This window comes from Paludisphaera soli (assembly GCF_011064595.1).
GTDB classification, from domain to species: Bacteria; Planctomycetota; Planctomycetia; order Isosphaerales; family Isosphaeraceae; genus Paludisphaera; species Paludisphaera soli.
The window spans coordinates 1-57671 of record NZ_JAALJI010000033.1; the positions used below are offsets into that span (position 1 = coordinate 1).

The 57671-nt window shown below is 68.8% G+C and carries 47 protein-coding genes and 3 pseudogenes (1 of these 50 running past the window's edge); 16 read left to right on the forward strand and 34 right to left on the reverse strand.

Annotated features, from left to right (window positions below; translation table 11 throughout):
* Positions 1-246: 246 nt before the first annotated feature.
* From G6O68_RS27430 to G6O68_RS33665, 4 genes and pseudogenes are all read left to right on the forward strand, one after another.
* Positions 247-612, forward strand: coding sequence for a thioesterase (locus G6O68_RS27430; protein ID WP_165252191.1), 366 nt, complete (start codon positions 247-249; stop codon positions 610-612).
* A gap of 112 nt (positions 613-724) precedes the next feature.
* Entirely contained in the window at positions 725-1417 is a 693-nt protein-coding gene (locus G6O68_RS27435; RefSeq protein WP_165252192.1) for a DUF6985 domain-containing protein, read from the forward strand.
* A 69-nt stretch (positions 1418-1486) separates the two neighbouring features.
* Entirely contained in the window at positions 1487-2074 is a 588-nt protein-coding gene (locus G6O68_RS27440) for a hypothetical protein (protein WP_165252193.1), read from the forward strand.
* A gap of 159 nt (positions 2075-2233) precedes the next feature.
* Positions 2234-2506 (forward strand): annotated as a pseudogene (locus tag G6O68_RS33665) (HEAT repeat domain-containing protein); the annotation flags it as partial.
* A gap of 235 nt (positions 2507-2741) precedes the next feature.
* Here G6O68_RS33665 and G6O68_RS27450 read toward each other — a convergent pair.
* The 11 genes from G6O68_RS27450 to G6O68_RS27500 all read right to left on the reverse strand — a co-directional run bounded on the left by G6O68_RS27450 (position 2742) and on the right by G6O68_RS27500 (position 16294).
* Positions 2742-2939: a hypothetical protein gene (locus tag G6O68_RS27450; protein ID WP_165252190.1), complete on the reverse strand. Its 198-nt coding sequence runs from the start codon at positions 2937-2939 to the stop codon at positions 2742-2744.
* Positions 2940-3017: 78 nt separating this feature from the next.
* Positions 3018-3320: a helix-turn-helix domain-containing protein gene (locus G6O68_RS33670; protein WP_390625399.1), complete on the reverse strand. Its 303-nt coding sequence runs from the start codon at positions 3318-3320 to the stop codon at positions 3018-3020.
* Positions 3265-3591 carry a hypothetical protein gene (locus G6O68_RS27460; RefSeq protein ID WP_165252196.1) on the reverse strand — a complete coding sequence of 109 codons (327 nt, stop codon included), beginning with the start codon at positions 3589-3591 and terminating at the stop codon, positions 3265-3267. The genes G6O68_RS33670 and G6O68_RS27460 overlap by 56 nt, the downstream gene beginning before the upstream one ends.
* A 326-nt stretch (positions 3592-3917) precedes the next feature.
* On the reverse strand, positions 3918-4304 hold the full coding sequence (locus G6O68_RS27465; RefSeq protein WP_165252197.1) for a glyoxalase/bleomycin resistance/extradiol dioxygenase family protein: 387 nt from the start codon (positions 4302-4304) through the stop codon (positions 3918-3920).
* 11 nt (positions 4305-4315) lie between these two features.
* Positions 4316-5026: a GNAT family N-acetyltransferase gene (locus tag G6O68_RS27470; protein ID WP_165252198.1), complete on the reverse strand. Its 711-nt coding sequence runs from the start codon at positions 5024-5026 to the stop codon at positions 4316-4318.
* A gap of 289 nt (positions 5027-5315) precedes the next feature.
* Positions 5316-5756 (reverse strand): acyl-CoA thioesterase, encoded by a 441-nt coding sequence (locus G6O68_RS27475; protein WP_165252199.1) that lies wholly within the window; start codon positions 5754-5756, stop codon positions 5316-5318.
* Positions 5743-11589: a type I polyketide synthase gene (locus tag G6O68_RS27480; RefSeq protein WP_206108226.1), complete on the reverse strand. Its 5847-nt coding sequence runs from the start codon at positions 11587-11589 to the stop codon at positions 5743-5745. Before G6O68_RS27480 ends, G6O68_RS27475 begins: the two co-directional genes overlap by 14 nt.
* A complete protein-coding gene (locus G6O68_RS27485; protein WP_390625400.1) occupies positions 11586-12542 on the reverse strand; it encodes an enediyne biosynthesis protein UnbU in 957 nt (318 codons plus the stop codon). The genes G6O68_RS27480 and G6O68_RS27485 overlap by 4 nt, the downstream gene beginning before the upstream one ends.
* Before the next feature lie 3 nt (positions 12543-12545).
* On the reverse strand, positions 12546-14516 hold the full coding sequence (locus G6O68_RS27490) for a CRTAC1 family protein (protein WP_165252201.1): 1971 nt from the start codon (positions 14514-14516) through the stop codon (positions 12546-12548).
* Positions 14513-15457, reverse strand: coding sequence for a DUF1702 family protein (locus G6O68_RS27495; protein WP_165252203.1), 945 nt, complete (start codon positions 15455-15457; stop codon positions 14513-14515). The genes G6O68_RS27490 and G6O68_RS27495 overlap by 4 nt, the downstream gene beginning before the upstream one ends.
* A 99-nt stretch (positions 15458-15556) precedes the next feature.
* Positions 15557-16294, reverse strand: a complete 738-nt coding sequence (locus G6O68_RS27500; RefSeq protein WP_165252205.1) for a hypothetical protein — start codon at positions 16292-16294, stop codon at positions 15557-15559.
* A gap of 663 nt (positions 16295-16957) precedes the next feature.
* Between G6O68_RS27500 and G6O68_RS27505 the strand changes: the two genes are divergently transcribed.
* From G6O68_RS27505 to G6O68_RS27515, 3 genes are read left to right on the forward strand one after another with little or no spacing between them, the layout of a single operon-like run.
* Positions 16958-18058, forward strand: coding sequence for an ABC transporter permease (locus G6O68_RS27505; protein WP_165252207.1), 1101 nt, complete (start codon positions 16958-16960; stop codon positions 18056-18058).
* A 14-nt stretch (positions 18059-18072) separates the two neighbouring features.
* On the forward strand, positions 18073-18735 hold the full coding sequence (locus tag G6O68_RS27510) for an ABC transporter ATP-binding protein (RefSeq protein ID WP_165252209.1): 663 nt from the start codon (positions 18073-18075) through the stop codon (positions 18733-18735).
* An 11-nt stretch (positions 18736-18746) separates the two neighbouring features.
* Positions 18747-19664 (forward strand): efflux RND transporter periplasmic adaptor subunit, encoded by a 918-nt coding sequence (locus G6O68_RS27515; protein ID WP_165252211.1) that lies wholly within the window; start codon positions 18747-18749, stop codon positions 19662-19664.
* Between the two features lie 509 nt (positions 19665-20173).
* Here G6O68_RS27515 and G6O68_RS27520 read toward each other — a convergent pair.
* A protein-coding gene (locus G6O68_RS27520) for an IS3 family transposase (protein ID WP_165252213.1) occupies positions 20174-21297 on the reverse strand; the annotation gives its coding sequence in 2 pieces (ribosomal slippage) (positions 20174-21036 and positions 21036-21297; 1125 coding nt in all).
* 52 nt (positions 21298-21349) lie between these two features.
* Between G6O68_RS27520 and G6O68_RS27525 the strand changes: the two genes are divergently transcribed.
* From G6O68_RS27525 to G6O68_RS27545, 5 genes are all read left to right on the forward strand, one after another.
* Positions 21350-22630, forward strand: a complete 1281-nt coding sequence (locus tag G6O68_RS27525; RefSeq protein ID WP_165252215.1) for a UDP-N-acetylglucosamine 4,6-dehydratase family protein — start codon at positions 21350-21352, stop codon at positions 22628-22630.
* Positions 22631-22913: 283 nt separating this feature from the next.
* Entirely contained in the window at positions 22914-23078 is a 165-nt protein-coding gene (locus tag G6O68_RS27530; RefSeq protein ID WP_165252217.1) for a transposase, read from the forward strand.
* Positions 23079-23287: 209 nt separating this feature from the next.
* Complete coding sequence (locus G6O68_RS33045) at positions 23288-23869, forward strand: hypothetical protein (RefSeq protein WP_240911530.1); 582 nt, start codon at positions 23288-23290, stop codon at positions 23867-23869.
* A gap of 843 nt (positions 23870-24712) precedes the next feature.
* Positions 24713-26710: a hybrid sensor histidine kinase/response regulator gene (locus G6O68_RS27540; protein ID WP_165252221.1), complete on the forward strand. Its 1998-nt coding sequence runs from the start codon at positions 24713-24715 to the stop codon at positions 26708-26710.
* Between the two features lie 915 nt (positions 26711-27625).
* Positions 27626-30805, forward strand: coding sequence for a PAS domain S-box protein (locus tag G6O68_RS27545; RefSeq protein WP_165252223.1), 3180 nt, complete (start codon positions 27626-27628; stop codon positions 30803-30805).
* Between the two features lie 102 nt (positions 30806-30907).
* Here G6O68_RS27545 and G6O68_RS27550 read toward each other — a convergent pair whose 3' ends face one another.
* The 5 genes and pseudogenes from G6O68_RS27550 to G6O68_RS27570 form a co-directional block, all read right to left on the reverse strand.
* Positions 30908-32014: a cupin-like domain-containing protein gene (locus tag G6O68_RS27550; protein ID WP_165252225.1), complete on the reverse strand. Its 1107-nt coding sequence runs from the start codon at positions 32012-32014 to the stop codon at positions 30908-30910.
* A gap of 83 nt (positions 32015-32097) precedes the next feature.
* Positions 32098-32904 (reverse strand): annotated as a pseudogene (locus tag G6O68_RS27555) (DUF6065 family protein).
* A gap of 149 nt (positions 32905-33053) precedes the next feature.
* A protein-coding gene (locus G6O68_RS27560) for an IS3 family transposase (protein ID WP_449308606.1) occupies positions 33054-34201 on the reverse strand; the annotation gives its coding sequence in 2 pieces (ribosomal slippage) (positions 33054-33910 and positions 33910-34201; 1149 coding nt in all).
* 158 nt (positions 34202-34359) lie between these two features.
* The gene (locus G6O68_RS27565; RefSeq protein ID WP_165252229.1) at positions 34360-34593 is read right to left on the reverse strand and encodes a hypothetical protein; all 234 of its coding nucleotides are present in this window, start codon (positions 34591-34593) and stop codon (positions 34360-34362) included.
* Positions 34594-34608: 15 nt separating this feature from the next.
* Positions 34609-34911, reverse strand: a complete 303-nt coding sequence (locus tag G6O68_RS27570) for a ParB/RepB/Spo0J family partition protein (protein WP_165252231.1) — start codon at positions 34909-34911, stop codon at positions 34609-34611.
* A gap of 560 nt (positions 34912-35471) precedes the next feature.
* On the opposite strand from G6O68_RS27570, the gene G6O68_RS27575 reads away from it, so the two are divergent.
* The 3 genes from G6O68_RS27575 to G6O68_RS27585 all read left to right on the forward strand — a co-directional run bounded on the left by G6O68_RS27575 (position 35472) and on the right by G6O68_RS27585 (position 42031).
* Positions 35472-39641 carry a response regulator gene (locus G6O68_RS27575; RefSeq protein WP_165252233.1) on the forward strand — a complete coding sequence of 1390 codons (4170 nt, stop codon included), beginning with the start codon at positions 35472-35474 and terminating at the stop codon, positions 39639-39641.
* A gap of 56 nt (positions 39642-39697) precedes the next feature.
* Positions 39698-40726: a magnesium transporter CorA family protein gene (locus G6O68_RS27580; RefSeq protein WP_165252235.1), complete on the forward strand. Its 1029-nt coding sequence runs from the start codon at positions 39698-39700 to the stop codon at positions 40724-40726.
* Between the two features lie 75 nt (positions 40727-40801).
* A complete protein-coding gene (locus tag G6O68_RS27585; RefSeq protein WP_165252237.1) occupies positions 40802-42031 on the forward strand; it encodes a sensor histidine kinase in 1230 nt (409 codons plus the stop codon).
* A 41-nt stretch (positions 42032-42072) separates the two neighbouring features.
* Here G6O68_RS27585 and G6O68_RS27590 read toward each other — a convergent pair whose 3' ends face one another.
* Positions 42073-42750, reverse strand: coding sequence for a 3-keto-disaccharide hydrolase (locus tag G6O68_RS27590; protein WP_165252239.1), 678 nt, complete (start codon positions 42748-42750; stop codon positions 42073-42075).
* A gap of 132 nt (positions 42751-42882) precedes the next feature.
* Positions 42883-43692 (reverse strand): SDR family NAD(P)-dependent oxidoreductase, encoded by an 810-nt coding sequence (locus G6O68_RS27595; RefSeq protein WP_165252241.1) that lies wholly within the window; start codon positions 43690-43692, stop codon positions 42883-42885.
* Positions 43693-43828: 136 nt separating this feature from the next.
* Between G6O68_RS27595 and G6O68_RS27600 the strand changes: the two genes are divergently transcribed.
* Positions 43829-43975, forward strand: coding sequence for a hypothetical protein (locus tag G6O68_RS27600; protein ID WP_165252243.1), 147 nt, complete (start codon positions 43829-43831; stop codon positions 43973-43975).
* A gap of 159 nt (positions 43976-44134) precedes the next feature.
* On the opposite strand, the gene G6O68_RS27605 is transcribed toward G6O68_RS27600, so the two are convergent.
* From G6O68_RS27605 to G6O68_RS27670, 15 genes and pseudogenes are all read right to left on the reverse strand, one after another.
* Positions 44135-45094, reverse strand: coding sequence for a hypothetical protein (locus G6O68_RS27605; RefSeq protein ID WP_165252245.1), 960 nt, complete (start codon positions 45092-45094; stop codon positions 44135-44137).
* A 63-nt stretch (positions 45095-45157) separates the two neighbouring features.
* Positions 45158-45571 carry an ArsR/SmtB family transcription factor gene (locus G6O68_RS27610; protein WP_165252247.1) on the reverse strand — a complete coding sequence of 138 codons (414 nt, stop codon included), beginning with the start codon at positions 45569-45571 and terminating at the stop codon, positions 45158-45160.
* 75 nt (positions 45572-45646) lie between these two features.
* Positions 45647-45940: a hypothetical protein gene (locus tag G6O68_RS27615; RefSeq protein ID WP_165252249.1), complete on the reverse strand. Its 294-nt coding sequence runs from the start codon at positions 45938-45940 to the stop codon at positions 45647-45649.
* 144 nt (positions 45941-46084) lie between these two features.
* A complete protein-coding gene (locus G6O68_RS27620) occupies positions 46085-46348 on the reverse strand; it encodes a hypothetical protein (protein ID WP_165252251.1) in 264 nt (87 codons plus the stop codon).
* A 204-nt stretch (positions 46349-46552) separates the two neighbouring features.
* A pseudogene (locus G6O68_RS33675) lies at positions 46553-46804 on the reverse strand (nitrophenyl compound nitroreductase subunit ArsF family protein); the annotation flags it as partial.
* A gap of 226 nt (positions 46805-47030) precedes the next feature.
* Positions 47031-47939: an arsenite methyltransferase gene (gene arsM, locus G6O68_RS27625; RefSeq protein ID WP_165252253.1), complete on the reverse strand. Its 909-nt coding sequence runs from the start codon at positions 47937-47939 to the stop codon at positions 47031-47033.
* Between the two features lie 56 nt (positions 47940-47995).
* On the reverse strand, positions 47996-48211 hold the full coding sequence (locus G6O68_RS27630; RefSeq protein ID WP_165252255.1) for a thioredoxin family protein: 216 nt from the start codon (positions 48209-48211) through the stop codon (positions 47996-47998).
* On the reverse strand, positions 48208-49983 hold the full coding sequence (gene arsA, locus G6O68_RS27635) for an arsenical pump-driving ATPase (protein ID WP_165252257.1): 1776 nt from the start codon (positions 49981-49983) through the stop codon (positions 48208-48210). The genes G6O68_RS27630 and arsA overlap by 4 nt, the downstream gene beginning before the upstream one ends.
* Positions 49984-50000: 17 nt before the next feature.
* Positions 50001-50411: an arsenite efflux transporter metallochaperone ArsD gene (arsD, locus tag G6O68_RS27640; protein ID WP_165252259.1), complete on the reverse strand. Its 411-nt coding sequence runs from the start codon at positions 50409-50411 to the stop codon at positions 50001-50003.
* 65 nt (positions 50412-50476) lie between these two features.
* Entirely contained in the window at positions 50477-50812 is a 336-nt protein-coding gene (locus tag G6O68_RS27645) for an ArsR/SmtB family transcription factor (RefSeq protein ID WP_165252261.1), read from the reverse strand.
* A gap of 97 nt (positions 50813-50909) precedes the next feature.
* The gene (gene dgoD / locus G6O68_RS27650) at positions 50910-52088 is read right to left on the reverse strand and encodes a galactonate dehydratase (RefSeq protein WP_165252263.1); all 1179 of its coding nucleotides are present in this window, start codon (positions 52086-52088) and stop codon (positions 50910-50912) included.
* Positions 52089-52104: 16 nt separating this feature from the next.
* On the reverse strand, positions 52105-53427 hold the full coding sequence (locus G6O68_RS27655) for an aspartate aminotransferase family protein (protein ID WP_165252265.1): 1323 nt from the start codon (positions 53425-53427) through the stop codon (positions 52105-52107).
* Between the two features lie 74 nt (positions 53428-53501).
* Positions 53502-54947, reverse strand: coding sequence for a hypothetical protein (locus tag G6O68_RS27660; RefSeq protein WP_165252267.1), 1446 nt, complete (start codon positions 54945-54947; stop codon positions 53502-53504).
* Between the two features lie 15 nt (positions 54948-54962).
* Positions 54963-56306 (reverse strand): MFS transporter, encoded by a 1344-nt coding sequence (locus G6O68_RS27665; protein WP_165252269.1) that lies wholly within the window; start codon positions 56304-56306, stop codon positions 54963-54965.
* Positions 56307-56331: 25 nt separating this feature from the next.
* Positions 56332-57671, reverse strand: partial view of a DUF1501 domain-containing protein gene (locus G6O68_RS27670; RefSeq protein ID WP_165252271.1) — the 3' portion only. The gene runs 136 nt beyond the window's last position; 1340 of the gene's 1476 nt are visible here — the last part of the coding sequence; its start codon lies off the right edge, out of view; its stop codon occupies positions 56332-56334.

A 57671-nucleotide genomic window follows, 5' to 3' on the forward strand; every position in this document is an offset into this window, starting at 1 on the left:
CTGATGCTCATGCAATCCCGGAAAGTGCAGACGCAAGCGCAAGCATAATTTTAAGTATCACACAACCCCTGTGATTTCCGGCTATTGCGGCCCCGCGGCAGCTTGTTAAACTGGGCAATCTCGCGATCGGTCCCCGCTACCTTGACGAGGCACCCATGGCCCGAATGAAGACGGCAGCCCCCAAGCACGTCGAGCCCGAGGAGGAGAGCCAAGACCTCGAGGAGCAGGACGACGAGCCGGAGGCCGGTGGGCAAGGCCATCTCCAAGGCCGCCGCCGTTAGAGATGCCCTGGAGCAGGGCGAAGAATCGCCCGACGACGGCGTCGCCTACATCAAGAAGATCCACGGGATCGAGATCAGCAAGCAGATGTTCTCGTCGTACAAGACCAAAGAAAAGACGAGACAGTCGGAGAATCAGCAGCCCGCCGCACCCAAGGGCAAGCCTGGCCGAAAGCCGAACGGCGAAACCGCGCCGGAACCCCGGCCCGCTCCTGCCGCACGACCGGCCGCCAATGGCGAGCCCGACCTGATCGAGGCGATGGAGGCCATGCAGCCGCTGGTCGCCAGCCTCGGGGCCGACAAGGTGAAGCGGATTGTCGACCTTCTGGGCTAACCTGACGCTGCAGCGGACCCGGCCGCCGTCCCGCTTTTCGGTAAACTCAAAGGCCGCTCGGGCGGGGTTGCCCGCTGAGCTTTTTCGTACGGCGGCGGAGGATGGCGCGGTCATGAGCGCGTTCCAGAACAACTTCCAACCCGACCCGGAATCGGACGGCTCGCGGCGACTGTGGCGGACCGCCAAGCCGCTGCTCCGGGACGCGGTGGTCGCCTTCGCCCCGCCGTACCCCGAGTACCCGGAGCTGGAGGACGACAGGGCCTTCGGTTCGACGAACGACCCGAGCTCCCCGTCCGCCCGCGAGGCGAGCTCTGAGGTTGAGGTCGCGATGTACGCCGACAGCGGAAACGGGTTCGGCAGCTTCCAGGAGCGGGCGTGGGAGTTCATCCTCGCGAACGCCGTCGCGATCGAGGTCGCCCTGCGCCGCAAGCTGTTCGCCTGGCACACGAAGTCGTTGGCGCAGTTCCGCGACGAGGACCTGCCGAACGACGAGTCGTTGCAGGAGTACTGGAAGGGGATCGAGCGGCAGGTGCCGGTGGAGGAGCCATCGGCGATCGACCACTTGTTCAAGCTGGTCGGCATCGGTCTGGCCGACAGCGGGCTGGACGAGACCGGATTCAGCTCGTTCGAATTCCAGACCGGCTGGGACCGGGACCACGGCCTCGGCGTGCTGATGCATAGGGATCGTGTGCTGGCGGCCGGGGGGATGACCGAAATGATCTGCGGTCCCGAGGTCGTGGAGGGTGCCCGGGTCGTGCAGGCCTACGATTTGGACGACGGCGACTTCTCGCTCCTGAGCCCGTAGCGGGGTGGCTCGACCCTGGCCTCGGCACCCGACGCCGATCAGACCAATTAATTCCGGTTGAGACGCTCGATGGAAGCAGCCGACCTCTTGGCCAAGCTCGACGCGATACGCTTCTTCGAAGGTTACACGCCCGAGGCCGAGCGGGAGGCCCGCGACAAGGCCCTCAAGCAGTTTGAGGAGGGGATGGCGGGCGAGTCCCGGAAGTTTTTCGAGCGGTTCCCCGGATTCGCGATGAGGTTCCTCCGGGTCGACATGGAGCTGGACGGGGCCGAGGACTTGGAGCTCGTCCTCGACCAATTCGCGGCCGAGACGTTCGGGATGTTCCACCCCACCGACGTCGCCGCGGTCTGCGACCCGGACGAGGGCGTGATCCGGCTGGAGTTCCGCGTCGACGGGGTGCCGTACAAGGCGGAGGCGGAGCACGACACCTGGGTGCCCAACGAGGTCACGGAGGTCATCGAGAAGGCATTCAAGAAGCACTGCAACAAGCTCGAGTTCCACCCGGTCCACTTCCCGGAGCACACCCAGGAGGCCGTCATGACCATCTGCACCGCCCGGGCGTTCAAGGCGGCGGTGAAGGCCGGGCTCTTCCCCTCGGATTACCAGCAGGGGAACGACCCGGCGGCGTACGGCGAGGCCGCCTCCCAGGAGTCGTGACCTGCCACGACTCGCTCGGAGAGGCCGTCCGTGCCGGACCGAAATATGGCGGGGACAGGAGGCCGCAGTGGAGCAGAATATGGAGGTCGGGCTCTCCCGCTGGCTGGCGCTCATCGAGGGCCCGAGGGCCGCGAGGGGCGTACTTGCGCCGTCGAGGAGATGCAGGCCGTCGGCACGGATACGGTCCTCCCGCTCCTCGCGGTCAAGCTCGCCGACCCCGACATGGAGGTCCGCTGCCGGGCCATCCTGGCGCTCCTGTTCGCGGACGCCGGGCGGGCGATCGACCTGGTGCTGCCGATGCTCCACGACCCGGAGGTCACCGTCCGATGGCAGGCGTGCGGTTGCCTGCACGACTTCGGCGACGAGCGAGCGGTCGGCCCGTTGGTCGCCGTTCTGGCGGACGACCCCGACCCGCAGGTGCGCGGCACCGCGGCGTACACGCTGGGGGCGGCGGCAGCCCGGCCGCGATCCCGGCCCTGCTCGAGGCGATGGACTCCGACCACGAGCCGGACGACCTCGGGCACTCGGCCAGTTCGTGCGCGGCCACGGCCCTCGACGATATCCTTGGCACCGACGAGACACGCATCCGGGGGGCCGATGCGTTGTGTCAAATGCGATCGGGCGAGCCGGACATGGGCCGGCTGCGGCGTCTGGCGACGGGGCTGTTTCAGCAGTGGTCAGACGGCCGGCCCTGACCGGGCTCTGCACCTGACCCGGGCCGCACCCGGACATCGAAGGAGATCAGCGAGGACTCTCGAGGTATGACCCCGCCGTCGTGGGTGTCGACGTTCACGCAGGGCTTGCCCTCGACCTCGGCGATCATCGCCTGGACGGCCTTACGATCCTCCGGGTTCTCGAAATCCATCGGCGTGGCCTCTGTCCGACGAACGGGGCGGGATGCGAGGTGACAGACCCACCGCTCGCGCAAGCGTTGTTTGGGCGTTCACCTTGGCTCGACGGGCTCTGGTGGAGAACCTTCCGGCACGGCGCCACGGGTTGGTCGCTTAATGCCGTGTCGTCCTCGCCAATATCGGACCGTGCTCGGAGAGACTCGCACACGCTCGGCGATCTTGCGATCTGAGAGGCCCTCCGACACCCAGGCGACGATAGATTCCCGTTGGCCATCGAGATACATGGGAGCTTCCTCCAGTCCCGGTGGGCAGGACCACCGCACCAGACCTTCAACCTCGTCATAGTTCAGACCAGTTACCATCGGCATACTTGAATCGGCCGTTCTCGTATCCATCCGCGATCGACCGAAGGAACACGCGGAGGCTCGGCGCGAGGACGACGACGTAGTTGGGCTGGTCATTGATCGCCACGATCTGCCCAACGACGCCCCCTTCAAGTGGTCGTAGGTCGATGGCGATGCTGGTCGGATTCTCCGAGCTGACCAGTTGGATGTAGTCGCCGTGGAAGCGCGCGGGGCCGATGCACTCGTATATCTCGTCCGCATTCTCCTCGGCCATGCCGCGATACCGCAGCGTGTGCTCGACGATCTGCTCGACGCCGAGCAACCAGCCCCAACCCGAGAACTGGACAGGATCGGGGCCGAAGCGGACATCGGGACGATCGGGTCGCCGGGGAACCAGCAGAAGTCGGCCGCACCTTCGGGTTCCTGGCCGTCGATGCACCTCAAGAACTCGATGAGGTCGCTATCAAAGGCGACACCCAGCTTCACCTGAGCTTGCCGGATGGCTTCTTCTTGTGCCGGGCCGTTAAACCTCGGATTAGGCGGTAAATCAAGCTTCGCCAGCGCCGCGACAAGATCGCGGGCGATTATCTGCATGTTTTCCATCTAATTAACTTTCAATCGAATTCAGGATCGTCGATCACACCCGCGTCAGGCGAACTCCTCATCCAGCGGGTGCGTGAAGCAAAAGCAGACGCCGTAGGGGACTTCGGCGAAGAAGACGCGGAATGGCTTGCCATCGCATTTCTGCTCGTCGATGATCCCCGGCCCGATCCCCTTGGCTTCGTATTCACGATGCAGGGTATCCACATCACCGACGGAGAACCAACAGCTCGCCTGCTCGGGGTCTTGGCCGTTGACCGCCAGGCCGATCTCCACGTCGTCCCGCTTCAGCCGGACTGTCGTCTTGTCCTTGGAAATGGGCGAGAAACCGAGGCACTGCGTGTAGTAGCCGACGGCGGGGCCTATCTCACGGACGGGGATGGCGTTCGTGTCGGTGTCGCCGATCGGGCCGGTCGCCTTGAAGAACACTGGCATCGAGTATCTCCTCAATCGGGCTTGAGCACGCCGGACAGGAATCGGGCGCAGGGCAGCATCCCCGCCTTCTGCAGCGTCGCGCGGGACGCCGAGTTCGTCACGTTGCAGCGGGCCGCCGGGACCTTGCCCATCTCGTAGGCCAGGCGTTTCAGCTCCTGGATCAGGTAGCTGCCGTACCCGCGCCCTCGGAGCGGCCCGGCCGTCGCCATGTAGATGTCGCCGTACGGCACGTTGTAGTGAAAGAGCAGCCCGCCGGTCGCGGCGACGACGCCGTCTACCTGAAGGAGATTGTGAGAGTCGGCATCCAAGCCCTGGCTCGTGATCCGTTCCTTGTCCGCCTCGGTGACTTCCCTGAAAACGGCCCCGGGGATGGAAAGGCTCGTCGTGATCGCGTCGTAGAACAAGATGACGTTCGACTCAATCCTCTCGGCGCAGTCATAGAGCATGAGCGTCAGGAGGAGGTCGTTCGTTTGAGCCTCGATCAGCGTGGCCCCGCTGACCTCCACGAACCGGCGGAACAGAAAGAGCGCCCGGCCCCGATGGGCTGGCAGGACGTAGAACTCCATCACCGTTTCCCTCGGCTGGTCCCTGATGGCCCCAACGAGCCCATAGCCGACGATGCGGCCGTCCAGCCGCAGCAGGTAGGAGTCGGTCCAGCCCCGGGCGTGCCAGGAGTCGCGGACGATCTGGCAGTCCATCTCCTCCCGGTAGAGCTCTCGCATGGCCAGCGTCGCTTCGTGAGGTACTGGCGAGACGTCGATCGTCACGGGAGGTCCTTTCTCGGTCGGCACGGCCTCCTGTTCGTCTGGACACTTGTACGGAAGATAACGGTCCTGTGCTAAGGGGGCAAGGCTGGATCGGTGGGATTCGCTGATTCGAATCGGGCGTCCCCCTCCGGGGCCGAGCTCTGCTCGGGTCCCGTCGCTGTGACCTGCCCCCGGGAAAGTGGACCATCGCATTCGAGAATTCGAATGCGATGGTCCACTTTCCCGGGTCCACGTCAAAGGCTCGTTATCCCATGTATGAGGGAGGAGGCGAGAACGAGCGGAGGGCGTCACGCAATTCCGACGGGATGGGGATCGGCGTCATTCGGTCGCCTTCGCGGAGCATGCAGGCGATCTGCTGCTCTCCGCGGGCCACTAGCTTCTCCCGGCCACTGTCGGTCCGGAAGTACTCGAAGCTCATCGTCAGACGATTTTGCGCCAGCGACTCGAGCGTCATTCGGATAGAGACTTCGTCCAGGGCTCGCAGCTCTTCCAAGTAATCGCAAACGACGCGGACTGTGACGAAGGCGAGGCCGCGACTCATCTGAGCAAGGGTCCCGGGCGCGTGGTCGCGTAGGAACAGCTCGCGACACCGCCCCTGCCATCGTAGATGGTTCACGAAGTAGACATTCCCGACCAGGTTCGTCTCTTCGAATCCCACGATGTGACGATACTCATACGCGCGCATCGTCCTCCCTCGTCAGCAGCCCTACGACCCAGGGACCGCCCGCCTCCCGGTTGGGGAGGGCGAATGTGGCGATCGCCAGAGCGCCTGAGCCGAGCACCACGACGCGATCCGGGCTCGTGGTCCTCAGCACGAGTGGGGCCGCTGGGGGGGACCCGGCCTTGGTCAAGCATTCGCCGGCGACCCACGAGCGGGTCGCCGCCAAATCTACGGCCTCGCCGGTCTCGCGGGCGACCAGCCGCGAAAGCTCCCAGCGATCGTGTCCCAGGAGGTCACGCCAGAGCGAGGTCGGCCTCGACGTGCATGCTTCCAGGTCGCAAGCGACGACGCCCAGGCCCGTCGTCGCGATCGTCAGGCCCTGGGAGTGGGCCGTCGAGACGCCCCTTCCGCCGAGGCCGGCGACATCGGGTTTGCCGTCCAGCCGTCTCGTGATGGACGCGGACGACCCGATCAAGGATCGGAACGACCGGTCGCTTTGCGCGCGGCGATCGGGACCGCCCCCCCGGCCGATCTCCACTGCAATGCGGGAACCGGGGAACAACGTCCGCATCCGACGCTCGAGGTAGGGGCCCAGCAAGGGTGCGGGCCAGTGAGCCTGGGGCTCGCCCCGCTCGATGACGCGCAGTCGGAGCCCTTCCCATCGCTCGAGAAGGAGACCGCTATCGTCACTCATGTCCACGTCATAGATGAGCAGGTCGCCCTCGTCCACTCGCTCCCGAGCGCTCACGAAGCAGGGACCTTGGAGCGGCTTCGCGCCAGGAACGAGCCGATCGACCCCGACTGGCAGCAGGGTGGCCTGGGGGATGCAGCATTGGATCGCGTGGATCGCGGCGTCGCGCACGGCGGGGTCGCCCAACATCCGCCCGGGAGGAAGGTATCGGCCGAACCACTCGGTAGGCTGGGCTTCGGCGATCTCGGCGGTGCAGGCCGTCGACCGGAGGCGTCGATAACGCTTGACGCGTCGGAACCGCCCGGACTGGAACAGGAGGTTGCCATACAGCTCGGTTTCGGGATCGATCGGGACGGAGAGCGAGTCGTCGACCTGGTCGAGCGCCCCCGCCTCGCTTGCGGAGAACCCTGAACCTGCGTCTCCGAATCGGCAAGTCCCCCTGAAATGATCGAACTGGAAGGCCGTCGCGGCGCAGCGGAGGACCACGTCGACCCGGCCGGGGCCGCTGACCAGGGCCGAGACGCGGATGTCGGTCGATTGACCAAGGGGGAGCACAATGGGGCGGTCGAAGCGTACATCCTCGAAGACCGGGAGCTCGGAGGTCCCGAGAACGGCCGTCGCGGCCTGGGCCATGGCCTCCAGGCCCATCGCCGCGGGAAAGAGACGCTCGCCGCGGAAAACGTGATCGTCAAGGTACGGATCGGTCTCGACCGAGATCGTCGCATCCGCCACCAGCTCGATTCCGGGGTAGCTGACCCGCGGATGTTCGAGAAACCTCATCAAGGGGAGGTCGTCCCCCTCGAGGGCCAGGATCGGCTGGGTCCCGAACCGTCCCGCCACCACGAGCGCGACCGCCGGCTGAGGCGACGAGACCAGGCGGAGGAAAAGCCCCACCCCCGCATCGGGCGGAATGGCCGTGATCCCCCGCCTCGCCATCGCATCGATCCCTCCCAGCCGGTCGCCCATCCCGACCCCCGACCAGACCGACCATTCCAAGGCGAGGCAGCGACAGGCGGGATGCTGCGCCTGGAACCGCTCGGTCCATCGCGCCAGCCATTCGTTGGCGACGGCGTAATCGGCCTCCCCGGGCATCCCTGTCTTGGCGATGAGGGAGCCGAAGGTGACGAGGAGCTTGAGACGACTTCCCGGGACGGTCGCCAGGACGTTACGCAGACCATGGACCTTGGGGGCGAGGGTCCTCAAGAACGACGCTTCGTCCAACGATGCGAGCAGTCGAGGTACGTTGACCCCGGCACCATGCACGACCGCGGTTATCGGTCCCAGGGTCGACTCTATCTCGCGCACTGCCGATCGGACGGCATTGGCGTCGGTGACGTCAGCCGCGACGTAATGGAACGCGACCCCCGCGGCAGACATCCGCTCCAGGTTGGCCGCGAGGTCCCGGTCGGCCAAGGGGAGCGAACGCCCCAGCAAGGCGAGCCGGGCACCCGTCTCCCGAGCGAGCGCAAGTCCGCACTCCGCGGCGATCCCCTTGCCCCCGCCTGTCACGAGTATGATGTCGGAGGGGCCCAGGGGACGATGAGGGTTCCCACCGTCGGCGTCCCAGGGCAGTACACGCAAGGTAGGCTGGAACCGACGCCCGGCCGGGTCATAGTGGACTTCGGTGAAGCCGGGGGTGGACGCGGCCTCGGCCTCGGCGACCACCCATTGCACCGCCAGGGGATGTCCATCCGGCACGTCCACGACGCAGACCGCCAGTCGCGGGATCTCCTGCTGGACGGTCCGGGCGAAGGACGAGGCCCCGCCGTGATGCTGGACCAGGATGAATCGGCCGACTTCCGGATCCGAGAGTACGGTGCGAGCTGCGTGCAGCAGGAGTCCGACATGGCGCTCGTCGGGCTCCGGAGGGAGGCAGGCCACCACTCCGCATCCGGCGTGCGCCTGGGACAAGGCCTCGCGGACGTCCTCCGCGAACGCCTCGCGGGCTGGTGATGCGCTGCTGCGCCATGAGCCCGACGCTTCGTCCGGACGCCCCCGGGGCCGTGGTCGTTCGACCAGGACCGAGGTGAAAGCCCGGAACCAGGGGGCGACGCCCTGATAGGTCAAAGCCGACGACGCGCCCCGGCCGCTGGCACGCGCGAGGACCAATTCCTCCAAGGCGGCCGCAACCTCCGCGATCGTCGCGTCGGCGAACGCGGTGGGATCGACGGGCGGCGCGGCGCCCGCGCCGCTGGCGATCTCAGCCACGAGCTGTGCGATCGTGATCGAGTTCATGTGAAGGTCCCCGAGCAGTCGGCTTCCGTCGTGCACCGACCACGTCGGCAGCTCGATCCGGGCCGCCACCCTCGCGCGAACCTGTTCGAGCACCGAGAGAGCCTGATCGGAGGGCGGCGCGGACGTGGCGACCGGGATCACGCGGGGAGGCTCGCGCAAGTCTTCCGCGGCCGGCCAGGGTGCTGGGGCCAGCTCGCAGGGATTCGTGAAGAACCGAGGTTGCCACGCGAGGGAGAACGGCCGGCTCAGCCGACCCGAAAACAAGGCGGTCGGACGGACTTCGGCCCCGAGGGCGAATGCCGCACCGACGGCCGACAGCAGCCCGAGCAGGGAGTCCCCGCCTGCCTCGACCGGCAGGACCGGAGCTGCGACCAATCCCGCGGCCAGTCCGGTGAGGACCCGGCCCGGCCCCACCTCGATCGCCAGGTCGACATTCTGCATGGCCGCGACCATCGCCTCCAGGAACCGGACCGGCGCGGTGACCTGGTGGAGCAGGAGATCTGGAACATCGACGTCGAATCCCAATCGAGCACCGGTCACGGTCGAGAACACGGTCCGCTGCAACGCCCCGAATCGCTCGCGCGCCAGCAACCGGGCCAACGGCCCGACGGCCTCGGCGACCAGGGGAGAATGGAAGGCGTGGGAGACTGGCAATCGCGTCGCCGCGAAGCCGCGCCCGCGGGCCCGGGCGACGATCGCGTCCACGGAGCGGCCGGTCCCCGAGATGACGATCTGACGGCGGCCGTTCAGGCCGGCGATCACGACAGGTTCGCCATCGATAAGGGCTTCGACCTCGGCCTGCTCGGCCTCGAGGCTGGCCATCGCACCATCGCCGGCGGGGACTTCGGCCATGACCCGGCCCCGCGACTTCGCGATGCGAAGCAGGGCGTCGGCGTCGAAGGCCCCGGCCCAGTGCAACGCGCTCAGCTCGCCCAGGCTGTGGCCCACGGCGATCTCAGCCTCGACGCCCAGCTCGCGGAGCAAGGCTGTCGCGGCCAGCGATGCGGCGACGATCGCCGGCTGGGCCGACGAGGTCGACCGAAGGCCGCCCTCCGCGGGGATGCCCGCGCGGGCGTAGATGTCCTCGACCGCCGAGAACCGCCGACTCCAGGCCGCCCCGTCGAGAGTCGCCGGCGAGCCCTGTCCCGGGAAAAGGAAGGCGATCCGAGGCCGCGACAGGCCCCGGCCGAGCGAGTAGCCGAATGGCGGGCCCAGGTCGGTCGCAAGCCCGTCCTCGCCGGCTTCGCGCCGCCCACCAGCCAGCCCATTCCTCAGCGCCATCAAGCGGGCCCAGAGTTCGGCCGGGCGGGCCGCCACGACGGCCGCCCGGACGGCTCGTTCGTCGAGCGAGCCGGCCAGATGGGCGGCCAGGTCGGAAAGCTCCGCCATCGACAGCCGATGGGCGAAGCTGAGCAGGTGATCGACCCGACCCCGAAGGTCGTCGTCGTCGCGGCCGCCGAGGAGGAAGAGCTCGGCGTCCTGCGGAGAGGAAAGCGTCGCCATCTCACGCGGGGTGACGGCCGCACGCCGCGCCTCGGCCGGCGACTCGAGGACGAGGTGGGCGTTGATCCCGCCGAAGCCCATGGCGCTGACGCCCGCCCGGAGAGGCCGGTCGCTCGGCCAGATCCGGCCTTTCTTGAGGATGCATTGCCGCGGACGGTCGCCGGTCAGCTCGGGATGAGGCCGTTCGCACCCCGTCGTCGGCGGAAGGATCTGGGCGTCGAGGGCCGCCGTGGCCTTGATCAACCCGGCGATGCCCGCGGCGGCCTTGGTATGGCCGATGTTGGCCTTGATCGAGCCGATGACGGCCGGCGGGGGCTCGGCACCGGCCTCCCGCAATGCGCGGCCCAGCGCCTGCAACTCGGTCGCATCGCCGACGGCGGTGCCGGTCCCGTGGCCTTCGAAGTAAGCTACCGTCTCGATCCCGAATCCTGCTCGCCGGTAGGCCCGTCGCAACGCCAGGAGCTGACCCTCGACCTCCGGACGCGTGATCCCGCCCCGGCCGTCGGACGAGACTCCCCAGCCGCGGATGACCGCGACCACCCGCCGGCCCTGGGCCAGCGCGTCGGCCAGCCGCATCAACACCACGACTCCGCAGCCTTCGCCCGGCCAGAACCCGGCGGACCGAGCGTCGTAGACGCGCATCAATTCCTCGGCCAGCGCCCCGGCCTTCGCGAACCCCACCAACTCGAAGGGATCCAGGCTGAGGTCGACCCCGCCCGCCAGCGCGGCGTCGAGGTCTCCGGCCGCGAGCGCCGAACATGCATGGGCCACCGCCAGCAACGAGGATGCGCACGCGCCGTCGACGGTGTACCCGCCTCCTTTCAGATCGAAGTGATTGCAGATCCGCCCCGCGATAGTGTTGGAAAGGCCGCCGGCGAGCGTCTCCTCGCCCACGGGCGGGAAAGGAGCCTTGAAGGACGTCTCGAGCCGGTCCAGGAAGTCGCGCCGCCGCTCGGGCGTCCAGCCCTCATCGGACAGGGCGGACTCGACCACCCGACGGGTGTAGGGCCAGCGGAGTCGGAGCGCATGGGCCCGCGAGAATTCCCCCGTGAGCGTGTTGCCCAGGAAGACGCCGGTCGCGTCGCGCGGCAGCCCATCGCCCGCCTCCAGGCCGGCGTCCTTCAAGGCCCGCGCCGCGACGTCGAGCGCCAGCCAGTGCGCCAGGTCTGCGGCACGGTAGCTCTCCCCCGAGACCCGGAAGCCGACGCGGTCGAAATCGTAGCCCGCGATCACCGCCGCCTCGATCGCGTACGTCCGATCGGGGGCAGTCCGATCGGCCGACCAGTAATCCTCCATGCAAAGCCGCTCGGGCGGCATGCGTCGGAACGCGCGACGGCCCGCCAGCACGTTCTCCCAGAGCTCGGCGGGAGAGCGCGCGTCGGGATACTCGCAGCCGACCCCGACAAGCGCGATGGAGTTTGACATCATTCCGCCATCTCCAGGACCGAAGCGGGTGCGATCGGCACGGGCGACGGCGACGCCGAGTCGGCGCACGATCGCTCCCAGGCTCGGAATGCGGCGATAGCCGCGAGACCCAGGCCTCGGGCCGAACAGACCGCCAGCAGCGAGAAAAACAGCCCGAACACCACGTGCGACGCCATCAGCAGCCCGTATACAGCCGCGACCGACGCGCCGAAGGCGAGCTGGGCGATGGGGGCGGACGGCGTCGTCGCTGGGTCGGTGACCATATAGAACGTGAAGAGCAGGAAAGCCATACCTGTAACCGGCAGGCAGGCCGCCAGGAAAGCCGCGTCCTGAAACCGGCTCCTCAGGTACGCCTGGAGCAAGAAGCCGCCGAGCCATCCCAGGATCAGCGGCAGCCTACCCGTAAATCGGGTGTTCAGGAACGTCCCCGACAGGATGATGACCATGGGCAGGAACCAGTCGCCGACGCCGTCGAGGTTCTCCGTGAACTGGTACGGCGGGGCGATCCCGATCCAGGGGAACAGCAGCAGGGTGACGGCGATGCCCGTGTTGGATGGGTTGAGACAGTGGCGTACACCGCGGCCGACGGGGACGCGAACCAGCGTCTTCGAGCCGACCCCAACGGCCGCCGCGAAGGCGATCGGCCAGAGGCGGTCGTTGGCGTAGAGAAGCATCGCGATCGCCAGGGCCGTGATGTGGGACGGGAGGAGGAAGTCGACGACGGTGCGCCAGCCCCCGAGGAACTGGAGGGGACGTCGCTCGGACCAGGCACCCATCGCCTCCAGTACGATTTCGACGCCGTAAGCGGTCGCCAGCGCGACCAATGGCTGCGCCCACGACTGTTCGAAGCCCAACACGAAATGCCCCAGGACGTTCAGGATTGTGATGGCCACGGCGAACCGCCTCAGCGCGGCGAGACGGTCGCCGGGGCCCGATCCTGCGCGACAGTTGGACATGGTCTAGCCCGCCGTGGTGTCCGATCGTCCCAGGAGGACCACGTGCCAACCGGGAGTCAACTGGAGGGTTTGGTGGCGAATGCAGCCCCCGGAGTCGCGCCAGCTCAGCTCCACCCTTAGCGCGGCCTTGGGATCAGACTCCCCCAGCCCGAAATGCAGGTCGAAGCTCCGTTTCCCCGAGTGCCCATTGCCGCCGTCGACCTGGGAACTCAGGGTGCGGCCGTCGGGGAGCCTGACGCGGGCGGCGGCGCCGATCGCGGGACGTCCCGCGAAGTCAGAGCCGGGATGGCCGGGCCGGGACCGGGTCGGACCGTACCGGCCTCGGTCGACCGGCAGGAGCAGGTGCAGCCCGAGGAACGCCCCCGGAGCCGGGGACTGATTGGCGTAGAATGACGAGCTCGCCCACTGGTTCGCCACCGCGAAATCGAGCGCACCGTCGCCGTCGACGTCGGAGACCGCGACGCCCCGGCTGACGCCCGGCTCGACGTGCCCCAGTTCCGGCGCGACGTCCCAGTACCGTCCGCCGCTCCGCACCGCGAAGAGGTTGGGCTGACGGCCGCACAGGTCGTCGCCCGGCTGGAACCGCGGCCAGTTCCGGGGATCGTGCAAGAACTCGTCGTTACCCATCGCCAGCTCTTGCAGCTCTGGCCAGCGATCCACGATCCCCCGAACGAAGCCGTGAGCCTGGACCAACTCGACGGCCCCGTCGTTGTCGAAGTCGGCGAGCTTGACGTCCCATCCCCACGAGCTCCGGGAGAGCCCCAGGCGTTCGCTGTCGTCGTGGAACGGCGCGAGCCCTTCGCGCATCCGCCCCAGCTCGCCGGTGCCAAGGAAGGCGAAATGGCTCTCCTCCAGGGCGAACTCGGCGGCGATGTTGCTGACGAAGATGTCGAGGATTCCATCGCCGTCGAGATCGCCGAAATCGACCCCCATCCCCTTGAACGAGTCGCGGCCCAGGACCTTGGAGCTGGGCGTGGTCAGGGCCTTGCGCCCCTCCAGGAGTGCGAAGCGGACCGCGCCGGCGCGGGACCGATTGTGCAGAAGCCGATCAGGGCCGAAGTCGTTGGCGAGGTAGATTTCGGGCAGTAGGTCGCCGTCCAGGTCGGCCGCCCCGACGGCCAGGGTCCAGCCGAAGCCGCCGAGATCGTCGAACGCCCCTGCGACGTGGTCGAATCGAACCGTGGGCTCGTGCCCGCCGTCGGCCCCGGTCCAGCGAAGCAGGTGTGTCCCCCCGCCATTGTCGGCCCGGCTCATCGAATGCTGCATCGACTGCGCCCCCCCCGCGCTCGCGTCGAGAATCCGGGCGTCGTCGGGGAAATAATTGCCGACGACCAGGTCGGCGTGACCGTCGCCGTCGACGTCGGCCAGCGTGACGGCGTTGGTGTACCAGCGGCCGCCGTCCGGCGCGACTTCCCGGCGCACGAAGTCCCCCCTTGAGAGGCCCGAGCCCCGCGCAGCTCCCCCCCGCCGGAGGTACGCGATCGGCGGCCTTCCCCAATAGGTCACCAGGACGTCCATCAATCCGTCCTCGTTCAGGTCGCCTGGAAGGCAGCCCATCGGGGCCATCGTAGCGGGATCGTGTTGCGTCGCCGCGGGGCTCATGACGAAGGGGGCGAAACGATCACCCGTGCCCGGAGCCGGTGCCACCAGGACCTGATCGGTCCGCGTATCGACGTAGACGACGTCGTTGGGTAGGCCGTCGCCGTCCAGGTCGTTCAGCGCGACGGCCGCGCCGACCGAGGAGATCCAGGATTCGATCCGTTTCAGGCTAGGGTGGACCGGGCGGACGGTCCGGGACAGGTCGCCCGGCGGCTCCGGGAGCTCGCGGCGCACGAAGTGGAACCGCCCGGCCAATCGAGCTCGCTCCGCGCCCGAGAGCTCGGGCCGCAGGGACAGGCCGTAGAGGGCGAGGATGATAGCCAGGGCCGTCAGGCGCGCCGCATGACGACGGAGAATTCGGACCAGCCGGGTCATGCCGTCACGACCTCCTCACCCCAGCAGGCGCGGATACGCCCTCGCCAGACCTCGAAGGAGGGAATCGCTCCATCGCCCGGGAGATCGGCCAGAGCCTCGTCCGTCAGACGGGCGGCGTCCCCGGCCGACATGTCGCATAGGATTCGGCACGCCAGATCGGTGTGAGGTGCCGGGTTTCCAGCCCGCTCCCGCGCCTTGGCCGCGAAGGCCGCGCCCTGGGCCAGGCCCGGCCGGTTCGCCCCGGCCGTCGATCGCAGCCTCGCCATCGCCCCGCCCGTCGAGCCGCCCGCATAGGCGCACGCCAGGCCGACGCCGCTCCAGAGGTCGCCACGCCGGGCCTCGGGGAACCGCTCGATCGACGACGCGATCCGATCGCCGTCCGTCCCCTCGACGAACCAGAGGCTCCGGCCGAGCCCCTGGTCGAAGGCGCGCCGGGCGTAGCCGGAGAGATGCTTGGGGGTCAGCCGCCCATCGATGCATATTCGTGGTTGGAAGTAGCCGTGGTGGAAGCCATAGCCGTCCATCACCAGCCAACGCGAGAGCGGATCGAACCGCGCCAGCGTGCGACGGATCGAACACCGGAGGCGGGCGACGGCCCAGCCAGCCCCCACGTGCATCATGTAGACATGGGCCGCACCGGGCCCGGCGACGAACGCCCCGAAGCGTTCGCGTCTCCAGGGCGAGAGCCGATCCAACAGAAAGATCGCCATCGCCGCGCCCTCGTAGGCGAAACCTCGATCCTCCCGATCGAGTTGATCGAGCCGCTCGGCCAGCGGGCCGGGCTCGTCCTGCTCGAGCGCCGCGTGGTAACCTTCGAGGAAGCTGCGGCCTACCCGCTCGAGCCTCCGGGCGACGTACTCTTCGCACACCCGAAAACCGCGTCGCGCGACCGAGGTCTCCTCGGGAGCGATGCCGAAGATGCGCCTGCGGAGCCATCCCATGACGAATCCCCTTCGTCGGACGAAGCCCTGCGACGAGACCCGCCCGGGGCTCCCCTGCCCCGGGCGGGTCTCGTCGTCATCCTCCGCAGCCCACGAGGTTCAGGCCCCTCGCCGACGTCGGACGTAACCCAGGCCCATGAGGACGGCCGTGGCCCCCATCAACCACGAGCCGGGCTCGGGGATGGCGGCGGTAAGCACCCGGTGCACGGCCCCGTTGGGATGCACTTCGTCGAACGGTGTGATCGGCCAGAAATCGGCACCGTTGTCCTGGCCGTTGAGGAAGCGGTTGATCCCTTCGATCACGACGGCGCCGGGGGGAGGTTCGCGATCCCAGGGTACGTCGGTGCTCGTCAGCCTCAGCGAATCCGAGAGGACGATGGCTCCGTCGAGCGCCCCGATCCGGATGTCGAAGAAGACGTCGAAGAACGAGGAGAAGGTCCCGCCTTCGAGGCTCGTGAACGTGATATCCATCGAGCCGAGGGTCGCCGGCCCGCCCCGGGCCGACTGCAAGGTGATGTAGTAGGTGTCGAGCCCGAAGCCGCCGAAGTTCACCGGGTTCGCCGTCGCCAGCTGGAGGGCGAGCATCTCGAGCCGGGTCGTCCCCGTGTCGCCGATGGCCGGCACGGTGACGGCGTCGAGCCGATGGACGATCGTGTCGGTGTTGCCGATCCCGACCGGGCCGTTCCCGTCGCCGAAGTCGTAGGTCGCGAGCGGCACCCCGACGAGGGGGCCCAGCCCGGGGAAGTTAGTGCCCGGGCCCGACGCGAATAGGTCGTACCCGTCCTCGACCGTCAAACTCCCCGCCGCCTGGCCCTCCGCCGAGAGGGCGCACGCCACGACTCCCGCGGCAAGCCCCCCGAGCAGGCCGCGGCGCAACCATCCAAGTCGAATCGTTGTGTGCAGCATCATCTCGCTCCGAATTTTTTAGGATTCAAACCTCGCGTTTTGCATCGTTGCTGATCACATAAGACCATCACTTGTGTCTGTCGTTCACGCGGGAGGCCCTCCCAGGGCGATCTGCATGGACGTGGCACAAGCGATCGTCGAATGTCGAATCTTGCAAGCCTTCGCGATCGAGGCCTGGAGGTGAGTACAGATCGGAGCATCGCCCGGATCGACGCCAATGGCCGCTGTTCGCGCCTTGAATCGACGCCGTCGAAGAATTTCAACTAGCCTTTCCGTACCGCTCCCAGGTGCACCACGCCGCCAGCCCGGACCTCGTCGAAATTTCTGGTGGACTGAGGACGGTCCCGACGATAACCTGCCATTTACAAGACGTCTGGATCTCGGTCAATTAAATAAGTCTAAAAACCACCGCTGTCAAAGGTTTTCCCGCATAAAAGTTCGAGTTGCGAATTGTCAACACGAGCGGCCATACACTCCCGAACGATCGGGATCGCCAGGCAGCTTCGTCCGTGGAGCGCTCGGGCCGAAACGATCGCACTTATTAAGCCTGCCGGAGACTGGTTGGCGATGGTCGATCTGGCGACGAAAATCTTGTTGGATGACAAGACGCGATTCTTGACGACCGTCTCGGGCGTCGCGTTCGCCGTCATGTTGGTGATCGTCCAGGTGGGTATCTTCCTGGGCATGCTGGAGAGCGCCTCCATCACGATCGACCGCATGGACGCCGACCTTTGGGTCTGCGCGAAGAACACCCCGAACATCGATTTCGCGAACACGTTCCCGGAACTTTACGTGCATCGCGTCCGATCGATCCCGGGCGTCTTGCAGGCCGACAACCTCATCGTCTGGTTCGTCACGGTGGCACTGCCCAACGGGGCGAAGGAGGCGGCCATCGTCTACGGGCTCGAGGATTTCCCGCGCTGGAGATTCCCCTGGGACGTCGTCTCCGGCGACCCCGCGGACCTGAGGCGCGGTCGCTACGTGTTCGTCGACGATTCGGCGGAGCGGAGATTCGGCACCTTCGAGGAGGGCGAGTATCGCGAATTCCTGGGGCTTCGCCTCAAAATCATCGGGCGGACTCGCCAAGCGCGCTCGTTCACGACGAACCCGATCGCGTTCCTCGATTACCGCGTGGCGCAGGCGTTGGCCCCCCTGGACCTGCGGCGTCGGACGACGTACATCATCGTGAAGCTGGAACCGGGAGCCGATGTCGAGGCGATCCGGGCGGAGATCCGTCGGCGACTCCCGTACAACGACGTGCGGACCAAGCAGGAGTGGGCCGATCGCTCCCGCGGCTACTGGGTCGAGAACACCGGGCTCGGCCTGAGCATGTTCGTCACCGTCTTCCTCGGCTGCCTGGTCGGCGTGGTCGTGGTGGCCCAGACCTCTTACACGGCGACGATCGAGCATTTCAAGGAGTTCGCGACGGTCAAGGCCATAGGCGGCTGTAACGCCGACATCTATCGGATCATCGCCCGGCAGGCGACGATCTCCGCTCTGGTCGGGTTCTCCATCGGGGCTGCCATGGCCCATGCGGTCCGGCCGCTCCTGGCCGGTCTGGATCTGAAGTTGATCATCCATCCGACGTTGGTCGGAAACGTCTTCGTCGGTGCCGTAGCCCTATGTCTCGGAGCTTCATTGATCTCGTTCCGCAAGATCGCCGGCCTCGATCCGGCCGTCGTGTTCCGCAGTTGATCGGGAGGCGAGACATGGCGGTGCTCGAGGCGTTCCGGCTCACCAAGAGCTTCTTCGACGGGAAGGAGGAGGTCCCGGTCCTGAAAGAGATCTCGCTGCATCTGGAGCGCGGGGAGGTGGTCGGCCTCGAAGGCCCTTCCGGATCGGGTAAGACCACGTTGTTGTTCATCCTGGGCTGCCTGCTGAGCCCTACGTCCGGGCGGGTCGTCATCGAGGGGAGGGAGGCGGACCCAAACCGACTCCCGGAATTGCGGAGGACTTCGATCGGCCTCGTCTTCCAGCACTTCCACCTCTTCTCCGCGCTGACCGCGCTCGAGAACGTGGAATATGCGATGAACATCAAGGGAATGGGAGGCGCAGCGGCTCGGCGCGAGGCGGAGCGGATTCTCGAGGTTGTGGAGATGTCGGATCGACGGGGGGCGAGGCCGCGAGACCTCTCGGGCGGTCAGAAGCAGCGTGTGGCGATCGCGAGGGCCCTCGTGGGCCATGCTGCGATCATCCTGGCCGACGAACCCACCGCCAGCATCGACGCGCGACTCGCCGGCCAGATCCTGGAGTTGTTCGGCCGGCTGGCGCGGGACGAAAACCGCGCGGTCCTCATCGTCTCGCACGACCCGAAAGTACGCGGGGTTGCGGATCGCATCATCCGGATGCAGGACGGGCAGCTGCTGGATTAGGGGGCGGGTTCATGGCGGCGAAGCTCTTGTGGTCGATGGCCGGGGTCCTGCTCACTTGCGTCGTGGTCTGGCGCGCGGGCGAGGCGGACTGGGGACGGCCGTCGATCTTCACGAAGTCGTCGCCGCCGGGCGGCGAGGCGGCGATCGTCGGCCGAAACCCTTTGGGACGCCAGCAAAATTCGGTGCTCGCCGAGGGGCGGCTGGTGACCTATCCCGGCGCCGAAGTGGCCGTCGCCGCGGAACTCGCCGGGAGGATCGTCCAGATTCACGTGCGGGAGCGATCGGTCGTCAGTAAAGGCGACCTGATCGCGGAGCTCGCCTCTGAAGACCTGAATGCGTCGCGCGCCGAGGCCCAGGCCCGGATCGACGAAGCGGAGGCCGAGATCGGGTTTTACGAGAGAGAGGTTCTGCGAAGCCGGGGGCTGATCGTCCGTCACGCGGCCAGCAGCGTCGAACTCGAGATGAACTTGAGATCGCTCGGCACGACGCGAGCCCGGCAGCGGGCGGCCCTGGCCTCCAGGGCCCGCTTCGAGGTCCTCATCGCCAAAATGCGGATCATCTCCCCGATCGACGGCGTCGTCATCGCGAGATCCGCGCATCCGGGTGAAACCGTCGCCGCCGCCGCCCGACTGGTCACCATCGCGGATTTGGAACGCGTCCGCATCGAGGCCGAGGTCGATGAAGTGGATCTCGGGAGTATCGCCCTGGAGGCCGACGCCCGGATCACCGCGGAAAGCTTCCCAGGCAGGGTGTGGCGCGGCAAAGTTGAAGAGGTGCCCGACGTGGTCGTCGGAAGGCAGCTCAGGCCTGAAGACACTACCCGGCCCGTCGACATGCGAGTGCTCCTTGTGAAGATCGCCCTACTCGAACGGACACCCCTGAAACTGGGCCAGCGCGTCGAGGTCGAAATTGGCCACGGGCCTCCCTGATCGGAGGTTTGACTCGCTCCAGCCCGGTGAAATAGACGCGGCCGACGTGCCCGGCCCCCCACCGATGGAGCCGCTCTTTCGACCATGCAGACGCGGAGTCGACTCCAGTTCGCGTGGAGGGCTTACGGCAGCGACAGGCACCAGGAGAGGGTCCGTAAGCAGCTTGACAGACTCGCAAACAACCTTCACCCAGCCATGATCGATGGAAGCAAAAGGTGTCGCAAGCCTCCTCGTCTGGATCATCCTTGAGTGCCAGGGTTACGTGATAGCTTGACGGCGCGTCTCCACCTGGAATGCGACCCTTCCTGCCCCTCTGCTGCGGCGCAACTCGGTATACCTGCCGACACGCCATCCTCTACTGACCGCTCGACTCGCCTGGAGGGCCGGTTCAGTCCCGTTCAGACCCCAGGGCCACGCCTACGAAGCGAAAAGCACACTCCTGGCGGGGTCATCGACGCTGCGACCAGGAGGTTGCTATTCCAGTGACCTGCCCCGGGAATTTGGACCGGCTAAACGAGAGCTTTCCGGCCCGACGAGGCTGATGTCACCCTGGCGATGATTGATGCGAATTCCCTAGGGGCCAGGTATCCCAGGGCGCTGTGGGGGCGGCTTTCATTGTACTCGACCCGCCAGGCTTCCACCCTCTCGCGGGCGTCTTCCAGGCTGGTGAAATAGCTCTGGTTGAGGCACTCCTCCCGGACCCGGCCGTTGAAGGGCTCGATGAAGCCGTTGCCCGTCGGCTTGCCGGGCCGGCTGAAATCCAGGGTGACGCCGTTGAGGTGGGCCCAGAGGTCCAGCATCCGCCCCGTAAACTCCGGGCCGTCGTCGACCCGGAGTTCACGGGGCACCCCCCTGACGCCAGCGACCTCGGCCAGGACCTCGGCGACCTGCCCCGAGGTGAACCGGCGGTCGACGCGGATCGCCAGGCTCTCGCGCGTGAACAGGTCGATGACGGTCAAGAGGCGGAGCTTGCGCCCATCCGAGAGGGCGTCGCTCATGAAGTCCATCGCCCAGGCCTGGTTCGCGCCGTCGACGGCGGGCCGGTCGTCGCGGTGGCGAGAGCTCACCCTGCGTCTCGGATTCTTCCGCCGCAACGTCAATCGCTCGAGGCCATAGAGGCGATAGACACGCTTGACGTCGACCGCCCGGCCCTCGCGAAGGAGCAGGACGTGCAGGCGGCGATATCCATAGCGGACCCGGTCCGTCGCCAGTTCCCGCAGGCGCATCCGGAGCGGCTCCTGCGACTCGCGGCGGGGCTTGTAGTTGTGGGTGGCGCGGGGAAAGTCGGTCGCCTCGCAGGCCGGCCGCACGCTCACGCCGTAGCGGACCGTCAGGTCCGCCACGATCGTCCTCCGCTGCGGCGGGCTCAGGTTTTTTTTGCCAGGACGTCCTGCAGCATCCTCTTGTCGAGGCTCAGGTCGGCGACCAGCTGCTTGAGCTTCTGATTCTCCTCCTCGAGGAGCCGCAGCCGCCGCAGCTCGGGCGTCCCGAGCTCGCCGTACTCGGCCTTCCAGCGGAAGAACGTGGCCTGGCTCACGCCCAGCTTCCGACACGTCTCCTCGACGCCCAGGCCGGCCTCGGCCTGCCTCAGGGCGAAGACGATCTGCTCCTCGGCGAATTTCGACTTCCTCATGGATCAAGGCTCCTTTCGGGGGAGCCTCATCGTATCCGAGTTCTCGAATGCGATGCTCCACTTTCCCGGGGGCACGTCACTCATCCCCTCCCCCGGCGTGTCGGCCCGGGAGGTCCGCGAGATCTCGGCCGCCTGTCGCGACGCCGGCCTCAAGGTCCGCGTCGTCCCCTCGTTCGACGCCATCGTCACCGGCCGTTTCTTGGTGGAGCCGGGCCGCGTCGACGTCCGCAACATCCTCCAACGCCCCCCGGTCGTCCTGGATTCCTCCTCGGTGAGGCGCGACGTCGAAGGCCGCTCCATCCTGATCACCGGAGCCGCGGGCAGCATCGGCTCGGAGATCTGCCGCCAGCTGCTCGCGTTCGCCCCGGCGCGGCTGGTCCTGCTCGACCACTCCGAGAACGGCCTCTTCTATCTCGAGCCCGAGCTGAAACGCGCGGCGGGCGCCCGGACCGAGATCGTGCCGGTCGTCGCCTCGATCCGCGACTCCGCCCGGGTCGGCGCGGTGCTCGCGAGCCATCGGCCCGACATGATCATCCACGCCGCCGCCCATAAGCACGTCCCGATGATGGAGTCGAACCCGGGCGAATCGGTGAAGACCAACGTCTTGGGCACCCGCAACCTCGTCGACCAGGCCCTGGCCCACGGGGTCGCGGCTTTCGTCATGGTGTCGACGGACAAGGCGGTAAACCCGACGAGCGTCATGGGCGCCTGCAAGCGCCTGGCGGAGGCCTACGTCCAGCTGCGCTCGAGGGAGACGAGATCCCGCCTGGTCACGGTGCGCTTCGGCAACGTCCTGGGATCGAACGGCAGCGTCGTGCCGACCTTTCTCGAGCAGGTCCGCCGCGGCGGGCCCGTCTGCGTCACCCATCCGGAGATCACCCGGTACTTCATGACGATCCCGGAGGCCGCGCAGCTCGTCCTTCAGGCCGGATCCCAGGGGCGGGGGGGCGAGATCTTCGTCCTCGACATGGGCCGTCCGATCCGCATCGTCGACCTGGCGCGGACCATCATCCGCCTGTCCGGGCAGGAGGAAGGCCGCGACGTTGACATCGTCTTCACCGGGCTGCGACCGGGGGAGAAGCTCCATGAGGAGTTGCACTGCGAGGGCGAGGAACCGGCGCCGACGTCCCACCCGAAAGTGCGGGTCGCCCGCCCTAGCGTGACCGACCCCGGGCGGCTCCTCTCCGAGTTCGACCGCCTGGCCGAGCTAGTCGACGGCCCCGCCGCGGACCTTAAAGCCGCCATCGCCGACCTCGTCCCCGGCTATCGACCGAAGGCGGTCGAGCGGCACGGACCTCTCCCCATGACGGCCGCCGCGAGGGCGACTTCTTAACGTCTCAATTCTTTTCCGTCAGACCCTGCCGGACGGTTGACGCGCACCGTTCGTGCAGGGAGCATGAACCGAACCTGCTCTCCCGTGCTCAATCCCGAATTACTCGCCGGATCGCCGAGTACGCCGCCGGCCTCAGCGGCACTTCAACCGCCTCCGCCAGGCCGCCTGGCGCGGCGTTCAACTGTGCGGGCCGATCCAGGACGGCGGCCGTAAGAGCGCCGAGTCGACCGCCGCCCGCGTCCCCCTGCCTCCGGAGTTTGAGGTTCCCGACACCGATTAGGCGTTGCAGCCTCTCCTCGGCCAGAGCACCTGGGGCGAGGAGGCGCTCCTGAAACGACACCGCACGGCGATGGCGGCGAAGTTAGCCGACCCGGCGGGGATCTTCGTCATCGACGACACCACCTTCCCAAAGCATGAGGTGCCCTCCGTAGGCGTCCAGCGGCTGTAATGCGACGCGCTCGACAAGAAAGCCTACTGCTGGCGCGCCGTCTCGGTCCACTACATCGCCCCGAAGGGGCACCACCCGCTGGGCGTTCGGCTCTACCTCCCGGAGGGCTGACTGGTCGACCCGAAGCGGTCGGTTAAGGCCAAAGTGTCCTAAGGTCCTGTCTGACGACTCGTAAAGCGTCACGACGGGGGTTCACCGAGGAGGCCGCGATGACGCGACGCTGCGAGCGGAAGGACTGGGAGTTCGCCCCAATCGCTGACCTGCCCCCGACGACGGGGTTGGCGGGCGGGCGACGCGACGATCACCGGACGACGCTCGACGGCACCCTCCGGTTCCTGCATGCGGGGGCCCGGCGGCGCGAGCCGCTCGGGCGTCGCGGGGAGTGGGAGAGCGCCCGCGACCGCTTCGACCGATGGGTCCGCGACGGCACCATCGACCGCGTCTCGGAGCATCCGCACCCGAAGCTCGACGCGTCGGGGCGGCTCGACCTCGACCTCCGTCGCATCGACGGGACGTCCGTCCGGGACGGCCGCGCGGCCGCCGGGGTCGGGGGGAGAGGGGGGCCGTCGAGCCAGCGACCACGACTCGGCCGCTCGCGCGGCGGGCTCGGGACGAAGTCGCACCTGCTCGTCGACCCCGGCGGCGTCCCGCTCGCGGCCGTGGTCGCGGCGGCGGGACGAGCCCACGAGTCCAGGCTTCTGGAGCCGGCCCCGGAGGGGCGAGCCTCGAGCGGCCGGGCCGCGGACGCCCGCGACGCCGGCCCCGGCGACCACCGGCGACGAAGGGTATAGCCGCCGCCGGATCCGCCGCCATCTGCGGCGTCGAGATGCCGGGGCGGCGATCGCGACCCGCGAGGACCAGCGGCGGAACCGGAGGTTCGACGCCGAGGCGTACCGCCGCTGCAACCTCGTCCAGAGGTGCATCCTCCGGCTCGAGGAGGGCCGCCGACTCGCCACCCGGTCCGGGAAGCTCGCGGTGAACTTCCTGGCCGGGGCGGGCCTGGCGATGATCCGCCGTCGCTTCCGACTCACCGAGCCGCCAGACAGAAGCTAGATACCGGGGCGACCGGCGGGGCCGACCGCGCCTGAAATCGGCAGGTCGGGAGCATCCCCGCGGTTCGGGCTGCCGTCCGGTCGGCCGACGGAGGCATCGAAGATTGGACCTTCAACGTGCATGCCCGATCGAGACACGCCGAGGTCTTCCGTGCCTGGGCTTCGCTTTTGCATGTTGCTATATTGGACACGCCGGCGATGTTTCGGGCGAGAGCTTTGGTGCCCAGGCTGGGCGGCCGTCCCCGGAAGGGGCGCCCGCTCGATCCCGGGGCCGCCGTCATCCGTCCGGCCCTCCGATGGACGCGGAGGTCCGGCGAGTCGAGAGAAGGCGAGCCGGCCGGCGACGGGCCTCGGCACCCGTTCTCGCGGGCTGTCCCACCGGGATGAGGCTCCGCGGGGCCCCGCGGCCGGATACTCGCGATCCCTGCCCCGAGCGCGAGGTGGGGCCGAGGCCGGTCCGGGGCCGTCGCGGCGTCCGGCGGTCCGGTCGTTGGGGCTCGTGCGATCGGGGGCGGGGGCTGGCGGAAGATGCCGCCCGCAGGGGCGTGGACGCGGCGGGCGGGGACGAACCGGAGGAGCGAGATGGCGGATCACGTCCATTTGCACGGGGACGGCGGGGGCGGCTTCTTGGCGGACCTCTTCGAGGTCTTCACCCCGCGCCGCCAGTGCATGAACTACGAGGCTGACGTCGTCTGGCTCCACTTCGCCTCCGACCTGCTCATCGCGATGGCCTACTTCTCGATCCCCCTCGCGTTGCTCGTCCTCGTGCGGCGGCGGAAGGACCTGGACTTCAACTGGATGTTCCTCCTGTTCGCGCTGTTCATCGTCCTCTGCGGCGCGACCCACCTCTTCGGCGTCCTGGCCCTGTGGATGCCGCTCTATCGCCTCGACGGCCTGGTGAAGCTCGCCACCGCCCTCGCCTCGGTCGGCACGGCGGGCCTGCTCTGGCGGCTCCTCCCGCTGGCCCTCGCGCTCCCCAGCCCGGAGAGCCTCCGGCTCGTCAATCGGAAATTGGAGGCGGAGGTCGCCGAGCGGACCCGGGCCGAAGAGGAAGTCCGCAGGGCTCGCGACGAGTTGGAACGCCGCGTCGAGGAGCGGACCCGGGAACTGAGGGCCAGCGAGGCGAGCTTCCGGCAGCTCGCCGACGCGATGCCCCAGATCGTCTGGACCGCCCGCCCCGACGGCCGCCTCGACTACTACAACAGGCGTTGGTACGACTATACCGGCATGCCGGAGGGCGAGGCGGGCGATGCGAGTTGGGAGCCCGTCCTCCACCCCGACGACCTGGCTCAGTGCCATCAAACGTGGTACCGGTCGGTGCGATCCGGCGAGCCTTATGAGATCGAATACCGATTCCGCGACCATCGGACGGGTGCCTATCGCTGGCACCTGGGGCGGGCCCTCCCGATGAAGGACGAGGCCGGGGCGGTCGTCCGATGGTTCGGCACCTGCACGGACATCGAGGACCAGAAGCGGACCGAGGCGGCGTTGCGCGAATCGGACCGCCGCAAGGACGAGTTCCTGGCGATGCTCTCCCACGAGCTGCGCAACCCCCTGGCGGCCATCCGCATGGCTGTCGAGACGCTCGCGCTGTCGTGGGACGGAGGACCCGACCCGTGGGCCAGGGAGGTCCTCGACCGCCAGGTCGGCAACCTCTCCCACATGCTCGACGACCTGCTGGACGTGGCCCGCGTCACCCGGGGCAAGGTCCGGATCCGCAAGCAGCTGCTGGACGTCGGCCCGGTCCTCGATCAGGCCGTCGCGGCGACCCGCCCCCTGATGGACGACCGCAAGCACCGACTCGAGCGGTCGGGCGACCTCGGCCCCCTGCTGCTGGAGGCCGACCCGGTCCGCCTGGAGCAGATCCTGGTGAACCTCCTGACCAACGCCGCCAAGTACACCCCGGCCGGGGGGGCGATCACGCTGGACGCCCGGCAGGTCGGCGACCAAGTAGTCTTCCGGGTCCGAGACACCGGGATGGGCATCAAGCCGGAAGTCCTGCCGAACATCTTCGACCTCTTCGTCCAATCGGACCGGGCCCTGGACCGGTCGGAGGGCGGGCTGGGCGTGGGCCTGACCATCGTGAAGGGCCTGGTCGAGCTTCACGGGGGCAGCATCTCGGCCGCGAGCGGCGGGCCGGGCCGGGGCAGCGAGTTCGTCGTGCGCCTCCCGGCCGCCGCGGCCCGGCCCGCCGCTCCGCCGAGGCCGGCGGCCTCGGGGGCCGGTCGTCACGGCTCGCGAGTCCTGATCGTGGACGACAACAAGGACCTGGCCCGGGGTCTCGCCCGCCTGCTCCGGCTGCTGGGGCGGGAGGTGGAGACGGCGCACGACGGCCCGGAGGGCATCGCAGTCGCCCGCACCTACCGCCCCGACGTCATCCTGCTGGACATCGGCCTGCCCAGCCTGAACGGGTACGACGTGGCGAGGACGTTGCGAGGCGAGGGATTCGACGAAACGCTCATCATCGCGATATCGGGGTACGGGCAGGAGGAGGACCGCCGGCTCTCCCGGGAGGCCGGGATGGACCACCACCTGACCAAGCCGGTGGACCTGAAGACGATCGCCGAGCTGATCGCCTAGCAGGCCGTCCCCGTTCGGCTTGGGCGAGGCTCGTTCGACGCCCATCGAAGGAGACGGCCGGTTCTCCACCGGTCGATCCGCCTCGGCCTGCGGGCCCGGTATGTGACGAAGAGACGCCGACGGGCGCCCGGGCCGCCTCCACGCGGGTCCGTCCGTGACAGGGGATCGGCCGAGTTTGCAGGTGGCGCCTCGCATTCACGGGGCGGGCCCTGTCCTGGAGAGGCGCCCCCCTTGAATGGAGCGGCCCTGCCTCGAGAGTGCGCGAGACGCGGGCCGAGGACGCCGAGCTCATCACGGTCGGCCAGCCGTGGATCCGCCGGTTCGTGGAGCGGCGACGCGAGACCGGCCCGTTCCAGCCGAGGTCCCGCGGAGCAGGCTCGTCCGGAATGGAAGGCGGCCCGGGCCGCCCGGAGCCGGGAAGTCTCGGAGGTCGAGGCGGCGAGCCCCGGCGAGCCTCGGCCAGTCCGACGCGACGGCCGCCCCCCGCCCCTCCTTTCGCCCTGCCGCGCCCGGCTCGATCGGTCGTGCTTAACGCCAGGCGGGGCGGCAGGCGGAATGGCAAGCCCCGCCCCCTCGACCCGCGACGCCTGTCTCCGAGTGGCCCTTCGGAGACGCCGATTCGTAGGATGCGCCCCATTATCTCGATGGTAGAGAATGGCGTGAGATGTGCGAACGACGCGGATCAACCGGGGGGGGTGTGGGCGGCGTCGTCCGGGCCTGTCGGGTCGAGCCGGGACGTCGGCCGCCCCCGAATCGCCATGTGGGGCGGGCGGCCCCGCGCGGCGGACGGCCCGGCTGCTGGAGAAGCGGGATCGTCCCCGTTCGGCTACAATTCTATTCCCTCCGTCCTCGGGTCGAATCGGATATTTCTGCACGCCGACCGCCCAAGGTGGTGCGGCGGCTTTCGGGGTGGTTATGAACCGCGTGCCAGGCAACATCGCGTCGAGATACGGGGCCGCCGTGGTCTGCGTCGCCGTGGCGATGGTCGCCGGCCCGGCCCTCGACCCCTCGCCGGGCGGACGATCGCCCTTCGCCGCCGCGATCCCCGCCGTCCTGGTCGCCGCCGCTTACGGGGGACTCGGGCCCGGGCTGCTGGCCACCGCGCTCGGGGCCGTCGTCCCGGTGCGGTCCTACCCGACGCCTCGCGGCGGGGTCGCCGCCCAGGGGGGCGTGGATCAGGCCGCCATGATCCTCTATCTTGCGGCCGGCGTGGGCGTCGCCGCGCTCGGGGAGGCCGCGCGAGCGGCCCGACTGCGTGCCAAGGCGATGGAAGAGGAGGCGGCTCGGCGGCGGGCCGAATCGCAGGCCGTCCTCGCCGTCGTCGGCGATGCCGTCGTCGTCGCCGACGCCGAGGGGCGGGTGACGTCGCTGAACGCGGCGGCCGAGGACCTCACCGGCTGGCCGGCGTCCGAGGCGCAGGGGAAGTCGCTGCCGGCGATCTTTCGCATTGTCGACGAGCAAACCCGCTGGGAGGTCGAAAACCCGGCCCTCCACGCGTTGCGGGAAGGCACCGTCGTCCGGCGGGCGAACCCCGCGGTCCTGATCGCGAAGGGCGGTGGCGAGCGGCCCATCGACGCTGCGGCGGCCCCCGTGAGGGATCGGTCCGAGCGGGCCGTCGGGGTCGTCCTCGCCTGCCGGGACGTCAGTGCCACGAGACGCGCCGAGGCGGCGATGCGGGAGGGGCAGGAGCGGTTCATCGGGCTCGTCGAGCAGGCCCCCTTCAGCGTCCAGGTCCTGTCGCCGGACGGCCGCACCCTTCGGGTGAATCGGGCCTGGGAGGAGCTGTGGGGCCTCGACCTGGGCAAGATCGCCGACTACAACGTGCTCCAGGACCCCCAGCTCGAGGCCAAGGGGATCCTCCCCCACATCCGCCGGGCGTTCGCCGGCGAGCCGAGCGTCATCCCGGCCATCCAGTACGACCCGAACGAGACCCTCCCCGACCGGACGATCCACGCCGACCCTCGGCGTTGGGTCTCGGCGGTCGCCTACCCTTTGAAGGACGCCGCCGGGGCGGTCCGCGAGGTGGTCCTGGTCCACGAGGACGTCACGGATCGGAAGCGGGACGAGGAGCAGATCCGGGCGAGCGAGCGGCGGTTCCGCCACCTCGCCGACGCCATGCCGCAGATGGTGTGGGTCACGCGGCCCGACCGTTCCGTCGAGTACGTCAACCGACGCTGGCTGGACTACACCGGGCAGACGATGGAGGAGGCCCTCGCGCCCGGGGGCTGGGCGGCGGCCGTCCATCCCCAGGATGTCGACCGGATCGTCGCGGCCAGTGTCCGGTCGCACGCCACCGGCGAGCCCTTCGAGGCCGAATACCGCGTCAAGGACGCTTCCGGGGCCTACCGCTGGCACCTCGGCCGGGCGGTGGCAATCTTCGACGAGGCGGGCCGGCTCGTCCGCCGGTTCGGGGCCGCGACCGACATCGACGACCGCAGGCGGACCGAGCGGGACGCCCATTTCCTGGCCGAGGCAAGCGCCGCCCTCGCGTCGATCGCGGACGAGGCAGGCACGCTGCAGGAGGTGGCACGCCTCGCCGTCCCCCACTTCGCCGACTGGTGCTCGGTGGATGTGGCGGGCGAGGACGGCCTCCCCCTCAGGGTGGGGGTGGCTCACGTCGACCCGGCGAAGGTGGAGCTGGCCCGCGAGCTGCACCGCCGCCACCCGCCCGATCCAGACGCACCGCGGGGCGTCCCCAGGGTCGTCCGGACGGGCGAGCCCGAGATGGTCGCCGAGATCGCCGACGAGCTGCTCGCGGCCGGGGCCCGGGACGAGGACCACCTCCGCATCCTGAGGGAACTGGGCCTGAGGTCGTACATGTGCGTGCCCCTGAAAGGGCGTCAGGGGATCCTCGGGGCGATCACGTTCGTGGCGGCCGAATCGGGCCGACGCTACGGGCCGGGCGACCTGCGGCTCGCCGAGGACCTGGCCTCCCGGGTGGCGATCGCGGTCGAGAACGCCCGCCTCTACGCCGAACTGAAGGAAGCGGACCGCCGCAAGGACGAGTTCCTCGCCACCCTGGCCCACGAGCTTCGCAACCCACTGGCCCCGATCCGAAACGCCCTCCACCTGATGGGGAGGTCCGGCGACGGACGCCGGGAGCCGGAACGCGCGATGGCCGAGCGGAACGTCGTCCACCTGGCGCGGCTTATCGACGACCTGATGGACGTCGCGAGGATCAACCGGGGCCGGATCGAGCTCGACAAGCGAGTCGTCGACCTGTCCGGGATCGTGCGACAGGCCGCGGAGACGGCCCGGCCCCAGATCGACGAACGCGGCCTCGCGCTGACCATCGCCGTACCCGAGGCCGAGGTCCGGGTCGAGGCCGACCCGACCAGGCTGGAGCAGGTGTTCTGGAACTTGCTGAACAACGCGGCGAAGTACACCGAGCCCGGCGGGGAAATCCGCTTGTCCGTCGAGCCCGAGGGGGGCTGGGCCGTCGCGCGGGTGCGGGACACGGGCGTCGGGATCACGCCCGACATGCTGGCGAAGGTCTTCGAGATGTTCTTCCAGGGCGAAGATCACAAGGGTCGCGTCCAGGGCGGCCTGGGGATCGGGCTGGGCCTGGTTCGGACGCTCGTGGAGATGCACGGCGGCTCCGTCGCCGCGAGCAGCGACGGCGCGGCCTCGGGCAGCGAGTTCGTGGTGCGCCTGCCGATGCACGCGGCCGCCCCGGCGCCGACCGTGGAGGACGAGCCCCCCCTTCGCGAGGGCGGAGGCGGGCCGCCCAGGCGTCGCGTCCTTGTGGTGGACGACAACGTCGACGCCGCCAGGAGCCTCTCCTGGCTGCTGGAGAAGCTGTACGGCCAGGAAGTGCGGATCGCCCACGACGGCCCGGGGGCCCTGGCGGTCGCCGAGGAGTTCCGCCCGGAGTTCGTGCTGCTGGACATCGGGATGCCCGGAATGGACGGCTACGAGGTGGCCGGGCGGCTCCGGGGGCGGCCCGAGCTTCGCCGAACGCGGATCGTGGCGCTGACGGGATGGGGGCAGGAGGCCGACTTGGCCCGGACGCGCGCGGCGGGCTTCGACCACCACCTCGTCAAGCCGGCGGACCCGGAAGTCATCGTAGGCCTGCTCGCGCGGGGCGAGGCGTGACCGACCTCGCCCCCGGAGGGCCGGGCCGGAGGGGGTACGGCGGGCGCCACCCCGACGCCGAGGGACGATCGCGGCCGATCGACCGTCCGGGGCCACCGGACTTCACACCGCGTGGTAGGTCGAATAGAAGCTTGTGAACTCGTTGTCGAAGACGAAGTTGGTGAATGAGACCGTCACCGAGACGTCGAGCCCCTCGACGAAATGCATGCAGCCGATCGGCAGGAAGAGCATCTCGCCGGGGTGCAAGATGCATTCGAGGACCTGCGCCTCGTCGGGCGCCGGGTTCGGCGTCGGCGGCCTGACGCGGCCGTCGACCCTCGAGTAGACGTGGTAGTGGTTGCCCATCAGCGGCAGGTCCCACGACGGCGCGATCTTCACCCGCTTGCGGCCGAGGACCTGGGCCATGAAGTTGTTGGTCAGGTCGTGGTGGAAAGGCGTGATGGTCCCGGGCGGTCCCATCCAGAAGAAGCCGCCGGCGCGATCGCCGCGGGGGTCGAGGTACTCAGGGACCTGGACGATGTCGTCCCACAGCTCCGGGAGGGCCTTCTTGTTGGCCGACGAGTTGTTGGCCGTCAGGTACAGGTCGTTGGTGACCCCGGCGGAGGCTATCCTGGTCAGGAAGTCTGACAACCGCATCTTCTGGAGGTACTTCTCGCGCTCGATCTCGTAATTGTCGCCCGCGGTCCGGCCGACCTGCAGCTCGATCTCGCGCTCGCCGAACATGCGGTCGAAGTAGTCGACCCCCCACTTCGTCATGGCCGGCCAGTCGTCCATCATCTCGGTGATGATGACGGGGCGATTGGTGCTGTAGTACTCGGCCAGGAACTCCCCGCGCGAGAGCTTGTGGCGGCGCTCCACCTCGCTCGACCTGGGTAGGAGGCGGTTGACCTTGCGATAGGCCGCCAGCAGCCACTCGCGCTTCTTGAGCCGCTCGCGGAGGAGGGCCGCCCCCCGCACGTACGGGCTCCGTCGGGCCTCATCCAACTCGCGCGCGGCCACGGCGGCGGGGATCCCCGCGGCGATCATCGCGCGGAGAATGCCGTCGGGCGGCTGGTCGAGCATCAGGTTCTCGGCGAGCCAGCGGCGCCATTCGTCGTCGAAGGGGACGCCTTCGCGACCCGGGGCCGGCGCGGCCGCCTGCTGTGCGTCGGCGTTCCGCTCGTCCTGGGAGGGCCGCAAGTCCGGGGGGGCCGGTCGTGAGGAGTTCATGTCGCGTCGGGGGCTGATGGTGAGGGGGACGTCGACGCCGTGGTTCCGGCCGGGAGGATGCCCGGCACTCGTCCGGAGGCCCGTCAGCGGGTCTGGGGGCTGAACCTCACCTCGGGGGGCTTGACCTTCGTCCTGTGATCCGGGGCGGCCTCGCGGCCGGTCGCGTCGCGGCCCTGGAAGTAGTCCTTCTGCCAGCCGTCGGCGCGGACCTCCCCCCGGGCCTTCTCCTCATGGAACTGCTTGCGCGAGAGGTGCCACTCCTCGTAGAGCCGGGTCATCTCCGGGTCCTCGGAGAGCTTCTGATAGGAGACGGCGGCCCTCTCCAGGTCGGCGCAGACGTTGCCGGCCAGGGGGATGGCCTGGAAGAGCGGCATGCCGAAGTCGAACCGGACCGGGACGCCCGGCGTCATGATCTTCCAGTTCATCGTGAAGGACATGCTAATCCAGTCGCTCTCGACGAGCGCCATCAGGGGGTGGGCGTTGGCGACGAAGTAGTTCGCGGGGCCGCAGATCAGGAGGCGGGACCCCGCGGGCTTGGTGCGGAACAGGAAGGGGGTGTTCCAGGTGAGGATCCCCTCGCCGAACTGGTTGTTGATCCAGCCTCGCCATTCGTCGCCCGCCGCGTCGAACCGGACCTCGATGTCTCCCGGGGCGGTTCCACCTCCCCAGACCGCGGTGAAGCCGACCGGGTTGCCGATTCACCATCCCGTCTGGTTCATGATCGTCAGCGGCAGGCAGCGATAGGCGTGGCGGCTGGGGGTCGCGTCCATCCAGGCCCGCTGATAGTCGGCCCAGGACCATTCCCAGCCGGTCCCGTCCGCTCGATTCTTCCGGAACATCGAGTCGCAGGCGATCTGAAAGATGTCCACCTGAAGCTGCGGGACGCTCATAGGACCCTCTTCGATAATCCCCGGGAGATGATTCGTCGTCCCCGCCGGCGAGCGGCGTCCATTCGCCCTTGATCCAGGTCGACGGACCGTCGTCCGACGAACCTCGCCGAGTGGACTTCCCCACGAATGGCGAGCGCGGGGTTAAGGGTTCAACTCGTCGTTTCGAACTCGCATGGCGACTTGTAGGCGAGCGACGAATGGCGTCGCTCGCGGTTGTAGAACACCTCGATGTACTCGAAGATCTCGGCCCTCGCCTCGGGCCGCGTGGCGTAGTCGCGGCCGTGGACGAGTTCCTTCTTCAAGCTGGCGAAGAAGCTCTCCATCGGGGCGTTGTCCCAGCAATTCGCCCGGCGGCTCATGCTGCAGACGATGCCACGCCCCGCCAGGGTCCGCTGGTAGTGCTCACCGGCGTAGGTGCTCCCGCGGTCCGAGTGGGCCAGCAGGCCTGCCTCGGGGAGCCGTCGGAAGGCCGCCATCTCCAGGGCGTCGACGACCAGGCGGCCGTCGTTCCGCCCGGACGTCGACCAGCCGACGATCCGCCGCGAGTGCAGGTCCTCGACCGCGGCGAGGTACAGCCAGCCCTCGCGGATCGGCACATAGGTGACGTCGGCGGCCCAGGCCCGGTCCGTCGCCCCCGGGTCGAACTTGCGGTCCAAGATGTTCTCGGCGACGGGCAGGCCGTGGTTCGAGTCGGTCGTGCGGCAGAATCTCCGCCTGGCCTTCGCGGCGATGCCGTGGCGATGCATCAGCTTCGCCACCGTGTTCACGCAGCAGGGCACGCCGCGGGCCGCCAGCTCGGCGTGCACCCGCGGGCTGCCGTAGCGGGCCTTGGTCGCGCCGTGGACGTCCCGGACGGCTTCGACCAGGGCCCCGCTCCGCAGGGCCCTCGCGCTCGCGGGCCTTCCTCGCCAGTCGTAGTATCCGCCAGGCGAGACGCGCAGGACCCGGCACATGGTCCGGACCGGCCATCGCCCCCGGTGGCGTTCGACGAAGTCGTACCTCAAGACGACTCCCCGGCGAAGAAGGCCGTCGCTTTTTTCAAGATGTCGCGCTCCGTCTGGAGCCGCTTCACCTCGGCCCGGAGGCGGCGCAGCTCCTCCTCGAGGGCGGGCTGGCAGCCCTTGCCCGGGAAGGCCCGGCCGCCCTCGGCGGCCAGGGCCTGCCGCCAGCCCCGGAGCATGCTCTCGCCCAGGTCCAGCTCGCGGGCCACCTCGGCCAGGCTCTTGCCCTGCTCGTCGATGCGACGTACCGCCTCGACCTTGAACTCGCGCGTGAACGTCCTTCGGGTCTTCGCCATCGGGGGCCTCCTCAGGTCGAGCTTACGCTCTTACCTGGGCGCTCGCCATTCGTGGGGAAGTCCAGATTCCGCGACCTGGCCGGCGGCGGCGCACGGCGGGCGGGGCTCGCGGTCCTGGCAGAACTTCGCGAGGGGGACAGGCCGCCGGCCGCGAGGCATCAGGCGGGCTGGGCGTCGGCCCCGCCCGCCAGCTCGCGTTCGACCGAGGCGGCCCCCCTCCGGAGCGCCAAAGCCATAGCCGCCTGGTCATACCTGGTCAGCCCCGTGACCACGATCTTGCAGCCTCCGACCCTGAAGGTGTGGACCACCCGGACCTTCTTCTTCCTCCGGGACTTCTTCGCGATGAGGCACACCTGATCCCGCACTTCCTCGCAAGTCGCCCCGTGCTCCACGACGGCCTCCGCGCGCTAGACCTGATCCTCTGGGTCGGCGACCTTGGTGATCTCGTCGGCGGTCGACGGCGGCATCTCGCTGCGGTCCAGCTGGTCCTGGACGTCCGATGGGAGCCGGAGCAGGGAGAGCGACCTCGAAACCCGGGACTGCGGGATTCTCAGCTCCATGGCCAGTCGCTCGCCCGTCCACCCGCGAGATGTCATGAGGGTGCGGAGCCCCCTCGCCTCCTCGACCGGCCGCAGCGGCTTGCGATGGATGCGCGCGAGCAGCCTCTCCACGAGGCGATCGTCGGAGTCTGGAAGCGGTTGGTCGGGCATGCCGGGGCCCTCCGATTGAGGTGACGACGGTCCTTTGAACGGATCGAGAGGGGGCCGGCGATGAAGCGATTCTGCGAAACCAGTCTGAAACGGATGGGGCCTCTCCGGGCCGATTCGAGGCCGACGCCGACGCCACGCGGGATCGCCCGAAGTCCTTGCCCGACAAGGCCGAACTACCCCGGACCGACGCGGGCCGCACACGCCCGAAACATGGCCTCGATACCTTGAGGGGCTAGTGGGCTAACCATGCCCGTGCAGGTTCAAGTCCTGTCTCCGGCACTCTAAACGACCCGGCTCCCCTCGGATTTCGTCACGAAATCCGAGGGGAGCCGGGTCGTGCTCGTTCGAAGTCCGGCTCGACCGGGCAGGACGGGATCCTGCCCTTCACTCATTGACGATCAGGATCTCCTGACTCGGCCCCGGGGCGAGTGGATCCGAGGCGTCGCCGGTCTGCAGGAATCGGCAAGATTCCTCCCGCGTTGAAGGGGTGGGATCGGTACGATGGTCGCTGGGGTCTCCCCAGGTCCTTCGCGGACCCTGATGGTGCGCGGAAGCGGGGCATGAACATGTCCGAATCGTCACGCGGCACGGCCGATTTCCTGGACTTCGCGCCTTTGGCCGGTGCCGCCGTGATCGCCATCGGCGGCCTGGTGCTGGCGGGGTGGGCGTTCGATCTCGCCATCCTCAAGAGCCTCGGGCCGGGCCTCACGGCGATGAATCCGGGCGGGACCGCTCTCGCGTTCATCCTGTCCGGCGTCTCGCTGCGGGTGCAGTCCCCGGCCGACGTCGGGGCCCGGCGACGGGGCCTCGGCGTGGCGTGCGGAGTCGGCGTCCTGCTGATCGGGCTGACTCGCCTGGCGGGCTACCTGGCCGGCTGGGATGAGGGCCCCGATCGGTGGTTGTTTCGGGCGTCGCTCGATCGGGACGCCCTGCGCGCCGGCCTGCCGAACCGGATGTCGCCGAACACGGCGACGGCTTTCGTGTGCGTCGGGCTCGCGTTGTCGCTGCTCGACGCCAGGACCCGCCGCCGGGGGATCCGGCCCGCCCAGATCCTGGCCCTCGCCGTGGGGCTGATCGCGCTGCTGGCCCTGATCGGTTACGTTTACAGCTCCTCGACGCTGATGGGGGTCATGCGGTACATCCCGATGGCTCTCAACACCGCGTTCGCGTTCGCGATCCTGAGCTTCGGGATCCTGCATGCCCGTCCGGACTGCGGGATCATGCGAGTGGTCACCAGCCGCGGCGCCGGGGGGATCATGGCGCGTCGGCTGCTGCCCGCGGCGATCCTGATCCCCGCAATCGTGGGCTGGGCGAGCTGGCAGTTGCAGCAACGCGCGATCTCGGGCCAGGTGGCGGGTATGTCGCTGTTCGTGCTGGCCAACATCGTCCTGTTCACGGGACTGATCTGGTGGAACGCAGCGTCTCTGGAGCGGATGGATCGCGAGCGGGGGCGGGCTGAGCGACGCCTGGAACTCCAGTACGGCGCCTCGCTCGCCCTGTCGGGGTCGCCCCGGCTCGACGACGCCGCGCCGAACTTCCTGAGGGCGATCTGCGAGAGCCTGGGCTGGTCGGAGGGGGGCCTGTGGCGGGTCGACCCGTCGGACGGAGTGCTCCGCTGCGCCGCCATCTGGCACGCCCCCACGTTCCGACCGGAGGAGTTCGTGGACCTGAGCCGCCGGACGACCTTCGCCCCGGGGATCGGGCTGCCGGGCCGCGTGTGGGCGAGCGGACGGCCGGCGTGGATCCCGGACGTCGTCGAGGATTCCAACTTCCCGAGGGCGAAGGCCGCCGCCCGTGCGGGGTTGCACGGCGCGCTCGGATTCCCGGTCGTCGTCGGTCGCGACGTCCTGGGGGTCGTCGAGATCTTCAGCGCGGAGATCCGCCAGCCCGACGACGAACTGCTCCAGATCCTGACGGCCATCGGCAGCCAGGTGGGGCAGCTCATCAAGCGCGGAGAGGCGGAGGAGGCGCTGAGACGGGGGGAGGAGCGCTTCCGCTCCCTCACCGAGGCCACGGCGGCGATCGTCTGGAATACGCTCCCGTCCGGCGAGGTCGACGCGGAACAGCCGAGCTGGACCGAGTTCACCGGCCAGACCTTCGATGAGCTCAAGGGGACGGGCTGGCTCGCCGCGATCCATCCCGACGACCGCACCCGGACCGCCGACGCGTGGACCGCGGCCATGGGCACCCGTTCGCTCTTCCAGATGGAACACCGGTTGAGGCGGCGGGACGGCGCGTATCTTCACATGCTCGTGCGAGCGGTCCCGATCCTCGACGGGGCGGGAGGCGTCCGAGAGTGGTTCGGCGTCCACACCGACATCGACGCCGAGAGGCGGGCCGAGGCCGCGCTGCGGGAGGCCGAGGAACGAGCCCGGCTGCTTCTCGAATCCTCGGGCGAGGGCATTTACGGGATCGACATGGAGGGCCGTTGCACGTTCATCAACGGGGCGGCGGCCAGGATGCTCGGCTATCATGCCGATGAAGTCCTCGGGAGAAACGCTCACGCGCTCATCCACCACACCCGGCCCGACGGCTCGCCCTACGCGGTGGAAGACTGCCCGATCTACCGGAGCTTCCGGGTCGGCGACGGCTGCCGGGTGGACGACGAGGTTCTCTGGCGACGAGACGGATCCTGCTTCCCGGCCGAGTACGCCTCGTACCCGATCCTCGGCGGCGACGGGGCGATCAAGGGGGCCGTCGTCAACTTCACGGACATCACCGAGCGGAAGCGCGTGGAAAGCGAGTTGCGGCGGGCCCACGAGGCCGACCAGGCGGCGACCCGGGCCAAGAGCGAATTCCTGGCGAACATGAGCCACGAGATCCGCACGCCCCTCAACGGCATCGTCGGCATGACGGAGCTGGCCCTCGACACCGAGCTGTCGCCCGAGCAGCGCGAGTATCTCGGGATGGTGAAGCTTTCGGCCGACCACCTCCTGAGCCTCATCAACGACATCCTCGACTTCTCCAAGATCGAGGCCGGCAAGCTCGACCTGGAACTGGTCGAGTTCGACCTTCGCGACACGCTCGACGACACCCTGGCGACGCTCGCGATGCGCGCCCACAAGAAGGGGCTGGAGCTCGCCGACTACGTCGCCGCCGACGTGCCCGACGCCCTGGTGGGCGACTCCCACCGATTGCGGCAGGTGATCGTCAACCTGCTGGGCAACGCGATCAAGTTCACCGAGCGGGGCGAGGTGGTGCTCCGGGTCGAGGTCCGCTCGCTGACGGAGGACGAGGCCTGCCTGCACTTCGCCGTCAGCGACACGGGCATCGGCATCGCGGCCGAGCAGCGTGAGAAGCTCTTCCGGGCCTTCACGCAGGCCGACGCCTCCACCACCCGCAAGTACGGCGGCACGGGGCTGGGCCTGGCGATCTCGGCCAGGCTCGTGGAGATGATGGGGGGGGCCATCGAGCTGGAAAGCGAGGTCGGCCGCGGGAGCACGTTCCACTTCACCCTCCGCTTCGGTCGCGCACGCGGGCCCGTCGCGCGGCCGACGGCGGCGGAACCGGCCCGGGTCCACGGCCTCCCCGTCCTCGTGGTGGACGACAACGCCACGAACCGGCTGATCCTTGGGGAGATGCTCGTCCGATGGGGGATGAGGCCGACGGTGGTCGAGGGGGGGTCGCAGGCGCTGGCGGCCCTCGAAGAAGCGCGTCGGTTCGGCTCGCCGTTCGCGCTGGTGCTGCTGGACGGCATGATGCCGGAGATGGACGGATTCGCCCTCGCCGAGCGGATCCGGAAGGATGCGGGGCTCGTCGGCGCCACCTTGATGATGCTTTCTTCGGCGAATCGTCGCGAAGACGCAGCGCGCTGCCGTGAGCTGCAGGTGGCCGCCTACCTGACGAAGCCCATCCGGCAATCCACCCTCCTGGACGCGATCATGACCTCGCTCGGCCCCTCCCTTGGCCTCGAAGCCCCCCCCGAGTCGGCGTCGCGGCCCCGGATCGGCAAAAGGTCGCGACCGCTCCGGCTCCTGCTGGCCGAGGACAACGCGCTCAATCAGAGGCTGGCGGTCAGCCTGCTGGAGAAGCGCGGGCATCAGGTCGTGGTGGTCGGCAACGGCCGCGAGGCTTTGGCGGCCTTCGACCGGGGATCGTTCGACGCCGTCCTGATGGACGTGCAGATGCCCGAGATGGACGGGTTCGAGGCGACCGCCGCGATCCGCGCCCGCGAGTCGGCCAGCGGGGCCCGCACCCCGATCATCGCCATGACCGCGCATGCCATGAAGGGGGATCGCGAGCGCTGCCTCGCGGAGGGCATGGACGATTACGTCGCCAAGCCGCTGCGGCCCCAGGAGCTGTTCGAAGCGTTGGAACGCCTGGCCCCCGCCGTCGCGGGCACCCCCACGACGAGTGATAACGCAGCCCCGGGCCCTACCCCGGCCCCGGCGTTCGACCTCGCCGCGGCCCTCGACCGCGTCGACGGCGACGTGGATTTGATGAAGGAGCTGGCCGGCCTGTTCCTCGACGAATGTCCTCCGCGAATGGCGGAGATCCGTCGGGCGATCCGCGAACGGGACGCATCCAGCCTCAAGAAGGCGGCGCACGCCCTGAGGGGGTCGGCGGCCAACTTCGGGGCCCAGGCGGCCACGAAGGCCTCCGAACGCCTCGAAATCGCGGGACGCGACCAGGACTGGGGCGACGTGGACGCGGCGTTGGCAGCCCTGGAGGCGTCAATCGCGGGCCTGACGCCCGCACTCGCCGAGTTCGGCCGTACGGGGAGGGCGTGACGAAGGAGGGAGCCGGCGTTCGTCCGGATCGGCCCCGGCTGCGGAGAGGAGCGGCGATGAAGCTCGATCGACGGGGGATCCGGGACGAAGCGGCGGGCGAACCGCCGGGAGCGTCGAAGCTGAAGGCGACGGCGTGCCTGGGCGGAGTGAGCCTGGAACGCGGGGTGCCGATCGAAGAGCTCCACGATTACATCAAAGAATCCGAGAACGTCGTCTGGTTGGACGTACAGGACCCCGGACCGTCGGAGCTGGCCATGCTGATCGACGAGTTCGGCATCCATCCCCTGGCGCTGGAGGGCGTCTGCCTGGGCCGGCGGCGTCCGAAGGTCGACGAATACAAGGGATACGCCCTGCTGGTGGTGTATGCGGCCGTGCCCGGGGACGACGCCGGCGTCTTGCGGACTACCGAGCTAGACCTCTTCATCGGTCGGAATTTCCTTGTGTCGGTCCATCGGGGCCGCGTCCCCGCCCTGGAAGAGGCCTCGGCGCGCTGGACGCGGGGCGGGGCGAGGCTGCGCGACGGAGGGGCCTTCCTCGTCTTCGCGGTGATGGACGCCCTCGTCGACTCCTTCGCCCCGCTGCCGGCCGACCTCGAGGAGGACGTCGATGAGATGGAGATCGCGGTGTTCAGCCGCCCGGACGAGGAGAGCGTGCGGGCCCTGCTCAAGCTCAAGAGGACGCTCGCCTCGCTGCGGCACGAGCTCCACCCGCTGCGGGAGATCTTCCAGGCCTTATGTCGCCGCGATCGCCCTTTCTTCAACGGGAGCGGGGAGGCTTACCTTCAGGATGTGCACGACCACCTGCTGCGGATCCTAGACGTGCTGGACGCCCTGCGCGACCGGGCGGACGCCGTCATGGACGCCACCCTGGCGATCGGCTCGCACCGGCTCAACAAGACGATGAAGAGGCTGGCCGTCATCACGGTGGCGATGGCGACCGTCGGCTCGGTGTTCGGGGCTTACGGGATGAACTTCCAGTCCTTGCCCCTCTCCGGCTCCCCCTGGGGCTTCTGGCTGGTCGCCGGGGGCACCATCACCCTCGTGACGGCGCCCCTGCTGGTCGGCTGGCTGCGGGAGTGGTGGTGAGCGACGCCGGCGCCGATGCCGGGTCGCACGGAGCCGCCGCAAGGACTTTTCCCATCCGCTGATGAGGTGGCTGTCATGCACGTCTTGATCGCAGACGACGACTCGGTCTCCCGGCGGCTCTTGCAGAGCTACCTGCACAAGTGGGGCTACGAGGTGACCGCGGCGAAGGACGGAGTCGAGGCGTGGGACCTGTTCGTCGCAGGCAACTTCCCCATGATCATCACCGATTGGATGATGCCCGAGCTGGACGGGGCGGGCTTGATCCGACGCGTCCGATCCGCCGGGCGGCCCGGCTATGTCTACACCATGCTCGTCACGGCGCGATCCGAGAAGGAGGATCTGGTCGAGGGCATGGAAGCCGGCGCCGACGACTTCCTCACCAAGCCCTTCGATCGGGACGAGCTGCGCGTGCGGCTGCGCGCCGGGGAGCGCATCATCCGCCTGGAGCAAGGCGTGCGCGACACCAAGGTGGCGTTGATGGAGACCGAGAAGCTCGCCAGCCTGGGCCGCCTGGCGGCGGGCGTGGCCCACGAGATCAACAACCCGCTCGCGTTCGTCGTCAACAACCTCGCCGTCCTGCGTCGGGCGGTCCAGGACGCGATGCGGGTCCTGGAAGCGTATCGCGAACGGGCGGCCGATCCGGCGCGGGTGGGGGCGGACGTCGTCGCCGAGATGGCCCAGCTGGAGGACGAAATCGACCTGCCCTACCTTCGGGAGAACCTTCCCCGACTTTTCGAAAGCTCGGCCGAAGGTCTCAAGCGCGTCAGCGCCATCGTCCAGAATCTTCGCGATTTCGCACGCCTGGACGAGGCGGAGTTCAAGGACGTGGACGTCAACGCCGCGCTGCGGTCCACCCTGGAGGCGCTCCGCCATGAGATCTTCAAGAAGTCGATCCGGGTGACCAACGCCTTCCAGGAACTCCCCCCGGTGTCATGCCACGCCGGCAAGCTTAATCAGACCTTCCTAAATCTCTTGCTCAACGCCATCCAGGCCTCCGAGCCCGAGGGCGTGGTCGAAATCCGCACCCGCCCCGACGGCGAGGCCGCCGTCCTGGTGGAGATCGAGGACCACGGTTGCGGCATCCGTCCGGAGGAGCTTCCGCACATCTTCGAGCCCTTCTACACGACCAAGCCGGTGGGCTCGGGCACAGGCCTGGGCCTGTCGGTAGGATATGGGATGGTCCGCGATCAGGGCGGCTCGATCGAGGTGGAGAGCGCCGTGGGCCGCGGCAGCCTGTTCCGCGTGAAGCTCCCCGTCACTCCCCCCCGGCCCGACGCCGAATCGGGCTCGACGGCCGGGGGGTGAAGCGGCGGCGCCGGCTTGGGATCGGCCATGCCGATCGGTCGTCATTTCAAGGTCGCGGGCAACGGGCGAACCGATACTTCCCGGAAGTAGACGATCGAGTTCTCGTCATGATTCTGGAGGCCGATGTATCCCGCCTCTGGCCTGGGTCCGCGCGAGGGGTCGCCCTCGCCGATCTTCTTCTCGGACTCGGGGCGTAGTTCGGAGGCGTCGAAGTCGGCGACCGGAGTGCCGTTGATTTCGGTGGAGATTCGATTCCCCTTCAGCGTGATCTCTAGCGTATTCCACTCCAGGGACTTCCCGGGCTGCTTCTCGGCCGGGGCGAACGTATAGATCGAGCCCGTGCGTCGCTCCGGCTTACCGCCGTCGGCGATCTGCACCTCGAAGCCGTTGTGGACGGCGTACCAGGGATCAGTCGGCTCCTCCGCGATGCGGACGTAGACGCCCGAATTGGAGCGCTCGGTCCCGGTCTTGTACTCGACGTGGATGATGCAATCGCCCAGCTTCTCGCCCGCGTACCAGAGCAGGCCCATACCCCCCTCGGTGCGGAGCATCCCGTCCTCGACCACGAACCTCCCCGGCCCGACGTGCTTCCACCCTTCCAGGGTCCGGCCGTCGAAGAGCGGACGCCGGTCGTCCGTCGACTGGGCCGAGGCCGTCGCGGCGCAGGCGAGGAAGAGTGTCGCAAACGCGACGATGTTCCGTTCACGGGGGATCAGCATAAGAGCCTCGCTTTATTGGAAATCGGGTGCGGTTTGGCCCGAGCCTAACGCGCGGACGTGTGCCGATCAACGTCCCGCCTTCCCCCTGCTCGCTCCTCGATCGAGCGTTCGCGGCTGGACGCCGACGCCGGGCTACGAGTGCATGACGAAGCCGCCGTCGACGTTGATCGTCTGTCCCGTCACGTGCTCCGCCCTCGAGGAAGACAGGAAGACGATCATGTCGGCGATCGCCTCGGGCGTCTGCCAGCGTCCGAGCGGGACCATCGCGCGGATCTTTCGCTCGGACCATTCCTCGTACGACAGGCGATCGGCCGGATGGGCCTGGTCGTGCCAGCCCTGCCAGACCGAGCGATTCAGGGTGGTTCGGACCATGCCCGGGCAGACCGTGTTGACGCGCACGCCGTGAGGGGCGAGATCCTTCGCCAGGCACTGGGCGAAGTTGATGCCGGCAGCCTTGGACGCGCTGTAGGGCGGGTCGGTCTGGGAGCCGATCTGGCCCGCGACCGAGCCGAGGAAGACCATCGAACCCGACCCAAGCTCGACCATCGCCGGGGCCAGGGCGTGGGCGACGTGGACCATGCCCATCAGGTTCACCCGGAAGACCTCGGCCCAGTCGGCCGGACGGAGGTTGGTGAACGGGAATCCGAACTTGCCGGACCCAACGGCCGCGGCATGCGCCACGTGGTCGATCGGGCCCAGTTCCGCGACCGTTCGATCCCGGGCCGAGTCGACCGAAGCCTCGTCGGCGACGTCGACCGGGACGCCGATCGCGCGGACCGGGAAGGCCGATTCGATCCCGCGAGCGATGGCGATTACGGACTCGCCGCGGTCCCAGACCGCGACCCGGGCTCCCTCTGATCCGAAGGCTTCGGCGGTCGCCCTGCCGATGCCGCCCGCCCCTCCTGTGACCACCGCGACGCGCCCGACCAGATTGAGATCCATGGTTCTTCGTCCCTCGGGGCCGGCGAACTCAACGTTGTCCGAGAGGCCCCGGCCGCTACGCGATCGAGAGTCAGGCCGGGCGCGGACGTCGCGCCGGCGTGACCAGCTAAGTCAGCGTGCACCGGGAGTCGCCCTCATGAGAGATTCGTATTCCAACGATCTGGAGTTCCGACGGACCGCTCCATCGCTCGCGGGGGGCGACCACCTCGACCACGGCGGCGATGGGCAACTGCGTCCGGATTTCTCGAAGCGCGGGCGGCTCGGCTCCGAGGTCGAGTCTTGATGCTCGCAGTAGAGTCTTATCATCCCTTCGGGGACCGAGCGGCGAGGTAGCCGAGGGCCACGCCCAGGAGCATCGCCGGGAAGATCCTGAGCGTCAATCACCTATCGAGGAGCGAGAGGCGCCCGGAGGCCCTGGGACGGCACGTTGCGACGCGAGGGGTCATGGTGCTGAAGACTCCTTCGATCGCATCGCCCCTCGCGCCTGCATCAGCACCGAGAGCATGAGCCGGCCGATGTCGTCGCGACGTTCGGCGTACTTCGCGGCTTCATAGGCGCCGTCGTCGTAGATCTTCGGGTCCAGGTACGGCATCGAGAGCCGGAACGACGCCCCGCGGACGAACGGACAGCCCTCGTCAGCCTCGCTGCAGACCATTAAGGCCGCGAAGCCGTCCTGGGGATTGCCGGGGTCGGCGTAGTGCTTCGAGAACTCCAGCGTCTCGAAGCCCCGGCCCCAGGAGACCCGATGGACGGGGTTGTCCGTCTTCGGGTCGCCCTTGGGCGCCTCGGCTCCCGTCGGCTCGACATCGAAGCCGATCGCCCTCAAGGCTGCGACGGTGCGCGGGTTGAAGGCCGTCGGGGAGGTGCCGCCGCTGTGAAAACGCACCTCGGGCATCCCGTAGTAGGCCGCGGCGAGGTTCCCCATCGAGGAGCCCAGGATGCTCCGCCGCGAGTTGCCCGTGCAGACCACGATGACGTGCAGGGGCTTGCCGGGCGCGTAGTTCGCCGCGATCCATCGGGCGAGCTTCTCGCCCGCCTCCCGATGAGCGTCGTCGATCAGGTCGAAGGTGGTCGCGAGGAAATCGGCATGCTCGCGGAGGCTCGACGCCAGCTTCGCGCGGCTCTCGGGCTCGGCGTCGGCCAGGCCTCGGGCGATGTCCGCGGCGTCGAGCTTCGCGTCGGGGCCGGCCAGGTCGTCGAAGGTTTTCGGGTCCATGAATCCACCTAATTTGTCGAGGGTGACGACCCCATCCCCGGCGAGGGATTTCGAGACGATCGCCTTCAGGCGCCGGTCGTTCTCCGGCCGTAGGGCTTCGGCGGTCCCGTAATGCTGGGCGAGCCAGAGGGCCCGGACGAGCGGGCCGACGTCGCCGCCCCCGGGCGCGACGTTGAGGATCGCCACGGCGATCAGGGCGTGAGTCAGGATGCCGGACGTTCCTCGTGTGTTCGTCGGGGCCGTTCGGATTCAACGACTCGCCGAGTCGCAGCCCTCGGCGTCCATCAGGCAGAGGGCCAGGTCGAGGAGCGGGGCGACGCACCCGTTCTTGACGCGGTAGAAGACGCTCACGCCCTCGCGACGCGAGGCGACCATGCCGGTGTCGGAGAGTCGCTGCAATTGGTTCGACACGGCCTGCGGTTTCATGTCTAGGGCGTTGGCGATGTCCCCGACCGACGCCTCGCGGCTCCTCACCAGATGGTGCAGGAGACGGATCCGGGTGTCGTTCGCGAGCATCTTGAAGAGGCCCTCCGTTCGGAGTGCATCCTCCGGCGAGAGGAGCTTTCGATCCTCCAGGTTCGATCGGCGCGCCTTGAGCTGGACCGTCGTGCGGCCGGCCGAATCGGCGTGCGTCGTCTTCGTCGTTTTCCGGGACTTCGCCATGTGCGTCCGGGCCTCCCGATTCACTATTACACGATATCGTGTAGTAGTGTCAAGTCGCCGGGCCAGGAGGGAGGCTCAAATCACCACGAAGATGAACTTGAGGCTGTAGTAGACGCCGACCGCGAGGAAGACGCCCCCGGTGACCCGCCTGGCCCACCACTCGAACTTCGTCAGGGCGTTGAACGCCTTCCCGACGGTGCCGGCCCCCACGGCCAGGATCACCGCGAAGACGAGCGCCGGGAGGGCCGTGCCGACGCCGTAGGCGCTCGGCAGTAGAACGCTCGCCCCGGCGTTGATCGAGAGCGAGATGAGGCTCCCGAAGAAGTCGAGGGCGGCTGACACCGGGCAGAAGGTCATCGCGAAGAGCATCCCGATCGGCAAGGCTCCCCACAAATCCCAGGGCGTCCAGCCGTTTCCTCATCGCGTCGCCCGCCCCCGAGGCGGGGATCGAGCACGAGCCCAGGTCCAGCAGGAAGTGGGCCGTCAGGATGAGCAGCGGGCCCAGGATCTTGTTCATCGACCGCTGGAGGAAAAGGAGACCTCCGGCGCGGACAGCAGTCTCGCCACCAGCAGCGTGCTGAGGATGACGTAGGCGAGGGTGCGTCTCAGGGCGTAGAGGAGCCCGGACATGAACACCCGGCCAGGGTTGCCGACCCGACGGCCGATGAATGAGACCGTCGCAGTGTTGGTGGCGAGCGGGCACGGACTGATCGACGTCAAGATGCCCTGCCAGAAGGCGGAGGCCAGGGCGACGAGCGACGTCTTGAAGGCGCGCATCCATGGCGGGAGACTCCGATTCCAGACAAGGAGTGGCGTTAATTGAGGCAGCGGTCTCGATGTCGGGACCGCCCAGGCTTCGAGTGGATTCGCATGCGAGGTCGCGTCATGAGCCCCCGGAAGGTTCGGGCGGCGGGCCGGCGAGCTGCTCGCGGATGTTCGCCTGCACGAAGTCGCGGAAAGCGGGCTCTCGCCGCCGAGCTGCCAGGCCTCGGGGAGGCTCTTCCAGGATTCCATCCTGCCGTCGCGCAGGGAGGCCGGGACGAGGCAGGGCGTGGTGAGCTCGAACTTCGTCGCAAAGTGGTCGTTCCCGAGCTCGTCATAGTCGACGACCCGCCACTCGACGCGATCGGCCTCGATCTCCTGCGCGAATCCTGAGTCGACGGCCGCCCTGGCGGCCTCCTCCATGGCTGTGCAGGTTACGCAACGCAAGGAGCCGTGGAGGTAGTAGACGATGAGCTTGTCGCCCGTCCTCGATTCGGCCTCGGCGGGCTACCCGGCCGGAATCGCCCGATCGATCCCCGCCTCTTGCCGGACGAGGGTCGCGACGCTCGCTAGGACGAACAGGATGAGCACCGCGGTGATGAATGCGCCTGGGCATGGTTCTCCAGCCCTTGTTTCTTACGCCCCCCAGCCGAATCCACGTCGAAAGTCGGGAGTGTTTGGTCCACGAACGCTCGATTCAGGTCGGCTTCACGGCGAAGACCTTCACGCTGGCCGCGAAGTCGTTCACGTCGTAGCGACGGACGAGCTCGGCGAGCCGCTCGAGCAGTTCCGGGGTGTTCGCCCCCCGGGTGGGGCCGCAGCAGGACGCCGCCGCTTGGGGAGCCGACTCGCAGGAGTCGCCGACCTTGAAGACCTCGGGGGCGGGCTGCGGAGTGCAGCATCCCGCCTGATTCTCGATCTTGGCGTACGCGTTCAGGTCGGCGCCCGAATCGACGACCTCGACGTGGGAGAAGCCCGCTTCGAGGAGGTCCGCCTTGTACTCCTCGATGGGGATGGCCCCGGCGATGCAGCCGACGTAGGCCATGAGGTCCGAGGCCAACTCGGGCGGCAGGGGCCGCTTGAGCGCGATGTCGGAGACGGCGAGCCGGCCGCCGGGCTTCAAGATCCGGGCGATCTCGCGGAAGGCCGCGGCCTTGTCCGGCACCAGGTTCAGCACGCAGTTGCTGATGACGCAGTCGGCGGAGTCGTCGGGCAGCGGCATCCGGTCGATGGGGGCCAGGTGGAACTCGACGTTCGGAGCCCCGTCCTTGGCGGCGTTCCGTCGGGCCAGGTCGACCATGGCGGCGGTCATGTCGATCCCGATCGCCTTGCCGGACGGGCCCACCTTCCTCGCGGCCAGGAACACGTCGAGGCCGCCCCCCGAGCCCAGGTCGACCACGACCTCGCCGGGCTTCAGGCCGGCTGTGGCCGTCGGGTTTCCGCACGAAAGCCCCATGTTCGCCTCGGCCGGGATCGACCCGAGATCCTCGGCCGAGTAGCCGAAGGCCTCCGCCACGGCCCGCACGCCGGCCTGGTCGCTCGAAAGGCCGCTCGCGGCCACCGAGCCGTACTTCGAGCGCACGAGTTCCTCGATCTCGTTCGACATCCTCACCTCCCATCGGTAGGCATTCACGTTCAGGTTCATCCCATCAGACGCCGGAGCTAGGCCGGGCTCAACGTCCGGCCGCAGGATTTGACCACGCCGTCGATCGCGATCGCCGGCAGGGCGCTGACGCCCTCGAAGGCGAGGATCTCGGCGATCTGCCGAACCTTCACAACCTCGAAGTCGACGCCCGACTCCGCGATCGCCCGCTCGGCGTTGGCCGCGAGCGTCGTGCACCTCGAGCAGCCGGTCCCCAGGATCTGGATCTTCCTCACCGCACCGCCTCCAGCTTTCGGGGCTCCTCGGCGTCGGGCGCCGTGCCCGGCCCCGATGCGTCGACCTGCCAGGGCATCAGGACCGTGCACGGGCTTAGTTCCTCGACGATCTCGCGGAGGAAGGCCCTCTCGTGACGCTTGCGGGCTGCGAGCACGGGGTCGGTGACGGACAGGGGGCTGAGGCACTGGTTGACGATCCAGGCGAAGGGGGCGATGCCCGCCCTGAGGAGGTCGCGCTGGAGGCCGGCCGCTTCGTGAACCGGCGTGGCCTCGGGAAGCGTGACGATCAGCACCCTCGTGTACTCGGGGTCCCTGAGCCTGGGGAGGAGTTCGCGGACCGCTTCGGGCACGGCGCTGGCGTTCCGCAGCACGTCGCGATGGTAGGCCTCGGTCGCGTCGAGCAGCAGGAGCGTATGGCCTGTGGGGGCGGTGTCGAGGACCACGAAACCGTCCTGGCCCCGATCCACGATGCGGGCGAACGCCCGGAAGACCGCGATCTCCTCGGTGCACGGGGAGCGGAGATCCTCTTCCAGGAGGGCCCTGCCCTGCTCGTCCAGGCCCTCGCCGGCGGTCGCCATGACCTCGGCCGTGTAGTCGGCGGTCTCGACGGCCGGGTCGATCCGGCTCACGGTCAGGTTCGCGACCCGGGAGCCGAGATTGAGGTCCAGGTGGGCCGCCGGGTCGGTCGTCGAGAGATGAACCTTGTGGCCGAGACGGGCGAGGGCGACCGCCAGGCGGGTGGCGACGGTCGTCTTGCCGACCCCCCCCTTCCCCATCGTCAGGATGACGCCGCGTCCCCGGCGGGTCAGGTCGGGGAGGAGCGATTCGAGAGGTGGGGACGCCCGCTCCGGGTCGTCGCCGGCCGGAAAGGAGTTCGAAAATCGGGCCGGGACGTCCTCGCCGAAGGCTCGAAGGGCGGCCAGCCCCACCAGCCCGAACGGCATCAGACGCACGTCGCGGCGCGGCAGGCTTGCCAGGCCCTCGGGCAGTTCTTCAAGGGACGCGCGACCGCGGGCCTCCATCGCGACGGCCGTCGCATCGTTCGGGTCGGTCGCCGCGAAGACGCCGTTGAGGACGAGCCGCTGGTTCCTCACGCCGAGCTCCGACAGCTCGCGGCTCGATCGCTCGGACTCGGCGAGCGCGGCCGGCTCGGGACGGCTGACGAGCACGAGCGTGGTGACATCGCCGTCGGCCAGGGCGTGCAACGCCTTCTCGTAGAGGGCCCGTTGGTCCGCGAGGCCGGAGAGCGGGCCGAGGCAGGAATTGCCGCCCACGTTGGCGTCGAAGAACACGGTCCAGGCCGCCGGCAGGCTCAGGAGCCGCAGCGTGTGCCCCGTGGGGGCCGTGTCGAACAGGACGTGGTCGTACGCCGACGTGGCCGAGTCGTCGCCCAGGAGCTTCGCGAATTCGTCGAACGCGGCGATCTCGGTCGTGCAGGCGCCCGAGAACTGCTCCTCGATGCTCCGGACCGAGGCCTCGGGCAAGAGGCCGCGATAGGGCTCGACCATCCGCTCGCGGTAGGCGTGGGCGGCGGCTTCCGGGTCGATGTTCATCGCGAAGAGGTTCGCGACCCCGGGGACGGCGACGGGCGTCATCCCCAGCTCCACTCCGAAGACCTCGCCCAGGTTCGAGGCGGGATCGGTACTCACCAGGAGGACTCGCTCGCCGGCGTCGGCCAGAGAGACGGCGGCGGCGCTGGCGACCGAGGTCTTGCCGACACCGCCCTTGCCGGTTAAGAAGAGGTTGCGCGTGACGCGACCGGGGATGATCATCTCTCAACTCCTCGGGGTCAGCAGCACTTCTCCGGTCCCGGGGCGACGCCGCCGATCGTGACCACTCCGGGGGACGAGCAGCACGTGGAGGCGGCCGCCCTGGGCGTCTCGGGCTGGCCCGCCACGTCCAGCCCCACCATGCGGGCCAACTCGTCGCGGGTAGGATAGACGCCCCGCGAGGCGACCCGACCATCGACCAGCACCAGCGGCAGGCATTCACTTCCGTGCTCGCGGAGCGTGGAGGTGACCGCAGGGGTCGACGCGAACGCCGACGGCTGCTGCGCGAGGTTGTAGCGTTCGACCTCGACCCCCTGCCGCTTGAGCCAGTCCAGGTCGGCCGAAACGCGCGGCAGGGTCGGGTCGACCGCCGGCCCGCAGACGCCGGTCGAGCAGCACATCGGAGGGTCGTAGACGGCGAGCTTGGTCATGGTCGTCTCCTTGTAATTCGTTCATCGGCGATATACGATAAATAGGCGCAAAAAAACTCGGAGCCTCACAGGCCGGCGACGAGCCGCTTGAGACGATCGAGGGCCTTGGGCTCCACGCAGTAGCAGACGCGGGGGCCGTCGATGTCCCCGCGGACGAGGCCCGACTCCTTCAGCGTCTTCAGGTGCTGGGAGACGGTCGACTGCGCGAGCGGCAGGTGCTCGACGATGTCGCCGCACATGCAAGAGTCCCGGGCCAGCAGGAAGCGGACGATCTGCACCCGCGCCGGATGGCCGAGCGCCTTGGCGAGGTTGGCCAGTTCCGCATCCGACGCGCGGGCCTCCTCGATCGAGAGGCTCGACGGCTTTCGGAGCGTCGAGGGGGAGCAACACGTCTCGTCCATGGGCCTCTCCTTTCTTGTCATCGTTGATCTACGATAGGCGATGGAGAGGCCCATGTCAAGTCCCGAAGGCTCGGGTCGCGATCGTCGCCGGGCGATTTCACCAGTCGCCGACGCTGCCGTCGCGGTGGAAGGTGCGGAGCAGGACTTCCTGTTCGAAGGCGTGCTTCTTGATGGCATCCTCGTCGATCTCGATGCCCAGGCCCGGCAGCGTGTTCGGCAGGACGATGCGGCCCTCGGGGACGATGGTGAAGCCTTCCCGGACGACGTCCGATCGCCAGGGCACGTCGTCGAGGACGGCCTCGCAGATGATGTAGGACGGGGTGGCGAAGCCGAATTCGAGCGACGCGGCCGTGCTGACGGGCCCTTGCGGGTTGTGGGGGGCGAGGGAGACGCGATAGGCCTCGGCCATGGCGGCGATGCGGCGGGCTTCGGAGAGCCCGCCGCAGTGGGTGATGTCGGGCTGAAGCACGCTGCAGGCGCGGCGCTCCAGCAGCTCGCGGAAGGCGTGCTGCGAGACGAGGCGTTCGCCGGTCGCGATCGGGGTAGAGACCGCACGCTGGATGAGCGCGATGTCCTCGATCGTCTCGGGCCAGCAGGGCTCCTCGAAGAAATAGAGGCCGTACGGCTCCAGGACCTTGGCGAACCGCATGCCCATCCGGGGCGAAGGGCGGGCGTGGCAGTCGACCATGATGTCGATGTCGTCGCCGACCGCGTCGCGCATGGCCTTGACGCAGGCCTCGGCGTACTTGAGGGGGCGGAGCCCTTCGAGCGGCATGGTCTCGGGGACGGCCATCGACTTGAACGCGGTGAACCCCTGGGCCACGGCGCGTTGGGCGAGGTCTCCGAAGCGGCCCGCGTCGGCCGGGTCGGTCTGATAGAAATCCTCCATCCGGCCGCCGCCGAGATGGCAGTAGAGCCGGACGTGGTCGCGGACGGGCCCGCCCCAGAGCTTGTGGCAGGGGACGCCGTGGACCTTGCCGACGATGTCCCAGAGCGCCAGGTCGATGCCGCTGATCGCCGTCCCGCGCACGATCCCGTTTCCGTGCCAGAAATGCTGGCGGTACATCATCTGCCAGAGGTGCTCGACCCGCGTCGGGTCCTCGCCGAGCAGCAGCTGCGAGATGTCCTCGATCGCCCCGACCACGGCGCGGGTATGCCATTCCAGGGTGGCCTCGCCCCAGCCGTGGAGGCCGGGCTGGTCGGTCTGGACCTTGACGAAGATCCAGTTCCGCATCCTGGCGTTGCAGACGAACGTCTCGATCTTGGTGATTTTCATCGCTTCACTCGTACCTTCAGATCCCGTCTCGGAGCACGGCTTCGGTCGCTTCGAGGGTGGCGTCGACGTCGGCCTCGGTGTGCGCGGTGGAGAGGCTCCCCTGCTTCGTGGGCAAGGGGAAGTGGTAGACGCCCCGGGCGATCAGGGCCTTGCGGTAACGCAGGTCCCGGGCCATATCGTGGTTCAGGGCCACGTCCCGCCAGTCGCGCGGGGCGTGGTCCATGAAGTACGTGCAGAACGCCGACCCCTGGCGGACGACGGTAGCCGTGACTCCGTATTTCGCGAAGAGCGCCTCCAGGCCGCGCTGCATCCTGTCGCCAAGGGCTTCGAGCCGCGGGTAGAGGACGGCTTCGTCGCGCTTGAGAATCTCCATCGTGGCGATGGCCGCGGCGACGGGAGTCGGATGGCCGTTGAAGGTCCCGGCGATCAGCACGCGACGATCGGGGTCGGGATGGCTGAACAGGTCCATGATCTCGGCCCTCCCGCCGATCGCCCCCAGCGGGTAGCCGTTGGCGATCGCCTTGCCGAAGGTGGACAGGTCCGGCCGGACGCCGGCGAGGCCTTGATACCCCCCCCGGGCGTGCCGAAAGCCCGTCTTCACCTCGTCCAGGACCAGGACGACGCCGTGGCGGTCGCACGACTCGCGGAGCCCTTCCAGGTAGCCGGGCAGCGGCTTGACGACGCCGATGTTCTGGAGGATCGGCTCGGTGACGAGACACGCGACCTCGTATTTGCGGAAGCAGGCCTCGACTGCGTCGAGGTCGTTGAACTCGACGACGTGGACCCGCTCGGCGATGTTCGCGGGCATGCCCGCGGAGAGGGGGGCGAACGGATACTCCTCGCCCGCGGCATGCGGCCCCAGGCGTTCCAGCGGGGTCATGACGTTGCAGGCCACCTCGTCGTGCCAGCCGTTGTATCCGCCTTGCATCACGACGACGTGGTCGCGGCCGGTGTAGGCCCGCGCGAGCCGGAGCGCATGGTAGGTGGCCTCGGATCCGGTCGTGGTGATCTGCACGCGGTCGAGCGACGCGACGGCCTCGCAGAGCAGCTCGGCCGCCCTCCCCTCCCAGGGAGTCGTGCCCGAGCCCATGAGCGTCCAGCCCTCGTCGATCGACCGGACGACCGCCGACTGGACCTCCGGATGGGCGTGGCCGAGCAGATAGGGCGCGAACGCCGAGTGGTAATCAAGGTAGGCGTTGCCGTCGGCGTCCCACACGCGGGCTCCAACCCCCCGCACGAAGGCGATCTTCGGGTCGACCAGGCGATTGAGCGAGACCACGCCGCCGGGGATCAGGCGGCGGTTGCGGGCGAACAGGGCCTCGGACTTTGCGGTATCCATGGGTTCTCTCGCGGTAGGGGCGTTCGCCGTGGGCGGCGATCTGCGGATGCGGGGGCGAGGCTCCGGTCGGGACGTCAGGCGGGAAACCACTTCTGGAGCCTCGCGGCCACCTCGTCGGTCAGCGTCTCCAGCGAGCCGGCCGCCAGCACGGCGATCTCGGCCTGGTAGATCCCCTTCCCGTAGGCGGCGGCCGCGGGGAGATAGCCCGGCTGCCAGCCGTTGACGATGGTCAGGACCAGGATCGGAGCGGCGGGGATGCGACGGCGAATCTCGACCTGGAGGTGCTGGTAATGCTCCCCCTTCACGGCCACCCAGGCGACGTCGCCGGTCCTCCAGATCAGAACCTCGAAGGGGAAGGTCGGGCCGGGCGGGAGGTCGGCGAGGCGGATGAGCTGGCGGTCCATCCGCTCGACGAAGGCTCGGCATTCGGCGGCGTGCGTCGCATCGCTTCGCTCGCGCGCGGCTCGCTCCTCGCTTTCCCAGCGTCCTCGGTCCTCTCGGGTGGCCTCGGTGGTGGGGAGGTCGGGGTGGTATGGAAGCGCCACGGTCCATCGCTCCAGGTCCCAGTCCTCAAGGGCTCGGAGGCGATCGGCGTCGAGCGGCGCGTGGTGCCAGGGGCCGAGGACGGCGCCGGACTCCACGGCCCCGGCGTACTCGAACCGGGTCCGGGGGGGCGGCATTCCTTCGAGGGCCGCGAGCGCGGCGTGGCCGAGGCGTCGGCCGTTGCGATCGGCGACGGCCGGATCGCCGACGAACCCCTCGCGGGGGCCCAACTCGCCCGAGGCGCCTTGCAGGAACAGGCAAGGGACGCCCGTGGCCTGCTCGACGACCTCGCGCATCGCCCCGGGATAGTCGGGGCTGATGAGCGTGTTCTCCCAGGCCAGCGTGGTCGGGTGGCAGGCGTAGTTAACCATGGTGGCGAGGAGGCGGCCATCGGCGGCCGTCACGCGGACGACGAGGACCGTGTCGTCGGCGGGGCCGTCGGGATGGAAGCCGCAGACGTATCGCCCGCCTACTTCGTCGAACAGGTCGCGATGGGCCGCGAGGTCGCAACGTCCGGTCGCGTAGTTCAGCGTCGCCGGCTCCGCGCGGTCCAGAGCTTCGGCGACCAGCCCCGCCAGCCGATCGGCGAGGTCGGCCAGATAGGGCGCGATGAGATCCCCGCCGGGACGGTCGGCGCGACGGACGTCCATCAAGCCGGCCGCGTGGGTATGCGAGAACGCGACGAGCAGCCGATCGCGCCCGACCCCGGGCTTCGACGCGATGGCGTCTAGGAGCCGATCCATCTCGGCGTCCCAAAAGAGGCAGTGATCGAGGGCGATGAGCACGACGCCCTCGCCCGGACGGCCGACCGGCGCGATCCCCGCGGCGGTGGCCGTGAGCGGGCGATGGACCCCGGTCGACCGTTCGTGGGCGGCGGCGCCCCACATCCTGTGGTAGATGCCGACCGGCGGCGTGACGTTGGCGCGGGCGGCGCCGAACGAGCAGATGCTTTGGGGGGCTTCCAGGGGGGGCGGCATGAGCGGTCCGTGGGATCAGAGGGTGTCGCGGTCGGCGTCGAAGAGGAGCCAACAGGCGCCAGCCACGATATGGATTGCGGCGAAGAAAGCAAGCACGGCGTCCCAGGAGCCCGTGAACTCGACGAGCTTGGGGACGAGGATCGGGAACAGGATCGAGCCGAACGCGCCGGCCGTGTTCATCACGCCGAACACCTGGGGCGTATCGCGGCCGCCCAGGTCCATCGTCAAAGCGTATGCGCAGGGCCCGGCCAACGCCGCGAAGAACGCGCCGAGGCTCAGGACGAGCACGGCGAGCCGGGCGTCGTCGATCGGATAGGCCAGGCCGATCAGCACGGTCGCGAGGAACATGCTCGCCGACGCGACCCCCTGGCGGGCGAACCGGAGGCTGCCGGTCTTGGCCAGGACGCGGTCCGAGAGCCAGCCCCCGGCCAGGCAGCCGAGCATGGTCGTCCAGTGGGGAAGGCTGGTGAGCAGCCCCGCCTCCCACACGCCGACGCCCCGGGTCTCGCGGAGATAGGTCGGGAACCAGCTCAGGTAGAAGATGGCCGCCGCCGCGCGGAAGAATTGTTGCAAGGCCAGGCCGATGACCGCCCGATTCCTCGCCAGCGTCCGCCATGGGATCGGCCCCGCCGCCCGATCGGTCGCCGGCCTCGCCCCCTCGGCGATGACGGCCCTCTCCGCCGGGTTGACGGAGGCATGCTCCCCCGGGGTGTTGCGGAACCAGTAGGCGAAACCCAGGGCCCAGATCAGGCCCGGCAGGGCGTAGAACAGGAACATCCAGCGCCACGACACGTACACGAGGATGAACCCCGTCAAGGCCGCGCCGACGGCCCCGCCGACGCCCATGAAGCCGGAGAGCACCCCGCTGACCCAGGCGCGGCGCGAGACCGGGTACCATCGGCTCAGGACGCCTGTCGACGACGGGAAGACGCCCGCCTCGGCCGCCCCCATCGCGAACCGCGCGACGAGCAGCAGGATCACCCCGTTCGCGAGACCGCAGGCCCCGGTCGCGAGCGACCAGGCCCCGGCGAAGCCGGCCAGGGCGCGGCGGGATCCCCAGGCCTGGTCCAGCCGCGCGGCCGGGAGTTGGAAGAGCGCATAGGCCAGGAAGAAGGCGCTCATGATCAGGCCCATCTGCGACTCGGTCAGCCCGAGATCGGCGCGGATGAGCTTCTCGGCCACGCTCAGGCAGCCCCGATCGACGTAGGCGATGGTCGTGGCGACGCAAAGCCAGACGAGGACCGCGTGCCTCGTCCGCGAGGCACCGGCCCGCCCGGGGCGTCCGGTCGTCGTCGGGGGCTCGTCGGCTGCGAGGACCGCGTCGTCCGTCGCTCGATGCTCCTGTCCGTCTTCCCTCAAGCCGGTCCCCTCGTCGAAAGCCCGATCAGGCGATGATCTGGCGGATGGGCGTCCCGTGGTCGATCTCCAGCCGCTTGCGGCCGGGGATCTCCAGCTTGCGGCTGTCGAGGCCCATCAGGTGGAGGATCGTCGCGTGGACGTCGGTGACGTAGTGGCGGTCTTCCTCGGCGTGGAAGCCGATCTCGTCGGTCGCGCCGTGGACCACGCCCCCCTTGATCCCGCCGCCGGCCATCCAGACGGAGAAGCCGTAGATGTGGTGGTCGCGACCGTCCCCCCCCTGCGATCCCGGCGTCCGTCCGAACTCGGTGCCGAAGACGACGAGCGTCTCGTCGAGCAGCCCCCGGCGTTTGAGGTCGACTAGCAGTCCGGCGATCGGCTTGTCGATCCGACGGCAGTTCGCGGCGTGGTTCGCCCGCAGTCCGCCGTGGGCGTCCCAGGCCCCCGCCCCGCCGCCGCCGTCCTGGACCTGGACGAACCGCACGCCGCGCTCGACGAGCCGACGGCACGCGAGCATCTGCGAGCCGAAGTCCTTCGTGGCCGGGTCGTCGAGCCCGTAGAGCCGGCGCGTCTCCTCGGCCTCGCCCCGGAAGTCGATCACTTCGGGGAGCGACCCCTGCATCCGATAGGCCAGCTCATAGGCCTTGATCCGCGCCGAGAGCGCCGGATCGTCGGGATACTCGACCCCGCGGAGGCGGTTCAGCCGGCCGACCAGGTCGAAGCCGATCCGCTGCTCGTCGTCGCCGATCGCCTCCTCGGGGCGGCCGTAGTCGAGCGGATTCGCCGGGTCGATCCGGATCGGGATCGCGTCGTGCGCGGGGCCGAGGTAGTGGCCGTCGCTCTTGTTCCAGTACTCTCGCACTCCCATCGAGATGTACTGGGGCAAGTTGTCGTTGAGAGTGCCCAGGCCGTAGTGGGCCCAGGCCCCGATGTTCGGGAATTCGCCGTCGAGCATGTGCCGGCCGGAGTGGAACTGCGTCTGTGCGCCGTGGTTATTGTCGGTCGTGTACATCGAGCGGACGACGGCGACGTCGTCGATGCAGCCGCCGATGTGCGGCAGCCAGTCGCTGACCTCGATGCCGCTCTGGCCGTATTTCTTGAAGCCGACCTGGAGCGGGAACAGTTGGTTCCGCGACTGCCCGTTGGCGTCGTTCACGACGACCACGCGGGCCAGGGCCAGCTTCTTCGGGTCCTGCGTCCCCTGATACGGGGTCTCGGCGATCGTCTTGCCGGCGTACTTCGTCAGCTCGGGTTTCGGGTCGAAAGTCTCCATGTGGCTGACGCCGCCGTTCATGAAGAGCCAGATCACCGACTTCGCCTTGGGGGCGAAGTGGGGGAGGCCGTCGGGGGGCATCCAGACGCCGTCGG

What these genes read in the sequence shown, in the direction of transcription:
- G6O68_RS27435 (WP_165252192.1), top strand. Translation starts at nt 725, where the DNA reads ATGAGCGCGTTCCAGAACAACTTCCAACCCGACCCGGAATCGGACGGC.
- G6O68_RS27440 (WP_165252193.1), top strand. Translation starts at nt 1,487, where the DNA reads ATGGAAGCAGCCGACCTCTTGGCCAAGCTCGACGCGATACGCTTCTTC.
- G6O68_RS27450 (WP_165252190.1), bottom strand. Translation starts at nt 2,939, where the DNA reads ATGGATTTCGAGAACCCGGAGGATCGTAAGGCCGTCCAGGCGATGATC.
- G6O68_RS33670 (WP_390625399.1), bottom strand. Translation starts at nt 3,320, where the DNA reads ATGGATACGAGAACGGCCGATTCAAGTATGCCGATGGTAACTGGTCTG.
- G6O68_RS27465 (WP_165252197.1), bottom strand. Translation starts at nt 4,304, where the DNA reads ATGCCAGTGTTCTTCAAGGCGACCGGCCCGATCGGCGACACCGACACG.
- G6O68_RS27470 (WP_165252198.1), bottom strand. Translation starts at nt 5,026, where the DNA reads ATGCGAGAGCTCTACCGGGAGGAGATGGACTGCCAGATCGTCCGCGAC.
- G6O68_RS27475 (WP_165252199.1), bottom strand. Translation starts at nt 5,756, where the DNA reads ATGCGCGCGTATGAGTATCGTCACATCGTGGGATTCGAAGAGACGAAC.
- G6O68_RS27480 (WP_206108226.1), bottom strand. Translation starts at nt 11,589, where the DNA reads ATGATGTCAAACTCCATCGCGCTTGTCGGGGTCGGCTGCGAGTATCCC.
- G6O68_RS27485 (WP_390625400.1), bottom strand. Translation starts at nt 12,542, where the DNA reads ATGTCCAACTGTCGCGCAGGATCGGGCCCCGGCGACCGTCTCGCCGCG.
- G6O68_RS27490 (WP_165252201.1), bottom strand. Translation starts at nt 14,516, where the DNA reads ATGACCCGGCTGGTCCGAATTCTCCGTCGTCATGCGGCGCGCCTGACG.
- G6O68_RS27495 (WP_165252203.1), bottom strand. Translation starts at nt 15,457, where the DNA reads ATGGGATGGCTCCGCAGGCGCATCTTCGGCATCGCTCCCGAGGAGACC.
- G6O68_RS27510 (WP_165252209.1), top strand. Translation starts at nt 18,073, where the DNA reads ATGGCGGTGCTCGAGGCGTTCCGGCTCACCAAGAGCTTCTTCGACGGG.
- G6O68_RS27515 (WP_165252211.1), top strand. Translation starts at nt 18,747, where the DNA reads ATGGCGGCGAAGCTCTTGTGGTCGATGGCCGGGGTCCTGCTCACTTGC.
- G6O68_RS27525 (WP_165252215.1), top strand. Translation starts at nt 21,350, where the DNA reads ATGCTCCACTTTCCCGGGGGCACGTCACTCATCCCCTCCCCCGGCGTG.
- G6O68_RS33045 (WP_240911530.1), top strand. Translation starts at nt 23,288, where the DNA reads ATGACGCGACGCTGCGAGCGGAAGGACTGGGAGTTCGCCCCAATCGCT.
- G6O68_RS27540 (WP_165252221.1), top strand. Translation starts at nt 24,713, where the DNA reads ATGGCGGATCACGTCCATTTGCACGGGGACGGCGGGGGCGGCTTCTTG.
- G6O68_RS27545 (WP_165252223.1), top strand. Translation starts at nt 27,626, where the DNA reads ATGAACCGCGTGCCAGGCAACATCGCGTCGAGATACGGGGCCGCCGTG.
- G6O68_RS27550 (WP_165252225.1), bottom strand. Translation starts at nt 32,014, where the DNA reads ATGAACTCCTCACGACCGGCCCCCCCGGACTTGCGGCCCTCCCAGGAC.
- G6O68_RS27570 (WP_165252231.1), bottom strand. Translation starts at nt 34,911, where the DNA reads ATGCCCGACCAACCGCTTCCAGACTCCGACGATCGCCTCGTGGAGAGG.
- G6O68_RS27575 (WP_165252233.1), top strand. Translation starts at nt 35,472, where the DNA reads ATGAACATGTCCGAATCGTCACGCGGCACGGCCGATTTCCTGGACTTC.
- G6O68_RS27580 (WP_165252235.1), top strand. Translation starts at nt 39,698, where the DNA reads ATGAAGCTCGATCGACGGGGGATCCGGGACGAAGCGGCGGGCGAACCG.
- G6O68_RS27585 (WP_165252237.1), top strand. Translation starts at nt 40,802, where the DNA reads ATGCACGTCTTGATCGCAGACGACGACTCGGTCTCCCGGCGGCTCTTG.
- G6O68_RS27590 (WP_165252239.1), bottom strand. Translation starts at nt 42,750, where the DNA reads ATGCTGATCCCCCGTGAACGGAACATCGTCGCGTTTGCGACACTCTTC.
- G6O68_RS27595 (WP_165252241.1), bottom strand. Translation starts at nt 43,692, where the DNA reads ATGGATCTCAATCTGGTCGGGCGCGTCGCGGTGGTCACAGGAGGGGCG.
- G6O68_RS27600 (WP_165252243.1), top strand. Translation starts at nt 43,829, where the DNA reads ATGAGAGATTCGTATTCCAACGATCTGGAGTTCCGACGGACCGCTCCA.
- G6O68_RS27610 (WP_165252247.1), bottom strand. Translation starts at nt 45,571, where the DNA reads ATGGCGAAGTCCCGGAAAACGACGAAGACGACGCACGCCGATTCGGCC.
- G6O68_RS27615 (WP_165252249.1), bottom strand. Translation starts at nt 45,940, where the DNA reads ATGCTCTTCGCGATGACCTTCTGCCCGGTGTCAGCCGCCCTCGACTTC.
- G6O68_RS27620 (WP_165252251.1), bottom strand. Translation starts at nt 46,348, where the DNA reads ATGCGCGCCTTCAAGACGTCGCTCGTCGCCCTGGCCTCCGCCTTCTGG.
- arsM (WP_165252253.1), bottom strand. Translation starts at nt 47,939, where the DNA reads ATGTCGAACGAGATCGAGGAACTCGTGCGCTCGAAGTACGGCTCGGTG.
- arsA (WP_165252257.1), bottom strand. Translation starts at nt 49,983, where the DNA reads ATGATCATCCCCGGTCGCGTCACGCGCAACCTCTTCTTAACCGGCAAG.
- arsD (WP_165252259.1), bottom strand. Translation starts at nt 50,411, where the DNA reads ATGACCAAGCTCGCCGTCTACGACCCTCCGATGTGCTGCTCGACCGGC.
- G6O68_RS27645 (WP_165252261.1), bottom strand. Translation starts at nt 50,812, where the DNA reads ATGGACGAGACGTGTTGCTCCCCCTCGACGCTCCGAAAGCCGTCGAGC.
- dgoD (WP_165252263.1), bottom strand. Translation starts at nt 52,088, where the DNA reads ATGAAAATCACCAAGATCGAGACGTTCGTCTGCAACGCCAGGATGCGG.
- G6O68_RS27655 (WP_165252265.1), bottom strand. Translation starts at nt 53,427, where the DNA reads ATGGATACCGCAAAGTCCGAGGCCCTGTTCGCCCGCAACCGCCGCCTG.
- G6O68_RS27660 (WP_165252267.1), bottom strand. Translation starts at nt 54,947, where the DNA reads ATGCCGCCCCCCCTGGAAGCCCCCCAAAGCATCTGCTCGTTCGGCGCC.